The sequence below is a fragment of the Cupriavidus cauae genome (assembly GCF_026210475.1).
Classification (GTDB): domain Bacteria; phylum Pseudomonadota; class Gammaproteobacteria; order Burkholderiales; family Burkholderiaceae; genus Cupriavidus; species Cupriavidus cauae.
In genome coordinates this window covers 1,588,929-1,643,677 of the sequence record NZ_CP080293.1, presented here as the reverse complement: position 1 = coordinate 1,643,677, position 54,749 = coordinate 1,588,929, and the positions used below count along the sequence as shown (strand labels likewise).

The 54,749-nt window shown below is 68.9% G+C and carries 56 protein-coding genes, 1 tRNA gene and 1 riboswitch (2 of these 58 cut by a window edge); of the genes, 33 read left to right on the top strand and 24 right to left on the bottom strand.

The features are described from left to right. Nucleotides 1–445 carry the 5' portion of an NAD-dependent epimerase/dehydratase family protein gene (locus tag KZ686_RS07370; protein ID WP_226108321.1) on the bottom strand. 611 nt of this gene lie to the left of the window's left edge, so the window shows 445 of its 1,056 coding nt (coding positions 1–445); the start codon lies at nucleotides 443–445; its stop codon lies beyond the left edge, outside the window. A gap of 245 nt (nucleotides 446–690) precedes the next feature. Continuing rightward, the gene (locus KZ686_RS07365) at nucleotides 691–2,115 is read right to left on the bottom strand and encodes a CoA transferase (protein WP_226108323.1); all 1,425 of its coding nucleotides are present in this window, start codon (nucleotides 2,113–2,115) and stop codon (nucleotides 691–693) included. A gap of 344 nt (nucleotides 2,116–2,459) precedes the next feature. Between KZ686_RS07365 and KZ686_RS07360 the strand changes: the two genes are divergently transcribed. The 6 genes from KZ686_RS07360 to KZ686_RS07335 all read left to right on the top strand — a co-directional run bounded on the left by KZ686_RS07360 (nucleotide 2,460) and on the right by KZ686_RS07335 (nucleotide 6,936). Then, entirely contained in the window at nucleotides 2,460–4,217 is a 1,758-nt protein-coding gene (locus tag KZ686_RS07360; RefSeq protein WP_150084220.1) for a glutamine--tRNA ligase/YqeY domain fusion protein, read from the top strand. Nucleotides 4,218–4,285: 68 nt separating this feature from the next. Continuing rightward, complete coding sequence (locus KZ686_RS07355) at nucleotides 4,286–4,504, top strand: RNA-binding S4 domain-containing protein (RefSeq protein WP_226108325.1); 219 nt, start codon at nucleotides 4,286–4,288, stop codon at nucleotides 4,502–4,504. Nucleotides 4,505–4,747: 243 nt separating this feature from the next. After that, on the top strand, nucleotides 4,748–5,131 hold the full coding sequence (locus tag KZ686_RS07350) for an MAPEG family protein (RefSeq protein WP_149317816.1): 384 nt from the start codon (nucleotides 4,748–4,750) through the stop codon (nucleotides 5,129–5,131). Between the two features lie 127 nt (nucleotides 5,132–5,258). Then, on the top strand, nucleotides 5,259–5,579 hold the full coding sequence (locus KZ686_RS07345; protein WP_226108327.1) for a hypothetical protein: 321 nt from the start codon (nucleotides 5,259–5,261) through the stop codon (nucleotides 5,577–5,579). Between the two features lie 266 nt (nucleotides 5,580–5,845). Continuing rightward, complete coding sequence (locus tag KZ686_RS07340) at nucleotides 5,846–6,394, top strand: YaeQ family protein (protein WP_053821239.1); 549 nt, start codon at nucleotides 5,846–5,848, stop codon at nucleotides 6,392–6,394. A 194-nt stretch (nucleotides 6,395–6,588) separates the two neighbouring features. Further along, the gene (locus KZ686_RS07335) at nucleotides 6,589–6,936 is read left to right on the top strand and encodes an FKBP-type peptidyl-prolyl cis-trans isomerase (protein ID WP_226108329.1); all 348 of its coding nucleotides are present in this window, start codon (nucleotides 6,589–6,591) and stop codon (nucleotides 6,934–6,936) included. A gap of 40 nt (nucleotides 6,937–6,976) precedes the next feature. On the opposite strand, the gene KZ686_RS07330 is transcribed toward KZ686_RS07335, so the two are convergent. Continuing rightward, a complete protein-coding gene (locus KZ686_RS07330; protein ID WP_149317814.1) occupies nucleotides 6,977–7,297 on the bottom strand; it encodes a hypothetical protein in 321 nt (106 codons plus the stop codon). A gap of 163 nt (nucleotides 7,298–7,460) precedes the next feature. Here KZ686_RS07330 and KZ686_RS07325 point away from each other — a divergent pair, with 163 nt between their 5' ends. After that, nucleotides 7,461–8,186: a gamma-glutamylcyclotransferase gene (locus tag KZ686_RS07325; protein ID WP_149317813.1), complete on the top strand. Its 726-nt coding sequence runs from the start codon at nucleotides 7,461–7,463 to the stop codon at nucleotides 8,184–8,186. Between the two features lie 13 nt (nucleotides 8,187–8,199). Next, nucleotides 8,200–9,003: an ankyrin repeat domain-containing protein gene (locus KZ686_RS07320; protein WP_187829154.1), complete on the top strand. Its 804-nt coding sequence runs from the start codon at nucleotides 8,200–8,202 to the stop codon at nucleotides 9,001–9,003. 44 nt (nucleotides 9,004–9,047) lie between these two features. On the opposite strand, the gene KZ686_RS07315 is transcribed toward KZ686_RS07320, so the two are convergent. Further along, entirely contained in the window at nucleotides 9,048–10,748 is a 1,701-nt protein-coding gene (locus KZ686_RS07315; protein WP_149317812.1) for a long-chain fatty acid--CoA ligase, read from the bottom strand. A gap of 350 nt (nucleotides 10,749–11,098) precedes the next feature. Here KZ686_RS07315 and trxA point away from each other — a divergent pair, with 350 nt between their 5' ends. Then, on the top strand, nucleotides 11,099–11,944 hold the full coding sequence (gene trxA, locus KZ686_RS07310) for a thioredoxin (RefSeq protein ID WP_150084221.1): 846 nt from the start codon (nucleotides 11,099–11,101) through the stop codon (nucleotides 11,942–11,944). 64 nt (nucleotides 11,945–12,008) lie between these two features. On the opposite strand, the gene KZ686_RS07305 is transcribed toward trxA, so the two are convergent. Further along, a complete protein-coding gene (locus KZ686_RS07305; RefSeq protein WP_265633343.1) occupies nucleotides 12,009–12,482 on the bottom strand; it encodes a hemerythrin domain-containing protein in 474 nt (157 codons plus the stop codon). Between the two features lie 218 nt (nucleotides 12,483–12,700). Between KZ686_RS07305 and KZ686_RS07300 the strand changes: the two genes are divergently transcribed. After that, nucleotides 12,701–13,279 (top strand): AAA family ATPase, encoded by a 579-nt coding sequence (locus KZ686_RS07300; RefSeq protein WP_149317809.1) that lies wholly within the window; start codon nucleotides 12,701–12,703, stop codon nucleotides 13,277–13,279. Between the two features lie 190 nt (nucleotides 13,280–13,469). On the opposite strand, the gene KZ686_RS07295 is transcribed toward KZ686_RS07300, so the two are convergent. Further along, nucleotides 13,470–14,507 carry a tRNA threonylcarbamoyladenosine dehydratase gene (locus KZ686_RS07295; protein WP_265633342.1) on the bottom strand — a complete coding sequence of 346 codons (1,038 nt, stop codon included), beginning with the start codon at nucleotides 14,505–14,507 and terminating at the stop codon, nucleotides 13,470–13,472. A gap of 205 nt (nucleotides 14,508–14,712) precedes the next feature. On the opposite strand from KZ686_RS07295, the gene KZ686_RS07290 reads away from it, so the two are divergent. From KZ686_RS07290 to KZ686_RS07270, 5 genes are all read left to right on the top strand, one after another. Continuing rightward, on the top strand, nucleotides 14,713–17,043 hold the full coding sequence (locus tag KZ686_RS07290; protein ID WP_265633341.1) for an AsmA family protein: 2,331 nt from the start codon (nucleotides 14,713–14,715) through the stop codon (nucleotides 17,041–17,043). A gap of 336 nt (nucleotides 17,044–17,379) precedes the next feature. Continuing rightward, nucleotides 17,380–18,573 (top strand): MFS transporter, encoded by a 1,194-nt coding sequence (locus tag KZ686_RS07285; RefSeq protein ID WP_149317807.1) that lies wholly within the window; start codon nucleotides 17,380–17,382, stop codon nucleotides 18,571–18,573. Nucleotides 18,574–18,795: 222 nt separating this feature from the next. Then, a complete protein-coding gene (gene pdxH, locus KZ686_RS07280) occupies nucleotides 18,796–19,434 on the top strand; it encodes a pyridoxamine 5'-phosphate oxidase (protein ID WP_265633340.1) in 639 nt (212 codons plus the stop codon). Between the two features lie 340 nt (nucleotides 19,435–19,774). Continuing rightward, entirely contained in the window at nucleotides 19,775–21,007 is a 1,233-nt protein-coding gene (locus tag KZ686_RS07275) for an SAM-dependent methyltransferase (RefSeq protein ID WP_265633339.1), read from the top strand. A 100-nt stretch (nucleotides 21,008–21,107) separates the two neighbouring features. Then, nucleotides 21,108–22,199, top strand: coding sequence for a DUF72 domain-containing protein (locus KZ686_RS07270; RefSeq protein WP_265633338.1), 1,092 nt, complete (start codon nucleotides 21,108–21,110; stop codon nucleotides 22,197–22,199). A gap of 190 nt (nucleotides 22,200–22,389) precedes the next feature. Here the strand turns inward: KZ686_RS07270 and msrA are convergent, their stop codons facing one another. The 5 genes from msrA to KZ686_RS07245 all read right to left on the bottom strand — a co-directional run bounded on the left by msrA (nucleotide 22,390) and on the right by KZ686_RS07245 (nucleotide 28,370). After that, nucleotides 22,390–22,935 carry a peptide-methionine (S)-S-oxide reductase MsrA gene (msrA, locus tag KZ686_RS07265; protein ID WP_149317804.1) on the bottom strand — a complete coding sequence of 182 codons (546 nt, stop codon included), beginning with the start codon at nucleotides 22,933–22,935 and terminating at the stop codon, nucleotides 22,390–22,392. Between the two features lie 59 nt (nucleotides 22,936–22,994). Beyond that, entirely contained in the window at nucleotides 22,995–24,809 is a 1,815-nt protein-coding gene (locus KZ686_RS07260; RefSeq protein ID WP_265633337.1) for a class I adenylate-forming enzyme family protein, read from the bottom strand. Continuing rightward, nucleotides 24,806–26,050: an acyl-CoA dehydrogenase family protein gene (locus KZ686_RS07255; RefSeq protein ID WP_265633336.1), complete on the bottom strand. Its 1,245-nt coding sequence runs from the start codon at nucleotides 26,048–26,050 to the stop codon at nucleotides 24,806–24,808. Before KZ686_RS07255 ends, KZ686_RS07260 begins: the two co-directional genes overlap by 4 nt. A 241-nt stretch (nucleotides 26,051–26,291) precedes the next feature. Next, nucleotides 26,292–27,137, bottom strand: coding sequence for an alpha/beta fold hydrolase (locus KZ686_RS07250; RefSeq protein WP_265633335.1), 846 nt, complete (start codon nucleotides 27,135–27,137; stop codon nucleotides 26,292–26,294). Nucleotides 27,138–27,299: 162 nt separating this feature from the next. Continuing rightward, a complete protein-coding gene (locus tag KZ686_RS07245; protein ID WP_265633334.1) occupies nucleotides 27,300–28,370 on the bottom strand; it encodes a peptidase M29 in 1,071 nt (356 codons plus the stop codon). 243 nt (nucleotides 28,371–28,613) lie between these two features. On the opposite strand from KZ686_RS07245, the gene KZ686_RS07240 reads away from it, so the two are divergent. Together KZ686_RS07240 and KZ686_RS07235 are read left to right on the top strand one after the other, a co-directional pair. Next, nucleotides 28,614–29,183, top strand: a complete 570-nt coding sequence (locus KZ686_RS07240) for a flavin reductase family protein (RefSeq protein WP_149317799.1) — start codon at nucleotides 28,614–28,616, stop codon at nucleotides 29,181–29,183. 39 nt (nucleotides 29,184–29,222) lie between these two features. Then, the gene (locus tag KZ686_RS07235; protein WP_149317798.1) at nucleotides 29,223–29,654 is read left to right on the top strand and encodes a MarR family winged helix-turn-helix transcriptional regulator; all 432 of its coding nucleotides are present in this window, start codon (nucleotides 29,223–29,225) and stop codon (nucleotides 29,652–29,654) included. A gap of 66 nt (nucleotides 29,655–29,720) precedes the next feature. On the opposite strand, the gene KZ686_RS07230 is transcribed toward KZ686_RS07235, so the two are convergent. Continuing rightward, on the bottom strand, nucleotides 29,721–30,203 hold the full coding sequence (locus KZ686_RS07230; protein ID WP_149317797.1) for an Lrp/AsnC family transcriptional regulator: 483 nt from the start codon (nucleotides 30,201–30,203) through the stop codon (nucleotides 29,721–29,723). A 252-nt stretch (nucleotides 30,204–30,455) separates the two neighbouring features. Here KZ686_RS07230 and kynB point away from each other — a divergent pair, with 252 nt between their 5' ends. The 3 genes from kynB to kynA all read left to right on the top strand — a co-directional run bounded on the left by kynB (nucleotide 30,456) and on the right by kynA (nucleotide 33,440). Then, the gene (kynB, locus tag KZ686_RS07225) at nucleotides 30,456–31,118 is read left to right on the top strand and encodes an arylformamidase (RefSeq protein ID WP_265633333.1); all 663 of its coding nucleotides are present in this window, start codon (nucleotides 30,456–30,458) and stop codon (nucleotides 31,116–31,118) included. A gap of 93 nt (nucleotides 31,119–31,211) precedes the next feature. Then, on the top strand, nucleotides 31,212–32,468 hold the full coding sequence (gene kynU / locus KZ686_RS07220) for a kynureninase (protein ID WP_150084230.1): 1,257 nt from the start codon (nucleotides 31,212–31,214) through the stop codon (nucleotides 32,466–32,468). 21 nt (nucleotides 32,469–32,489) lie between these two features. Beyond that, nucleotides 32,490–33,440 (top strand): tryptophan 2,3-dioxygenase, encoded by a 951-nt coding sequence (gene kynA / locus KZ686_RS07215; protein WP_407648521.1) that lies wholly within the window; start codon nucleotides 32,490–32,492, stop codon nucleotides 33,438–33,440. Between the two features lie 223 nt (nucleotides 33,441–33,663). Here the strand turns inward: kynA and KZ686_RS07210 are convergent, their stop codons facing one another. Then, entirely contained in the window at nucleotides 33,664–34,482 is an 819-nt protein-coding gene (locus KZ686_RS07210; protein ID WP_265633432.1) for an IclR family transcriptional regulator, read from the bottom strand. Between the two features lie 316 nt (nucleotides 34,483–34,798). On the opposite strand from KZ686_RS07210, the gene KZ686_RS07205 reads away from it, so the two are divergent. Then, entirely contained in the window at nucleotides 34,799–36,001 is a 1,203-nt protein-coding gene (locus tag KZ686_RS07205) for an acyl-CoA dehydrogenase (protein ID WP_265633332.1), read from the top strand. Nucleotides 36,002–36,274: 273 nt separating this feature from the next. Here the strand turns inward: KZ686_RS07205 and KZ686_RS07200 are convergent, their stop codons facing one another. Then, a complete protein-coding gene (locus KZ686_RS07200) occupies nucleotides 36,275–36,919 on the bottom strand; it encodes a peroxiredoxin (RefSeq protein ID WP_149317793.1) in 645 nt (214 codons plus the stop codon). 407 nt (nucleotides 36,920–37,326) lie between these two features. Here KZ686_RS07200 and KZ686_RS07195 point away from each other — a divergent pair, with 407 nt between their 5' ends. From KZ686_RS07195 to KZ686_RS07180, 4 genes are all read left to right on the top strand, one after another. Beyond that, a complete protein-coding gene (locus KZ686_RS07195) occupies nucleotides 37,327–37,644 on the top strand; it encodes a DUF883 family protein (RefSeq protein WP_315904136.1) in 318 nt (105 codons plus the stop codon). A gap of 190 nt (nucleotides 37,645–37,834) precedes the next feature. After that, nucleotides 37,835–38,215 carry a phage holin family protein gene (locus KZ686_RS07190; RefSeq protein WP_265633331.1) on the top strand — a complete coding sequence of 127 codons (381 nt, stop codon included), beginning with the start codon at nucleotides 37,835–37,837 and terminating at the stop codon, nucleotides 38,213–38,215. Then, nucleotides 38,212–38,871, top strand: a complete 660-nt coding sequence (locus KZ686_RS07185) for a DUF3318 domain-containing protein (protein ID WP_265633330.1) — start codon at nucleotides 38,212–38,214, stop codon at nucleotides 38,869–38,871. Before KZ686_RS07190 ends, KZ686_RS07185 begins: the two co-directional genes overlap by 4 nt. Nucleotides 38,872–38,998: 127 nt before the next feature. After that, a complete protein-coding gene (locus KZ686_RS07180; RefSeq protein ID WP_265633329.1) occupies nucleotides 38,999–40,096 on the top strand; it encodes an AI-2E family transporter in 1,098 nt (365 codons plus the stop codon). Nucleotides 40,097–40,219: 123 nt separating this feature from the next. Here the strand turns inward: KZ686_RS07180 and KZ686_RS07175 are convergent. Continuing rightward, a tRNA-Lys gene (locus tag KZ686_RS07175) sits at nucleotides 40,220–40,295 on the bottom strand. A gap of 179 nt (nucleotides 40,296–40,474) precedes the next feature. Here KZ686_RS07175 and KZ686_RS07170 point away from each other — a divergent pair. Next, nucleotides 40,475–41,614, top strand: a complete 1,140-nt coding sequence (locus tag KZ686_RS07170) for an ISNCY family transposase (protein ID WP_226108388.1) — start codon at nucleotides 40,475–40,477, stop codon at nucleotides 41,612–41,614. A 165-nt stretch (nucleotides 41,615–41,779) separates the two neighbouring features. On the opposite strand, the gene KZ686_RS07165 is transcribed toward KZ686_RS07170, so the two are convergent. From KZ686_RS07165 to ybgC, 9 genes are all read right to left on the bottom strand, one after another. Continuing rightward, nucleotides 41,780–42,892, bottom strand: coding sequence for a YeeE/YedE family protein (locus KZ686_RS07165; protein ID WP_149317790.1), 1,113 nt, complete (start codon nucleotides 42,890–42,892; stop codon nucleotides 41,780–41,782). A gap of 81 nt (nucleotides 42,893–42,973) precedes the next feature. Next, nucleotides 42,974–43,657 (bottom strand): 7-cyano-7-deazaguanine synthase QueC, encoded by a 684-nt coding sequence (gene queC, locus KZ686_RS07160; protein ID WP_149317789.1) that lies wholly within the window; start codon nucleotides 43,655–43,657, stop codon nucleotides 42,974–42,976. Between the two features lie 210 nt (nucleotides 43,658–43,867). Next, a complete protein-coding gene (gene ybgF / locus KZ686_RS07155) occupies nucleotides 43,868–44,626 on the bottom strand; it encodes a tol-pal system protein YbgF (protein ID WP_149317788.1) in 759 nt (252 codons plus the stop codon). A gap of 54 nt (nucleotides 44,627–44,680) precedes the next feature. Next, nucleotides 44,681–45,187: a peptidoglycan-associated lipoprotein Pal gene (gene pal, locus KZ686_RS07150; protein WP_149318008.1), complete on the bottom strand. Its 507-nt coding sequence runs from the start codon at nucleotides 45,185–45,187 to the stop codon at nucleotides 44,681–44,683. A gap of 30 nt (nucleotides 45,188–45,217) precedes the next feature. Next, nucleotides 45,218–46,471: a Tol-Pal system beta propeller repeat protein TolB gene (tolB, locus tag KZ686_RS07145; protein WP_226108345.1), complete on the bottom strand. Its 1,254-nt coding sequence runs from the start codon at nucleotides 46,469–46,471 to the stop codon at nucleotides 45,218–45,220. A 263-nt stretch (nucleotides 46,472–46,734) separates the two neighbouring features. Next, a complete protein-coding gene (gene tolA, locus KZ686_RS07140) occupies nucleotides 46,735–47,712 on the bottom strand; it encodes a cell envelope integrity protein TolA (RefSeq protein ID WP_265633328.1) in 978 nt (325 codons plus the stop codon). A 51-nt stretch (nucleotides 47,713–47,763) separates the two neighbouring features. Beyond that, the gene (gene tolR, locus KZ686_RS07135; protein WP_149317785.1) at nucleotides 47,764–48,201 is read right to left on the bottom strand and encodes a protein TolR; all 438 of its coding nucleotides are present in this window, start codon (nucleotides 48,199–48,201) and stop codon (nucleotides 47,764–47,766) included. 25 nt (nucleotides 48,202–48,226) lie between these two features. Next, nucleotides 48,227–48,910 (bottom strand): protein TolQ, encoded by a 684-nt coding sequence (gene tolQ / locus KZ686_RS07130; RefSeq protein ID WP_023264902.1) that lies wholly within the window; start codon nucleotides 48,908–48,910, stop codon nucleotides 48,227–48,229. Continuing rightward, nucleotides 48,907–49,311 (bottom strand): tol-pal system-associated acyl-CoA thioesterase, encoded by a 405-nt coding sequence (ybgC, locus tag KZ686_RS07125; RefSeq protein ID WP_149317784.1) that lies wholly within the window; start codon nucleotides 49,309–49,311, stop codon nucleotides 48,907–48,909. Before ybgC ends, tolQ begins: the two co-directional genes overlap by 4 nt. Before the next feature lie 195 nt (nucleotides 49,312–49,506). Next, a riboswitch (ZMP/ZTP riboswitch) is annotated at nucleotides 49,507–49,608 on the top strand. Nucleotides 49,609–49,836: 228 nt separating this feature from the next. Between ybgC and glyA the strand changes: the two genes are divergently transcribed. The 7 genes from glyA to KZ686_RS07090 all read left to right on the top strand — a co-directional run. Beyond that, nucleotides 49,837–51,084, top strand: a complete 1,248-nt coding sequence (gene glyA, locus KZ686_RS07120) for a serine hydroxymethyltransferase (protein ID WP_150084233.1) — start codon at nucleotides 49,837–49,839, stop codon at nucleotides 51,082–51,084. A 72-nt stretch (nucleotides 51,085–51,156) separates the two neighbouring features. Next, complete coding sequence (gene nrdR, locus KZ686_RS07115; protein ID WP_149317782.1) at nucleotides 51,157–51,621, top strand: transcriptional regulator NrdR; 465 nt, start codon at nucleotides 51,157–51,159, stop codon at nucleotides 51,619–51,621. Between the two features lie 204 nt (nucleotides 51,622–51,825). Further along, nucleotides 51,826–52,062: a hypothetical protein gene (locus KZ686_RS07110; RefSeq protein ID WP_265633327.1), complete on the top strand. Its 237-nt coding sequence runs from the start codon at nucleotides 51,826–51,828 to the stop codon at nucleotides 52,060–52,062. Nucleotides 52,063–52,072: 10 nt separating this feature from the next. Continuing rightward, nucleotides 52,073–52,486: a prepilin-type N-terminal cleavage/methylation domain-containing protein gene (locus KZ686_RS07105; RefSeq protein ID WP_265633326.1), complete on the top strand. Its 414-nt coding sequence runs from the start codon at nucleotides 52,073–52,075 to the stop codon at nucleotides 52,484–52,486. Then, the gene (locus tag KZ686_RS07100) at nucleotides 52,483–53,598 is read left to right on the top strand and encodes a PilW family protein (protein ID WP_265633325.1); all 1,116 of its coding nucleotides are present in this window, start codon (nucleotides 52,483–52,485) and stop codon (nucleotides 53,596–53,598) included. Before KZ686_RS07105 ends, KZ686_RS07100 begins: the two co-directional genes overlap by 4 nt. Further along, a complete protein-coding gene (locus KZ686_RS07095) occupies nucleotides 53,592–54,419 on the top strand; it encodes a pilus assembly protein (protein WP_265633324.1) in 828 nt (275 codons plus the stop codon). Before KZ686_RS07100 ends, KZ686_RS07095 begins: the two co-directional genes overlap by 7 nt. A gap of 125 nt (nucleotides 54,420–54,544) precedes the next feature. After that, nucleotides 54,545–54,749: the beginning of a prepilin-type N-terminal cleavage/methylation domain-containing protein gene (locus tag KZ686_RS07090; protein ID WP_265633323.1), read on the top strand. It continues 254 nt past the right edge of the window; only the first 205 of its 459 coding nucleotides appear in the window; its start codon is at nucleotides 54,545–54,547; its stop codon lies beyond the right edge, outside the window.

Genomic DNA, 54,749 nt, shown 5'->3' with positions numbered 1-54,749 from the left:
AGGTCGTGTCGGGCTCGGCGCGCAGGCCATCGCCGACCGTCGCGGGCAGGTCGCCCCCGAAGACCGCGATCGAGCTGGCCAGCACCAGCCGGGGCGGCTTGCCGAAGCCGGCGATCAGCTCGCGCAGGGCCTCGACATGCAGGCGATAGGCGCGCGGCTCGTCGGCTTCGGCCTCCAGCGTCAGGCTGGCCGCCAGATGGAACACGCTGTCCGGCGCCAGGGCCGCCAATTGGGCCGCAAAGCCGGGCTCGGCCAGGTCGCCGCGCAGCACCCTGCGCCGGCACGGCGCGTCGCCGGCCAGCGGCACATCGGCCCGGTCGGCGAGCACCAGTTCCTCGATCCGGCACGGCGTGCCGCCGGCGTCGGCCAGGCTTCCGCGCTCGATCAACGCGCGTTGCAGCGCGGTGCCGATAAAGCCGGCCGCGCCCGTGATCAGAACCCGCATGCCTTTGTCTCCTTGTCGTCGTTTGTTGTCTTTCTTCTGGTCGTTCTTGTCGAAGGTCGGCCTTCGTTGCGAGAACATACTACTCGGTAGGTTTTAGTGCGTCAAAAAAATACCGACGCGGCATGGCGCAGCGTCGGCAGGGAAGGACTGTGGCCGCGGGGCTGCGGCCGCGACCGGGAGCGGACCGGCCTGGACCGGACGGAACCGCCACCGCACGCAAAAAGTCTGCAGGATTTCGACCCCACCTATCTGGCCCCGCCGCGCGGCAGCCACTCCGCCGCGTCGCTGCCCAGCGGCACGGACGGCTGCTCCCAGCGCGCGGGCGTCTCCGACAACTGCGCGGCGTGGCGCACCGTGGTCAGCATGCCGAAACCGGACGGCACTGCTTCCAGCAGGTCGCTGATGTCGTCGATGCGCTGATCCGGCGCCTGCAGCCCCTCCTCGATCCGCCCCAGACCGCGCACCCATTGCGCGGTCTGCGCCAGCGACACGCGCACGTGCCAGCTGCCGCCCTCGGTGGCGCGCCGATGCAGCGCCGCCATCGCTCCCACCGCCAGCAGATAGCCGGCGGCGTGGTCGAGCACCTGGGCGGGCAACGGGCGCGGCGCGGCGCTGCCGGCGGCGCGGGCCTCGGCATCGTTGAAGCCGGTCGCGGTCTGCACCAGCGAATCGAAGCCGCGCTTGCCCGCCCACGGCCCGACATGGCCATAGGCCGACAGCGAGACATAGACGATGCCCGGCCGGGCGCGCGCCGCCGCCTCCGGGCCGAAGCCCAGCGCGGCGAGCCCGCCGGGCCGGTAGCCCTGCAGAAAGACATCGGCGCCGTGCAGCAGCTTGTGCAGCGTGTGCTTGTCGTCGGCATCTCGCAGATCGAGCTGGCAGGAGCGCTTGCCGCGGCCGGTGTCGATCACCAGCGGCGCGATCGACGGCAGATGCGGCGCGGTGACCAGCAGCACGTCGGCGCCATGCGCGGCCAGCGTACGGCCGGCAACCGGGCCGGCGATGATCCGCGTGAATTCGAGCACGCGCACGCCCGACAGCGGGCGTGCATCCTGCGCCGGCAGGTCCGGCAAGGGCATCGGCGGCGCGTCGCCGATCCGCTCGATCACGATCGGCGGCAGCTCGCGCAACGCGGCCGCCTGCGGATGGCGATCCCACTCGTCGAAGCTGCGCATCGCCGCGACCACCAGGCCCGCATCGGAAGCGGCGGTCTCGAAGGCCTCGGCGTCCCATTTGCCCAGCGCAGCCTGCACCTCGTCCTTCTGGTTGGCGCAGCCGAGCAGGCGCAGCACGCCGTCGCGGTGATGCAGGAAGTTGGTGTGCAGCCGGACCCAGCGGCCGTCGCCGCAGCGATAGGCGCCCGCGATCTTGTCCCACAGCTCCGGCGCGGGGCCGCCGTCGACGCGCAGATAGCGTTCGCTGCGAAATTCCGCGATGGCGTGGCGCATGTCCACGGCGACCTGCTGCCAGCGGCCGGTGCGATGCTGCCACAGCGCGGCGGCGGCCAGCGCGGAAGCGGCCAGGCTGGCCTGCGCGGCGGTGCCGACCGCGAACGACGACGGCAGCACCGGTTCGGCGCCGCTCAGCCGCGCCTGCGCAAGGGCGGCCTCGGGCAGGCCGGTGACGCGCCACAGCGCGGCAAGGGTGGCGGCGGGATCGGGCGATGGCATGGCGCTCCTCGTGAACGATGGGGGTGGGATGGCAATGCGATGGCGACGGTGGGGTCGGCACATCGAATCGGCAAATCGAATCGGCAAATCGAATCGGTGGCTGCAGCGCGGGCGCGCGCGGCCGGGCCGCTTCGGGATGCACAGGAACTCCATGCTAGCGCGCCGCCCGAGATTGCGCGCGCGGCGGATGCGCCGGCACGGTAAAATCACCGGTTCCCGCCAACCTGCCGGGCCCTCCGGGGCGCCGGCGCGCTGGCCCGGCGCAAATCTGCGCCGTTCCTTACCACGAATTCGAATCCGCCCTGTAGCCGGCCGCGCGACCCGCGGCCCAACCTGGCCAAACCATGAGCCACGACCCGAAAGCCCAAGACAGCACGCCCGCCGCCTCGAACTTCCTGCGCAGCATCATCGACCAGGATCTGGCCGCCGGCACCTACGCCGGCCGCACCGACGCGCAGGGCCGGCCGCTGCCCGCCGTGATCACGCGCTTCCCGCCGGAGCCCAACGGCTATCTGCACATCGGCCACGCCAAGAGCATCTGCCTGAATTTCGGCCTGGCGCGCGACTACGGCGGCCGCTGCCACCTGCGCTTCGATGACACCAATCCGGTCAAGGAAGACACCGAGTACGTCGATTCGATCATCGACGCGGTGCACTGGCTCGGCTTCAGCTGGGACAGCAACGATGCGCAGGGCGGCCCGCAGGCCCACCTGTACTACGCCAGCGACTACTTCGATCAGCTGTACGCCTTCGCCGAGAAGCTGATCGAGCGCGGCGTCGCCTATGTCGACAGCCAGAGCGCCGAGCAGATCGCCGCCAGCCGCGGCAACTTCGCCGAGCCGGGCACGCCTTCGCCCTACCGCGACCGCAGCGTCGAGGAAAACCTGCAGCTGTTCCGCGACATGCGCGCCGGCAAGTACGCCGACGGCGAGCACGTGCTGCGCGCGAAGATCGACATGGCCGCGCCGAACATCGTGATGCGCGACCCGGTGCTCTACCGGATCCGCCATGCGCACCACCATCGCACCGGCGACAAGTGGTGCATCTATCCGATGTACGACTTCACGCATTGCATCTCGGATGCGATCGAGAACATCACGCACTCGCTGTGCACGCTGGAGTTCGAGAACAACCGCCCGCTGTACGACTGGGTGCTGGCCCAGCTGCGCGATTGCGGCCTGCTGCGCGAGCCGCTGCCGCATCAGTACGAATTCGCCCGGCTGAACCTGACCTATGCGATCACCAGCAAGCGCAAGCTGCTGCAGCTTGTCAACGAGGGCCGCGTCGACGGCTGGGACGATCCACGCATGCCGACCATCGTCGGCATCCGCCGGCGCGGCTATACGCCCGAATCGATCCAGCTGTTCTGCGATCGCGTGGGCGTGGCCAAGTCGGACAGCTGGATCGACATGAGCACGCTGGAAGGCGCGGTGCGCGACGACCTCGATGCGCGCGCGGCGCGCGGCGTGGCGGTGCTCGATCCGCTCAAGCTGATCCTGGACAACTACCCGGAAGGCCAGAGCGAGGAGTGCTCGGCGCCGGTCCATCCGAAGCAGCCCGAGCTGGGCAAGCGCGTGTTCCCGCTGTCGCGCGAGCTGTGGATCGAGCGCGAGGACTTCAACGAGAACCCGCCGAAGGGCTATTTCCGGCTGTTCCCGGGCAACAAGGTGCGGCTGCGCTACGGCTACGTGATCGAATGCACCGGCGTCGACAAGGACGCCGACGGCAATGTCGTCGCCGTGCACGCGAACTACCTGCCGGACACCAAGAGCGGCACGCCGGGCGCGGACAGCGTCAAGGTCAAGGGCAACATCCACTGGGTCAGCGCGCAGCACGCGCTGCAGGCGGAGGTGCGGCTGTACGACCGGCTGTTCAACGACCCGCATCCGGATGCCGGCGGCAAGAACTTCCTCGATGCATTGAACGCGGACTCCAAGCGCGTGGTCACAGCGTATCTGGAGCCGGGCCTGCGCGAGGCCAGGGCCGAGGACCGCTTCCAGTTCGAGCGGCACGGCTATTTCGTCGCCGACCGCGTCGACAGCCAGCCGGGCCGTCCGGTCTTCAACCGCATCGTCGGACTGAAGGACAGCTGGGGCAAGTAATTGCCGCGGCCCACGCCGGCGCGCCGAGGAATCGGCGCCCGGCGCCATCTCCAACCCCAAACTTCATCATGCAGACCCTGACCTTCCCGCTGGACCGCGAGCACATCGCGCTGAACGATCTGCTCAAGCTGGCCGGCGTGGCCGACAGCGGCGGCGCCGGCAAGGCGCTGGTCGCTGCCGGCGAGGTTGCGGTCGACGGTGTGCCCGAATCGCGCAAGACCGCCAAGATCCGCGCGGGCCAGGTGGTGACGTTGCCTGGCGTGACGATCCGGGTGGTGGCGGCCTGAGGGCTGCTTGGGAGCCGAGCGCTGCTCGAGACCACCCGAGGGCCGCTTGAGCGCCGCTCGAGGACCGCTTGAGCGCCGCTCGAGGACCGCTTGAGCGCCGCTCGAGGGCCGCTCGAGGAGCACTCGGAGGCAACTCGAGCGCTGCTGGAGCAGGATCCGGGCACCACATAAGCGCCCCATCGGGCGCTATCTCGCTACGTGACCGCCGGCGATGCGCCGACGACAGAACCAAAGGACAACGCCATGCCGATCGCTTTCTGGTGCGTGCTGATCGCCGGCATCCTGCCCATCGTCACGGTGGGCATCGCCAAATGGGGCGCGCCCGGCTTCGACAACCACGATCCGCGCGCCTGGCTGGAGCGGCAGACCGGCCGCGCCCGCCGCGCGGACCTCGCCCACCGCAACCACTTCGAGGCCTTTCCGCTGTTCGCCGCCGCGGTGCTGTGCGCCAGCCACCTGCAGGCGCCGCAGGCGCGCATCGACGAACTGGCGGTCGCCTTCATCGTGATCCGCGTGCTCTACACCGTCTGCTACCTGGCCGACCGCGCCACGCTGCGTTCGCTGTGCTGGACGCTCGGCTTCCTCTGCGTGCTGGGCATTTTCCTGCTCCCCGTGCTGGTGCCCTGAAGGAGACCGTTGACTTCTGTCACAGGTCGACCCGGCGACACCTGAAATCCCGAAATCTTCTGTAGAATCAGCGCTTTGCAAAATTTGGCCCCGGCTCTTTCGCCCGGGTGCGACGGGACGGGGAATCATGATCGGGATTGGACTGGGGGATGTGGTGGCGGCTTCGCTCGCTGCCGCAGGGGCGTGCTTGATCTGCAGCATTCCGCGCGATTTTGTCGGCCATCTGCGCAACTTCCCCGCCTGGGTGATGCGCACCTACGGCCGCCGCGCCCTGGTGATCCCGGTGCTGGTGATGCTGGTCGTCGGCCGCCTGGTCGAGCTCGGCGTCAACGGGCAGATCGACAGTCCCGCCGGGCAGGCGATGGTGATCGCCGCCGCCTTCCTCGCGCTGGTGATCGCCTCCGCGGTGCTGCGCTTCTACTTCAGCGATTACCGCAAGTCACGCTGACCGCCGCGCCGCGCCGCGCGTGCGGAGCATCCCGCGCGCGGGCGCCGTCGATTCCGCAGTCGATCCCGCTGCGGTTTCCTTTGCCGCCTTCTCTGCCGTTTGTGCTGCGGTGTCGGCTGCTGGTTCCGGCACCCTTCCCTTCCCGCTTCCTCACCATGCCATCCGCACCGTCATGCAGGCGGTGATCGGGTAACATGCGCGCTTTGCCGGCCATGCCGGGCATCCTGCCCGCGCCATCGGCCGGCGCGCCGCCTCCCTCTTCCCCCATGGCCCTGAAGTCCACCATCTGCAAAGCCGAGCTGTCGATCTCCGATATGGACCGGCATTACTATGGCACCCACGCGCTGACCGTCGCGCAGCACCCGTCCGAGAACGACGCCCGCATGATGGTGCGGCTGCTGGCGTTCGCCTGCGAGGCCAGCGAGACGCTGAGCCTGACCCGCGGGCTCGACGAACCCGACGAGCCGGACCTGTGGGAGCGCAGCCTGACCGGCGAGATCGAACACTGGATCGACCTGGGCCAGCCCGACGAGACGCGGCTCAAGCGCGCCGCCTCGCGCGCCGCGCGCGTGACCGTGTTCGCCTACCAGCCCGCCAGCGCGCGCGAATGGTGGAAGGGCATCGCCGGCAAGGCCGGCAAGCTGCGCAACCTGACCGTGCATGCGGTGCCGGGCGAGGCGGTCGACGCGCTGGCCGGCATGGCCCGCCGGGCGATGCGGCTGACGGTGACGATCCAGGACGGCGAGATCTGGTTCAGCGACGACGAGCGCAGCGTGCAGCTGCGCCTGGATACCTGGCAACGGGCCGACGCCTGACGCCTGACGCCTGACGCCTGACGTCTGACGCCAGACGCCAGACGCCAGACGCCAAACCCCTCAACGCTTGCGGGTACACTGCCGGCTCGGCAGCACCGCGCGCGCCAGCCATGGCCGCGCGGCCCGTGCGCCGAATCACCACGCGCATCGCGGCCCCCCAGGCCGCGCCGCGCAGTCACACAAAGGAAAGACCGATGATCACCACTCCTTCCGGCCTGCAATACGAAGACACCGTGACCGGCCAGGGCGCCGAAGCGACCGCGGGCATGCACGTCACCGTCCATTACACCGGCTGGCTGTACGAGAACGGCCAGGCCGGCCGCAAATTCGATTCGAGCAAGGATCGCAACGATCCCTTCGTGTTCCCGCTGGGCGCCGGTCATGTGATCCGCGGCTGGGACGAAGGCGTGCAGGGCATGAAGGTGGGCGGCACGCGCCGGCTGGTGATTCCCGCCGACCTGGGCTATGGCGCACGCGGCGCCGGCGGCGTGATTCCGCCGAACGCCACGCTGCTGTTTGAAGTGGAACTGCTGGCCGTCTGAGGCGGTTGACGCTCCAGAAAGACTGAGCCGGCAGGCCGGCTCAGAAGCCGATCGACGCGTTGCCGACGTCGACGCGGACCCGATCGCGGCCCAGGATATGCGCGGCATGCCGCGCGTACTCCCGGGCCCAGTCCGGATCGCCGGTGAAGCGCTGCTCGCCCGAGAAGCGCGCCACGCTGAGGATCTTGTCGATGACCAGCACCTTGCCCACCGGGCTGGAAGCCTGGCAGTCAAGCTCCGCATACTCCCGATCGAACCAGCGCCAGCCGGCATCGTCGCTGATGCCCGCAAGTTCGGTATCGCCGATGGTGAACTCGAATTCCTTGCCGGTGCCGAAGGCCACCGTAAGCGTTCGCGCCATAGTCCATCCCTCCTGGTAGTTGGCAGCCATTGTAAGGACGGCGCAACATCGGCCGCCACCCCGCCGGCAGCGGGTGGCGCCGTACCGTTGCCCCACGCCGACATCCCACCGCCATGTGGTGTAGCAAGCCTCCCGCTGCCCGGCTTTGCATTATGCTTGCACCATGGCCATCACCCGACAAGATCTCGAAGCGGACCGGCTGCGGACCACGCTGGGCGGTACCCCGGTGGCTTCCTCGCTGCTGTCGGAAGACGCGCTCGAGCGCTCGTTGCGCTCCACGCTCGATCACCGGCCCGACCAGCCGGACATGCACGGTGACGTCTGGCTGTTCGGCTACGGCTCCCTGATCTGGAACCCGATGGTGGTGCACACCGAGCGCCGGCTCGCGACCGTGCACGGCTATCACCGCGGGTTTTACCTCTATTCGCGCATCAATCGCGGCACCTGGGACAACCCCGGGCTGGTGCTGGGCCTGGACCGTGGCGGCAGCTGCCACGGCATGGTGTTCCGCATCCCCAGCCATGTGGTCGAGCAGGAATTCCGCGTGCTGTGGCGCCGCGAAATGATGACCGGCGCCTACCATCCGCGCTGGCTGCGCGTGAAGCTCGATGGCGAGGCGGCCCCGCAGCGGGCGCTCGCCTTCGTGATGAACCGCGCCCACGAGGCCTATGCCGGCCGCCTGCCCGACGAGCGCGTGGTCACCTGCCTGCGGCGCGCCACCGGCCTGTACGGCCCGGCGCGCGACTATCTGCACCAGACCCTGCTGGGCCTGGCCACCCACGGCGTCGACGATCCCTATCTCGGCCGGCTGTGGCGGCAGATCCAGGCCGCCGACGCGGAACCGGCCGGCGAGCCGGCCGCGGACAGCGAACCGGCCAACGCCGCCTGAACCGGAGACCGCCATGCCCGCCCCCGCCGCTCGAGCCCGCCGCCTGATGGTTGCCGAAGCGCTGGGGTTGTCGGGGCTGCTGCTCGGCGGCGCATTGCTGTCGGGGCCGGCCGGCGTGTCGATGGCGGCCCGTCCCGGTTCCTCCGCTCCGGCCTCGCCGTCGTCCTCGCCGCGGCCCGCCACGCAGCCGGGCAGCGCCGGCCGGCCGCACAACGCGCTGAGCGCGCTGAACCGCAATCTGCTGACCGCCGCCTCGCTCGGCGATGCGGCGCTGGTGCGCAAGCTGCTGGGCGCCGGCGCCTCGCCGCATGCCGCCGACGAGCGCGGGCGCACCGCGCTGCTGCTCGCGCTCTATCAACGGCATGGCGAGGCCGCCCGCGCGCTGATCCACGCGGGGGCCGATGTCAATCACAAGGACGACCAGGCCAACAGCGCCTTCCTGCTGGCCGCCGCCAGCGGGCAAGTGGAGCTGGTGCGGCTGACGCTGTCACACGGGGCCGATCCGCACAGCACCGACCGCTATCGCGGCACCGCGCTGACGGCGGCCTCGCAGCATGGCAACCCCGAGGTGGTCAAGCTGCTGCTGCAGGCCGGCGTGCCGGTCGATCATGTCAATGCGCTGGGATGGACCGCGCTGCTGGAAGCCATCGTGCTCGGCGACGGCAGCGCGCGCTACGAGCACGTGGTGCAGCTGCTGCTCGATGCGGGCGCCGACGCCAACCTGGCCGATCGCGACGGCGTCACCCCCACGCGGCATGCGCGCGAGCGCGGCTACAAGACGATGGTGAAGATGCTGATGCGGGTGCGCGGGCACTGAGCGGCCGGGCAGGACGCGCCGCCCCGCCCTGGCGCCGCGCGCCCTCAACCCAGGCGCGCGTTCTCCGCTTCCTGCAACTGGCGCCACATCACCTTGCCGGTCCCCGACTTCGGCAGCGCGTCGACGAACTCGACCACGCGCGGGTACTTGTAGGCGGCCATATTGTCCTTGGCCCAGGCGATGATGTCGTCCGCCGTGGTCTTGCCCCTGGCGTGCGCCTTCAGCACGACCACCGCCTTGACCGTCTCGCCGCGATAGGCGTCGCGCGTGCCGATGATGCAGGCCTCCTGCACGTCCGGATGCTTGTACAGCAGGTTCTCGACCTCGGCCGGCCAGACCTTGAAGCCCGACGCGTTGATCATCCGCTTGAGCCGGTCCGTGATGAAGAAATAGCCCTCCTCGTCCATCCGGCCCAGGTCGCCGGTGCGGAAGAAGGTCTTGCCCTCGAACTCGATGAAGGCCTCGCGCGTCGCGTCCGGCTTGCCCCAGTAGCCCTTGAACACCTGCGGGCCGCAGACGATGATCTCGCCGACCTCGCCCGGCGGCAGCTCCTTCAGCGTGACCGGGTCGACCACGCGTGCGTCGGTGTTGAAGGTCGGCACGCCCAGGCACTGCAGCTTGGGCCGGTCCGCCGGATTGCTGTGGGTCGGCGCCATCGTCTCGGACAGCCCGTAGCCCTCGAGATAGTTCAGGCCGAACTGCTCGCGCAGCCGCTCGGCGATCGCCTGCGGCATCGCCGCCCCGCCGCCGCCGATATAGCGCAGGCTCGACAGGTCGAACTCGGCCAGGTTGGGGCTCGCCAGGAAGTCGATCACCATGGTCGGGATATTGGTCCAGTGCGTGACCTGGTAGCGCGAGATCAGCCGGCCCGCCACCTCGCGGTCCCAGCGCGGCAGCATCACCACGGTCGCGCCGCTGTAGATCGGGCCGTTCATGCCGTACTGCATGCCGGTCACGTGGAACAGCGGCAGCACCGACAGGATCACCGACTCGGCGCCCGAGCCCGACCAGGTCGAGCCGCCGACCACGTTGTGCATCACGGACCGATGGGTATGGATGCAGCCCTTGGGGAAGCCGGTGGTGCCCGAGGTATAGGGCATCACCGCCATGTCGTCGGGACCGGCGGTATGCGGGCCGGGCTGGTGGCCGGCCGCCAGCGCGTCGCGCCAGGCCACGGCGCCGGCGGGCAACGCATGCTCGGCGGTCAGCCAGGCCGGCGGCGCGTCCTCGGGGTGCTCGTGGCGCTCGGGCAGCGCATCGGCGTATTGCGTCACCAGCAGATGCTGCAGCTGCTGGTCCTGCGGCAGCTCGGCGTTGGCGGCCGCGGCGCCGCCGGCCAGATCGGCCGAGCAGATCGCCACGCGGGCCTGCGCGTCGGTGATGTAGTGCTTGAATTCCTCGGCCCGGTTCATCGGATTGACCGGCACCACGACCGCGTCGGCGCGCAGGATCGCGTAGTAGCTGACGATGAACTGCGGGCAATTCTGCATGTACAGCAACACCCGGTCGCCCTTGGCCACGCCGGCCTCGCGCTGCAGCCAGCCCGCCAGCGCGGTGGCCTGCGCCTCCAGTTCGCGGAAGGTGATGGCCTTGCCGAAATAGCGGATCGCGGCCTTGTCGGCATAGCGGCGCGCCGACACCTCCAGATTGACCCACAGCGAGGTCTCGGGCAGCACGATGGCGGTGGGCGCCCGCTTGGGCCAGAACTGGAAATGCGGGCGCGCGGCGGGCTTCTGGGTCTGCATGCGTTTGTCTCCTGAGCGGTCTTTGCAACCGGTTCTCGTGCGTCGTTGCCGAGCCATCGTTGTCGAACGACGGGCACCGGCGCTGCCGCGGCCGGCAAGCAGCCCCGGCGGCGAATCGTCAAGCAATATAACCGAACGACCGTTCTATTTCCAAGGGGGTAGATTCCCGCAAGCGGGGTTGAGATGAGCGGCGCCGTCCCCACATCCACACAAGGAAACGGCCGTGCGGCGCGATTCCGCGCCTTGGGCCGAATCATGCGACCCGCGAGTCCCGGCGACTCCCAAGGATTTCCCGGGACTCCCGCGGATCCACGCGATATCAGGCGAATTCACGAACAGCGAGGCAAGGAATGAGCGACGTCACCCTGCAGAACTTCGACCACGACGTGATTGCGCTGTCGCGCAGCGTCCCCGTGCTGGTGGACTTCTGGGCGCCATGGTGCGGACCGTGCCGCACGCTGGGCCCGCTGCTGGAGAAACTCGAGCGCGAGGCCGGCGGCAAGTGGAAGCTGGCCAAGATCAACGTCGACGAGAACCAGGAGCTGGCCGCCCACTTCGGCGTGCGCAGCATTCCCCATGTGGTGGCCTTCGTCGACGGCAAGCCGGTCGACCAGTTCATCGGCGTGCTGCCCGAATCGGGCCTGCGCGAGTTCATCGCGCGGGTCACGCCGAACCCGGGCCAGATCGCGCTGCGCGAGGCGCGCCATGCGGCCGCCGCCGGCAATCGCCAGATCGCGCGCGAGGCCTTCCAGGCCGCGCTGGCCTTCGATCCCGGCTTCGACGAAGCGCGCCTCGACTACATTGCCTTCCTGCTCGACGGCAATGCGCTGGAGGAAGCCGAGGCCCAGTTCGGCATGCTGACCCCGCGCGCGCCGCAGCAGGATGCCTACGCCGCGCTGCAGACCCGGCTCGAGGCAATGAAGGGCCTGGGCGACCTGCCCGACGAGGGCACGCTGACCGGCCGCATCGCCGCCGACCCCGCGGATCTGCGGGCGCGCCTCGATCTGGCCCGGCTGCTGATCGCCCGCCGCCAATACGAACCGGCGCTGGAGCAGTTGCTGGCGATCGTGCGCACCGACCGCAGCTTCGAGGACGATGTCGGCCGCAAGACGATGCTGTCGGTGTTCGAGATGATGGGCGACACGCCCGAGGCGGTGTCGCGCTGGCGCCGGCAGTTGAGTGCGGCGTTGAATTGAGGTGGCGCGGCCGAGAGGGCGCGGTTGCGCTCTCTCCCGGCCCTCTCCCCCCGGCCGTCTCCCCTTACCCCGCCGGCCCCTCCACCAGCGTAAAGCCGTTCTGCCGCATGTAGGCCACCATCGCGGCGTCCTGCTTGCGCACGTGCAGCGCGAACCAGCCGGGCAGTTCCGCCACCAGGCGGCGCCCGGTCTCGAAGTCCCCTTCCTGCTCGACCTTCGCGCGGACCTTGCCGACGATCTCCAGCATCTGCCGGTGCTCGCCGGCATGGCATTGGCGCGGGCCGAAGTTCATCGCCTCCATCCACGCTTCCTCCATGTCGAAGTGGTAGCGCGTGTGGTCGATCCACTCGTCCAGCGCGGCCAGAAAGCCCTCGTCGCTGGCGCGCTGGGCGGCCTGCAGCAGCAGCACGAACTCCGCATGGGTATGGTCGGTGACGGGCTCGCCCAGATGCAGGTCGGCCGGCAGCGCGCTGCTGTCGAGATCGGGCGGCGTGGCCGTGGAGGCCGGGGAAGCGGAAGCGGGAGCGGAAACGGTCATGAAGGCGATCGGTTATGCTGCGCGGAATGCCCGAAGGCACAGGGATACGCGCAAGGATACCGAATCCCGCGCCCGGCGCCCGCGTGGACTCCGCTGGTTGCCCGCGTCGTCTCCGCAGGCCGCCCGCTTCGTTCCCGCTGGCTCCCCGCTTCGTCTGCAGAGTTGCCAGTTGGTTGCCCGCCAATCTTCCTCCCTGCTTCCTCGCCCGCTCCCCTTCGATGCCAAGACTGATCTTCTTCTGCGGACATGCCGGCACCGGCAAGACCACGCTGGCCCATCGCCTGATCGGCCCGCTGATGGAGGCCACCGGCGAACCGTTCTGCCTGCTCGACAAGGACACGCTGTACGGCCGCTACAGCGCCGCCGCGATGGGCGCGCTGACCGGCGATCCGAACGATCGCGACAGCCCGCTCTATCTGCAGCATCTGCGCGATCCGGAATACCAGGGCCTGCTCGATACCGCGCGCGAGAACCTGGCGCTGGGCATCAGCGCGATCGTGATCGGCCCGCTGTCGCGCGAGATCCGCGAGCATCGCCTCAGCGACCCGCAGTGGCTCGCGCTGCCGGCCGGCACCACGGTGCGTGTGGTCTGGGTCCATCTGCCCGAGGACGAGGCGCACGCGCGCATCGTGCGGCGCGGCAATCCCAACGATGCCTACAAGCTGGCGCACTGGGAGGACTATCGGCAGCGGCGTTTCATGCCCGATCCGGCCGAGTATCCCGAACTGATCTACTTCGACAACCTTGCGCCCGGCGAGGCGGAGGTGGCGCGGCTGCTCGACGCGCTGCGGGCCTGAGCGCACGAACTCGTCGCAAAGGGGGACAACGGCGGTTGCAGGGCGATATCGCAGGCATCGGCGCCGCCGCGCCCATCTTCCCGGCCCATCTTCCCGGCCCATCTTCCCGGCCCTCTTCCCGGCCATCTTCCCGGCCCCTCTCCCGCAAGCGGCGAGCGGAGAAAACCGCCAGCCGTTGGAACCGGGCCGGTCAGCCAGGCTGCGCGATCGCGCTCAGCGCCACCGATGCGGCGACGAAGCCGAACACCGCGGTGACGGCCACCGACGAGCCGAAGCCCGCGCAGGCCAGCCCCTGCGGCCCCTGCCGCGGATGGGCGGCGTCGGCAAAGGGCGCCTCGTCGATTTCGCAGGCCTGCTGCTCGGGCTCGGGATAGCGCAAGGGCTCATCGGAATACACCGCCGGCAGGCCGAACGGCTTCTTCGGGTCGCGCGGCAGCCCCCATTGCTTGCGCAGCCCGGCGCGGACCTTGGCCAGCAGCGGGTCCTGGATGGTGCGGGACAGGTCGGCCACGCGCACGCGGGTCGGGTCGAGCTGGCCGCCGGCGCCGCCGCAGGTGACGATCGGCAGCCGCTGGCGCCGGGCCCAGCCCAGCATCGCGATCTTGACCTTGACCGCATCGATCGCGTCGATCACGTAGTCATGGCCGGCCAGCAGCGCCTCGACGTTGTCGGGCGTGACGAAATCGTCGACGGGCCGCACCCGCACGCGCGGGTTGATCTGCAGCAGCCGCTGCGCCATCGCCTCGACCTTGGCGCGCCCATACTCGTCGCCCAGCGCGTGGATCTGCCGGTTGGTGTTCGACGGGGCGATATGGTCCAGGTCGATCAGCGTGATGCGCCCCACCGCGTTGCGGGCCAGCGCCTCGGCGGCCCAGCTGCCGACCCCGCCGATACCGACCACGCAGATGCTGGCCGCCTCCAGCCGCGCCAGGCCATCGGCACCGTAGAGGCGAGCCACGCCGCCGAAGCGCCGGTGGTAGTCGTCGTCCTCGGCGCTGTCATGCGGCAGCGCGGCAGGCAGTTCCGCCAGCGCCTGCGCGGCGACAGGATCGTCGTTGCGGTCGGGGCTGGCGTCGGCCCGGAAGTCGGAGCTGGAGGCAGCCCGGGGGTCGGCCCGGGTATCGACCGGGGAATCGCTCCGGGAATCGCTCCGGGAATCGCTCCGGGAATCGACCCGGGAGTCGGCCCGGAAGTCGGCCCGGGAGTCTGCGTTAGGGTCGTCGGCCATCGAGGACTTCACCATCGGCTTGGACCCGCCTGCCGAAGCGATGCGAGCACGGCGGCGGGCAAAAAATGCGAAAAGCGCGGGCATCAGTGTCAGTCGCATGCCGACAGGAGGGCCCGGCGCGCAACTATACAATAGCCGCAACGTGGTACGTCAGCCGCGCCAGCGCACCGGTCCGGTTCGCGCGTGCGCCGGCCAGGAGCCCCTCATGTCGATGCGCCGCCAGGCCGTGCTGTGGAGTGTGTTGACGCCCTTGGTGTTGATTGCGGCGGTGGTGGCCTTCGTGCTGCTGTTCGACTGGAACCGCCTCAAGCCCTGGCTCAACGAGAAGGTCAGCGATGCCATCGGGCGCCCGTTCGCCGTCAACGGCGACCTGATCCTGACCTGGCGCCGGCCCGAAGGCGAGAGCGGCTGGCGGCGCCTGGTGCCGTGGCCGCGGCTGTCCGCCCGCGACATCACGATCGGCAACCCCGACTGGACCCAGCAGCCCAATCTCGCCACCGCGCGGGAGCTGGTGTTCCTGCTGCGCCCGCTGCCGCTGCTGGCGCGCGAGATCTCGCTGCCGACCATCACCATCGATGGCCCCTCCGTCGCGCTCGAACGGCTGGCCGACAAGCGCAACAACTGGACCTTCCCCACCCGCGAAGACAAGGAGCCATCGCAATGGCACCTGGAAATCGGCGAGGTGGTGCTGACGCGCGGCCATCTGGCGCTGAACGATGCGGCCAGCAAGATCGAGTTGCGCGCGACGCTCGAGACCATCGGCGATGCCGCGCTGTACGACAAGGACCGCGACGGACCCCTCGCGCCGTCATCCGCACCGACCTCGGCACCGACCTCCGCACCCTCGTCCGCGCCGTCCGCATCGGCGGCCCCCGCGCGCGGCGCGAGCGTGCCCGCCGCGACCGGGGCTTCGGCGGCCGCGGCCTCGGCGGCAGCGGCCAACAGCAAGGGCGAACCGGTCTACGGCATCCGCTGGCGCGCGGTCGGCCATTACAACAAGGCCACCATCAACGCCAACGGCAAGGCCGGCGCGGTGCTGAACCTGCGCGACGCCAGCCGGCCCTACCCGCTGCAGGCCGATGTGCGCGTCGGCAGCACCCGCGCGCAGATCGAGGGCACGCTGACGGAGCCGGCCCGACTCGCCGCGCTGGACCTGATGCTGCAGCTGTCCGGCGAGAGCATGGCCGACCTGTATTCGCTGACCGGCGTCGTGCTGCCCGAAACCCCGCCGTATCGCACCAACGGCCGCCTGACCGCGACGCTGCGCAAGGGCGCGTCGGTCTATCGCTATCAGAACTTCACCGGCCGGGTGGGCGGCAGCGACCTGGGCGGCACGCTGACCTATACGCAGCGCGAGCCGCGCCCGCTGCTCGCCGGCGAACTGGTGTCCAGGCAGTTGCGCTTCGAGGACCTGGCGCCGCTGATCGGCGCCGACGCCAAGCCGGGCCAGGCCGCGGCGCGCAGCCCGGTGCGCCAGCCGGCCGACAAGGCGTTGCCGGTGGCGCCGTTCCGCACCGAGCGCTGGGACGATATCGATGCCGACGTGCGCTTCACGGGCCAGCGCATCATTCGCGACGTCGACCTGCCGATCAACAATCTGCAGACCCATATCGTGCTGCAGGACGGCGTGCTGAACCTGAAGCCGCTGAACTTCGGCGTGGCCGGCGGCACCCTGAGTTCGATGCTGCAGCTCAATGGCAAGCGCACGCCGATGGGCGCGACCATCGACATGACGGCGCGCCATCTGAAGATCAAGCAGCTGTTCCCCAACCTCGAATCGATGCGCGCCAGCATCGGCGAGATCAACGGGGCCGCCAAGCTGTCGGCCACCGGCAATTCGGTGGCGGCGCTGCTCGGCTCGTCCAACGGCGAGGCGCGGCTGCTGGTCGAGAACGGCACCATCAGCAAGTTCATCCTCGAGGCGATGGGGCTGAACGTCGGCAGCGTGATCATCGCCAAGCTGTTCGGCGACAAGCCGGTACAGATCAACTGCGGGGTGGCGGACTTCACCTTCACCAACGGCATGGGCCGCGCTCGCACCTTCGTCATCGACACGCAGGACGCGACCATCACGGCCACCGGCGTGGTGGACCTGTCCAGCGAGCGGCTGGGCCTGACGATCAACCCCGACTCCAAGGGCATGCGCGTGTTCTCGCTGCGCTCGCCGCTGTATGTCGGCGGCACGCTGAAGGACCCGCGCGTCAGCCCGGACATCGGCGTGCTGGCGCTGCGCGCCGGCGGCGCGGTGGCGCTGGCGCTACTGGCGCCGGTCGCCACGGTGCTGCCGCTGATCGATCTGTCGCCGGCCGAGGACAGCCAGTGCGGCAAGCTGCTGGCGGAGCTGCGCAAGCGGCCGACCGCGCCGCCGCCGGGCAAGACCTACCGCGATCGCCGTGCCCCGGCTTCGGCTGCGGCGGCTCCCACGGGCCAGGCGCCGGCGGGCGGCAACGAGCCGGAGCCGCGCCGCCAGAATCCCGCCGCGCCGGCCGCACCGTCGCCCGGACCCAACAGAACGCCGATGTACCAGGGCGGCTGACGCGCTGCCCGACGCACTTCGACCCGCTGGTGCGTCGTCCACCGATGCTCCAGCGCAACACTCGCGGACCAACGCCCCGTTTCTGTGCACCAAAACCTAAAAGACCGTTGCACGCTGTCAACAAGCGTCCCATAATTAAATGGCCATTTACATGGAGACGCCCAGCGGTAGCGGCGCCTCGATGCACAACACCACGCTGTAAACGGATGGCAATTTGCAGGTGGCGCCCGTCAGGGCGCGGCCTGTTGCGGGGCGCGGCGCATGCCGCCCCCCGTTCGTCTTTTCCCGGTTGTTCCGGTCTGCCGTTTCACCCCCTCCGCTCCGGTCCTTGCACGAATGACGCCGTATTCCGCCGCCGCCATGCCGATCAGTGTTCTGATCGCGCTGACGGTGTGCAACCACGTGGCGTTCAACGCCAGCCGCGTCGTCGTTTCCCTGTTTGCCATTTCGCTGAAGGCCTCGACCATCACGCTCGGCGTGCTGATGTCGCTGTACGCGCTGCTGCCGATGCTGCTGGCGATCCGCGCCGGGCGCCGCATCGACCAGATCGGGCCGCGCCGGCCGATGACCGCGGGCTCGCTGATGGTGGTCGGCGGCACGCTGCTGCCGGCGATCTGGCCGAGCGTCGCCGCGCTGTACGCGTCGTGCGCGCTGATCGGCGTCGGCTTCATGCTGGTCCAGGTCGCGATGCAGTTGCTGATCGGGCAGCTGTCGACCGACGAGACCCGTCTTCGCAACTACACCTGGCATGCGCTGGGGCTGTCGGTATCGGGCACGCTGGGCCCGGTGGTGGTCGGCTACGTGATCGAGCACGCCGGCTATCGCCCCGCCTTCCTGCTGCTGGTCGGCGTCGCGCTGATCGGTCAGATCGGCCTGCGGCTCGTCCATGACCGCCTGCCCGCGCAAGGCGCCGGCGCCGCGCGCCAGGCCGCGCTCGACGGCAGCCGCGGCTCCGCGCTGGATCTGCTGCAGGTGCCCGAGCTGCGCGCCGTCTTCGTCGCCAGCGCGGTGCTGTCCGCCGCCTGGGACCTGCATGCCTTCCTGATCCCGATCCAGGGCACGCGCGTCGGCCTGTCGCCCTCGTCGATCGGCTGGGTGCTCGGCGCCTTCGCCATCGCCACGCTGGCGATCCGCATCGCGATGCCGCTGGTCACGCGCCATCTGTCCGAATGGAAGATCATCCGCGGCGCGCTGCTGGTCGGCGGCATCGCGTACCTGCTCTATCCCTTCGTCTCGACGTTCTGGCTGATGTGCTGCCTGGCGTTCGTGCTGGGCCTGGCGCTGGGCAGCGCCCAGCCCAACGTGATGAACATCCTGCATAGCGCGTCGCCGTCGGGCCGCGCCGGCGAGGCGCTGGGCCTGCGCTCGGCCGTGCTGAACACCAGCCAGGTGGTATGGCCGCTGACCTTCGGCGTGGTCGGCACCGCGCTGGGCATGCTGCCGATTTTCTTGTCGATGGCCGGCGCGATGGGCGTGGCCGGCTACTATTCGCGCGGACAGACGCGCAAGCTGCCGCCGCCCGCCGCCTGAGGCCGCTTCAGGTCGAAGCGCGGTTGAAACACGGTCGGGGCGCGGTTGAAGCCTGGCTGGAGCACGGTCCAGGCCGGCTCGCGGGCCGGGATGCCTTCGCTATACTCCAGGCATCCGGATCCGCTTGTCGACCGCACGCAAGACGCTGTGCCGACGCAATCGGAGACCCGTTCAGGAATCTTCAGCCATCCCCGGCGCGGCCATGCCGCTGCCCTTCCCGCCATGACGCAACTCGCCGATCTCCGTCGTACCTATGTGCTCGGTTCCCTCACCGAAGCCGATGTCGCGCCCCAACCCATCGCGCAATTCGAACGCTGGTTCGAGGAAGCGCTGACCGCCAAGCTGCCCGAGCCGAATGCGATGACGCTGGCCACGGTCGACGCCAGCGGCCAGCCCTCGGCCCGCATCGTGCTGCTCAAGGGCATCGACGAGCGCGGCTTCACCTTCTTCACCAATTACGAGAGCCGCAAGGGGCTGGACCTCGCGGCCAATCCGCGCGCCGCGCTGCTGTTCCACTGGGTACAGCTCGAGCGGCAGGTCCGCATCGAAGGCGCCGTCGAGAAAGTCAGCGACGCCGAGAGCGATGCCTACTTTGCCTCGCGGCCGCTGGGCTCGCGCATCGGCGCCTGGGCCTCGGCGCAGAGCCAGGAGGTCAGCGACCGCGCGCTGCTCGAACAGCGCGAGGCCGAGTTCCGCCAGCGCTTCGGCGAGAACCCGCCGCGGCCGCCGCACTGGGGCGGCTATCGCGTGGCGCCGACGCGCGTCGAATTCTGGCAGGGCCGCCCGTCGCGGCTGCACGATCGCATCGCTTATCTGCGCCAGCCCGACGGCAGCTGGCGCATCGCGCGGCTGTCGCCGTGAGGTCGCCTGAGGGCGCCTGAGGTCGCCTGAGGTCGCCGAGGATCGCCTGAGGTCGTCCTGAGGATCGCCCGACGGCGACCCGAAGCGTCGCCGTGGCGTGGCCTCGATGGTCCTCATCGGGCGCGCACCGTTTTGCCCCTGTCATTGATATGGGGTCTAGGCAGTGCACTGCACACCTGCGCGGTTTGGCGTATAAAGTGAAACGCCAGACGCACCAGGCAGCGGGCTCTGGCGTTGGGTATGGCACAGCCTGATATATCGGAAGGCCAGGCCGCCCACAGCTGTGGTTGGAGCGCTGTTCGTTCGGAAATATGCCGCCATTCATCAGGAGGAAAGCCGCATGTTTTTCAAGCAAGCACTGGACACGCAACTGGAGCGCTGGGTCGCGGAATTGCGCGACAAGGCCAACCTGCCCGTCAAGCTGCGGCTCTGGAATGGCCACGAATACGCGCTGGGCAACTTCGAACAACCGGCGGTCACGCTGACCGTGCGCGAGGCCGGCGCGCTGCCGCTGCTGCTGACGCCGACGCTGGACAACCTCGGCGAGGCCTACGTCCAGCAGAAGATCGATCTGGAGGGCAAGCTCGCCGACATCATCGCGGTCGGCTACGGCTTCTCCCGCGCGACCACGCAACTGGCCGGCAGCACGCTGGCACGCGTCGCGCAACGCTTCACCCATACCAAGCAGGAAGACAAGGCGTCGATCGAATACCACTACGACGTCTCCAACGACTTCTACAAGCTGTGGCTGGACCCGAACATGGTCTACTCCTGTGCGTACTTCGAGCACGGCACCGAGGACCTGGCCACCGCGCAGATCAAGAAGATCGACCACATCCTGACCAAGATCCGCCTGCAGCCGGGCCAGACACTGCTCGACATCGGCTGCGGCTGGGGCGCGCTGGTGCTGCGCGCCGCGCAGAAGTTCGGCGCGCGCTGTGTGGGCATCACGCTGTCGGAAAACCAGTTCGCGCTGGCCACCGAACGGGTCAAACAGGCCGGGCTGTCGGACCGCATCGAGATCCGCCTGCAGGACTATCGCGATGTCGGCGGCACCTTCGACCGCATCACCAGCGTCGGCATGTTCGAGCATGTCGGCAAGGAAAACCTGGTCACCTACTTCAGCCGCATGTGCGAGCTGCTGGCCGACGACGGTATCGCGATGAACCACGGCATCACCTCGCCCGATCCGGACAGCGGCAAGGTGCCGATGGACGGTGCCCAGTTCATGGACCGCTACGTGTTCCCGCAGGGCGAGTTGCCGCACATCAGCATGGTGCTGCATACGCTCGCCAAGGGCGGCCTGGAGGCCTACGACGTGGAGCTGCTGCGCCGGCACTATGCGCAGACGCTGCGGCACTGGGCCGAGAACTTCGAGACGCACGGCGAGACCATTCGCGCGATGGTCGGCGAGAAGAAATACCGCATCTGGCGCGTCTATCTGGCCGGCTGCGCGCAGGCGTTCGACAGCGAGAAGATGTCGATCTACCAGGTGGTCTGCCACAAGGCCACCCAGCCGTCGAGCACGCTGCCCTGGTCGCGCCATTACATCTACGACAAGACGCTGGATTGAGGCGGCCGGCATGACGCCAGGCTTCGCTGTGCGCGCTGGCTTCGCTGACCTTCGCTGACTCGCTGACTCGCTGACTCAATCAGGCTCGACTGAACCACCTTTGACTGAAGACCTGTTCGGCGACCCGGTGTCCGAAAAGACATCGGGTCGCATCGTTTCTCCCGCCGCCGCTCCTGCTCCCGCGGCGCCGGCCGCGTCGGCGGCGGCCACCAAACCGGCCCGGCGCGGCAAGACGGTCCAGCCGGTCGCCGCCTCTCCCGAACTGGCGGCGCTGGCCGCCCGGCTGCCCGCCCATCTCCACCTCGGCACCTCGACCTGGTCCTACCCTGGCTGGAAAGGCCTGGTCTACGACGGCGACTACAGCGACAGCCTGCTGTCGCGCAAGGGCTTGAGCGCCTACGCCGCCCATCCGCTGCTGCGCGCGGCCGGCGTCGATCGGGGCTTCTACGCGCCGATTCCGCTGGCCGACTATCTCGCCTATGCGGCCCAGGTGCCCGACGATTTCCGCTTCCTGGTCAAGGCGCCCGCCAGCGTCTGCGATCCGTGGCTGCGCGCGAGCAATGGCGCAGGCCGGCTCGCCAACGCGGCGTTCCTCGATGTGGAGATCGCCGTCCGCGATTTCATCGCGCCGGCCACCGCGGGGCTCGGCGCCAAATGCGGGCCGCTGCTGTTCCAGCTGTCGCCGCTGCGCGCGATGGCGGCCGATGCCGCGGGCTTTCTGTCGCGGCTCGACGCCTTCCTGTCGGCGCTGCCCGCGCTCGACCCGGCGCAGACGCCGAACGCCTGCTATGCGGTCGAGCTGCGCGACCCCGAACTGCTGACGCCGCGCTTCATCAAGCTGCTGCGTACGCATGGCGTGCGTTTCGGCTGCGCGGCGCGCGACCGCATGCCGCCGCTGGCGCGCCAGGCCGCGGCGCAGGCGCTGCGCGACGAAGGCGAGCCGGGGCCGCTGGTGCTGCGCTGGCTGCTGCATGAGGGCTACGGCTACGAGCAGGCCGAGGCGGCGTTCGAGCCGTTCGACCGGCTGCGCGCGCTCGATCCGCAGACGCTGGCCGCCGCCGCCGACCTGGCGGTGCGCACGCTGCAGGCCGGGCAGCCGGCCTATCTGATCGTCAGCAACAACGCCGAGGGCTGCGCGCCGCTGACGCTGGCGCGGCTGGCGGAGGCGATCGCGCAGCGGCTGGACGTCTAGCCTCCGCCACGGCCGCCTGTGCCTCCGCCGCGGCCGCCTGTGCCACTGCCGCGGCTGCCGCGCTTGCTGTCGCTGTCGCTGTCGCTGTCGCTGCCAAGGTTGCCGGCGTCGTTGGGCCCGCCGCAGTCGCTTTTGCTGCCGCTGTCGCTGCCGACTCTGCGCCGTCGCTGCGGTGCCGCCGCTGCTGCGCTTACTGTGCCCGCAACCGGTGCGCGAAACTCTTGCGGAACTTGGCGACCTTCGGCGAGATCACGAAGGCGCAGTAGCCCTGTTCGGGATGATTGCGGAAGTAGTTCTGGTGATAGGCCTCGGCGCGCCAGTAGCGCTGCGCCGGCTCGAGCTGCGTGACCAGCGGCCCGTCGTAGAGCTGGCGCGCGGCGATGTCGGCCATCACCTGTTCGGCGGTCGCGCGCTGCGCGTCCGAGTGCGTGTAGATCACCGAGCGGTACTGCGTACCGACGTCGTTGCCCTGGCGATTGAGCGTGGTCGGATCGTGGATCGCGAAGAAGATCTCCAGGATCTCGCGATAGGAGATCACCGACGGATCGAACGACACCCGCACCACCTCGGCATGACCGGTATCGCCGCTGCAGACCTGCTCATAGCTGGGATCGTCGACATGGCCGCCGGTATAGCCGGACTCCACCGCGGTCACGCCTTCGACCTGCTGATAGACCGCCTCCAGGCACCAGAAGCAGCCGCCACCGAGCGTGGCGATTTCGGTTCGATCTTCCATGGATGCTTACCCGTTGGGATGCGCCGCAAGGCGCGATCGAACGATGATACCCGCCGCGCTCAGTTCATGCCGCCGCGGCCGCCACCGCCACTGCCCACACTGCCGACACCGGCAGCGCTGCCACCGCTCGCGCCACTGCCGCCGCTGCCAGCACTCGCGCAGCTGCCGCCACTGCCATCGCTGGCGCCCCGCGCCGCCTCCAGCGTCGCGCGCAGCTGCGGCTTCAGGACCTTGCCGAGCGCGCTCCTGGGCAGCGCGTCGAGCAGCACCACCTCGCGCGGCAGCTTGAAGCGGGCGATGCGGGCGGCCAGCGTCTCGCGCAGCCGTTCGGTCGCCAGCGCGGCGCGGTCGGCGCCCGGCGCCGGCACGATGACAGCGACCGGCACCTCGCCCCAGCGCGGGTCGGGCAAACCCACCACCGCGCATTCGGCCACGCCGGGCAGCGCGACCAGCGCGTTCTCGATCTCGGCCGGATAGATGTTCTCGCCGCCGGAGATGATCATGTCCTTGCTGCGGCCTACCACCTCGATGCAGCCGTCGGCGTCGCGATGGGCGAGATCGCCCGAGCGGAACCAGCCGTCGACGAAGCCGGGATGGAAAGGCTCGCGCCAGTAGCCCTGCATCAGATTGCTGGCGCGGATGCAGATCTCGCCGACCTCGCCTTCGGCCACCTCCTTGCCGTCGCGGCCGAGCAGCCGTACCTGCGCCTCGGGCTGCGGCCAGCCGGTATAACCGGGCCGCGCCATCGCCTCGTGCAGGCGCAGCACGATCGAGACGGGGCCGGTCTCGGTGGCACCGTAGACCTGCCCCAGCGGCACCCCGCGCGCGTGGAAGGCGTCGATATAGGCGCGGGGAATCGTCGACGAGCCGGCCATCACGCCGCGCAGCACGCCCAGATTGGCATCAGCCCAGCCGGGATGTTCGAGCACCGCGCGCAGCGTGGCCGGCACCATCAGCGACAGCGTCGGACGCGCCTGCGCGAGCGCCTCGAGCCAGGCGTCGGGCGTGAAGCGCTCGTGCAGCGTCACCTGCGCGCCGAGCAGCAGCGCCGGCACGGTCTGGATGCACAGCCCGCCGACATGGAACATCGGCAGCGTCGACAGGACATGGTCGGTATCGCGCATCTCGTGGGCCCACCAGCTGGCGCGCGCATTGGCCAGCAGTGCGGCCTGCGTATGCAGCGCGCCCTTGGGCTGGCCGGTGGTGCCGGAGGTGTAGACCAGCAGCAGCGGCGTGTCGTCGGGCATCGGGCCGATCGGCGCGTCGATGGGCTCCGGCGGCGCCGGGCTGTCGATCAGGCGGTCGATATGGGCGTGGCGCACGGCACTGCGCCGGCCAGCCGCGCCGGCTTCATCCGCAACTGCCCTCACCACGGCACTGGCGACTTCACCGGCAACTTGACCGGCGACTTGACCGGCCACTTCGCCCGCAATTGCACCAGCGCCCTCATCTGCGACCGCCCCTTCGCTGGCGCGCGCGACCGCGGCCGCGACATCGGCATGCGCATCGTCATGAAAGATCGCCCGCACGCCGGCATGCGCGGCGATCGCGGCGAGTTCGGGCACCGCCAGCCGGTAGTTCAGCGGCACGAAGATCGCGCCCAGCCGCGCGCAGGCGAACAGCAGCGCCAGCTGCAGATCGTGGTTCAGGCACAGCGTCGCCACGCGGTCGCCGCGCGCGACGCCCCAGTCGGCCAGCAGATGCGCGGCGACGCGCTCGATGCGGCTCCACAGCTTGGCATAGCCGATCGTGCGGCCGCGAAAATGCAGCGCCGGCCGTTGCGGCTGCGTGTCGGCCAGCGCGTGCAGCGGCCGCAGCAGCGCGCCGACGCTGGCCGCATCCAGATGCGGCCGCCCTCCGCAGGCGCCGCTCATTCGTCGCGCTCGCCCGGTTCGTACAGCGTCTCGCGGCCCATGCGGTCGAGGATCAGCTCGGCGGTCCACGGCAACATCAGCGCGCCACAGCGCGAATCGCGATAGAGCCGTTCGAGCGGCAGGTCCTTCAGCATCGACTGGCCGCCGCAGGTCCGGATCGCCAGCCGCGCGATATCGTTGGCGCCCTCCATCACCGCGTAGTGCGCCGCATAGAGACGCATGCGCTGGTCCTTCGACGGATTGGGCCGCGCCTCGTGAATGACGCGCCAGAACAGCGAGCGCATCGACTCGAGCTGGATGCGCATCTGCGCCACCGCGATCTGCTTGGTCGGATACATGCGGCGCTTGACCGGCGGCTGGCCCGGCACCTCGCCGCGCAGGTACTGCACGGTGAAGTCGTAGGCGGCCTGCGCCACGCCCAGGTACGTTGGCGACAGCGTGAAGAACATCGCCGGCCAGGTCTGCGCGGCCTTGTAGTAGACGCCGCGCGGCATCAGCTGCTCGTCGTCGGGCACGAACACGTCCTTGAGCAGCAGCGTGCGCGAGACCGTGCCGCGCATGCCCATCGGATCCCAGTCGCCGGTCACGGTCAGTCCCTCGGCCTTGCCCGGCACCGCGATATAGAGCGTGTCGCGCATGTCGGGATGATGGTCGCCGCGGTCCTCGGTGCACAGGATGCCGTAGTAGTCAGCCGCGCCCGACAGCGAGGCGAAGATCTTGCGGCCGTTCAACAGCCAGCCGCCCTCGACCTTGCGCGCGGTGGTGCCGAACGGCGCCTTGCCGGCCGCGGCCGCCGAGCCTTCCGAGAAGGGTTGCGCGTAGACCGCGCCGTCCTTGACCACGCGCGAGAAATGCCGCTCGCGGCGGACCGCGTGTTCGGCGCGCTGTTCGTCGGTCATCGCGATGCCGTCGGCCAGCATGCCCGTCCACATGGTCGAGCAGATATGCATGTTGTAGGTCAGCGCGGTGGCGCCGCAGAAGCGGCCGATCTCCGCGCCGATCATGCAGTAGGTCGCGAAGTCCGCGCCCTCGCCGCCGAACGCGCGCGGCACGCACAGCGCCAGCAGGCCGGCCTCGCGCAGGTCGTCATAGTTGGCGAACGGGAAGCTCGCCTCGCGGTCCCATTGCGCCGCGCGCGGCGCGAAGCGTTCGCGGCCGAGCCGGTTGGCCAGCGTCAGCAGGCGGACCTGATCGTCGGTGAAATCGGCCTCGCCGACAGCGGGAACGAAGTCCAGGGGCATGATGGTGTCTCTCGTGGTCAGCTTGTTGTGCGTCGGGCGCGTTCGTGCGTTCGTGCGTTCGTGCGTTCGTGCGTTCGTGCGTTCGTGCGTTCGTGCGTTCGTGCGTTCGTGCGTTCGTGTGTTCGTGTGTTCGTGTGTTCGTGTGTTCGTGTGTTCGTGCGTTGGTGCGTCGGTACGTCGGTACGTCGGTACGTCGGTACGTTCGGTGCGATGGTGCGTGCCGGCGATGTCCCGGTCGACGTCAGCGGACCGGGAAATGCCGCGCCAGGAAATCGAGCACGGCCTCGTTGAAGCGCGCCGGCCGCTCCATGCAGGCCAGATGGCCGACGCCCGGCAGGCAGCGGTACTCGGCGCCGGGAATGCGCGCCGCCATCCGTTCCATCACGGCCGGCGCGGCATTGGCGTCGTGCTCGCCGGCCAAGGCCAGCACCGGCACCGCGATGCCGGCCAGCGCGGCGCGCCGGTCGAAGCGCACCAGCGCATGCAGCGCGGCACGATAGGTGTCGGGCGGCACCTGCGCCATCACGCGCGTGGCGAAGGCCACCGCGTCCGCCGGAGCATCGGGCGCAACCATGCCCCGCACCAGGCCGGCGGCCATCTCGGCCATGGTCCGGCCCGCGTCGAGCGGCGCGGTGCGGGCTGCGACGAAGTCGCGCTGCCAGTCGCCGTCGGCCTTGCCGAAGGCCGGCGAGGTGCCCGACAGCACCATGCCGTCGATCGCCGCGGGCATCGCCGCATAGGCCTGCTGCGCGACCATGCCGCCCATGCTGTGGCCGAGCAGCACCACGCGGCGGCCGGCGCCGCGCTCGGCCTGCAGCACCGGTGCCAGCGCGGCGGCGAGGCCGGCGAAGTCGTACGGGGCGATCGTCGCGCTGTCGCCGTAGCCGGGCATGTCCCAGGCGACGGCGCGGTAGCCGGCTTCGGTCAGGGCATCGAATTGCGCGGGCCACGCGGCCTTGCCGCCGCCGATGCCGTGCAGCATCACCACGGCGACGGGGCCGTCGCCGCGCGCCACGGCGGCGATGCCGTTGGCGTGGCGGGTCAGGGAATCGCGGTTGGATTCGCGATGGGAGTCGGAGGGGGGCATCGAGGCTCCTTGCGGGTGTCGGCGTATCGACGCGTCGGCGTGTCGGCGTATCGGCGTATCGGCGTATCGGCGTATCGGCGTATCGGCGTATCGGCGTATCGGCGTATCGGCGTGTCGGAAAGTCAGCGTGTCGGCGAGTCAGCGGGTCCGCGCGCCAGCGGTTCAGCGTGCCATCTCCGCCAGCCGCCCCTGCTCGACCTCGGCCACGCCGTCCAGCGTCACCGTGCAGCCGCGCAGCGGCAGATCGAAATGGCCCAGCGTATGGCGGCCGGCCACTTCGTTGGCGCCGGTCGAATAGAGGAAATTGCCGGCAAACGCGCGCAGCTCCGTGCCGTTGCAATCGCGCCTGTCGTAGAAGGTCAACGCGTCCCAGCGCGCCTGCGGGTTCATGCCCCAGCCGACATGCGAGACCGCGTAGGCGTCCCGCGTGCCTTCCTTGTCGGCCCAGGCCGCGTAGTAGCCGCGCATCATGTCGGCATCGACGCCGTTGCCCTCGATGCCGACGATGTAGTCGCGCTCGACATGGCAGACGACCGTATCGCGCAGATAGGTCTTGAAGGTCAGGTTGACGTCGCCGGGCGCCAGCACCAGCGTGCCATCGACCTGCCCCGTGGCGGGGAACGCCAGGCACAGTCCGCCCGGCCAGTGCGCGACCTGGCCCGGCTTGTTGCAATAGCCCCAGACCCCGCCGACGCGCGCGCCGGCCAGGCCGATGCGCAGGTCCGTGCCGGCGCCGGAGGTCACGCGCATTTCGGCGGCACCGCGCAGCCGGCGCATCGCCGCGCGCACGGCGATCTCCAGCGCGGGATCGGGCACGCAGCGTTCGAGGATTTCGGGATGTTCGTTGCTGATCATCAGCAGCCGCGGCACCACGCCGTCGGCGCCCTGCAGGATCCGCGGCAATTCCGGCGCGTGCAGCAGCCCTTCGACGGTGCAGTCCAGCACCAGGTGGCAGCGCGACAGCGCGGCGATCACCGGCTCCAGTTGCTGCAGTGCATCGCTGGCGCCGGTCGAGCGCACGGGCGCCGGCGCCTGCAGCGCGGGGGTCGGCACCCGCACGCGGATCGGGGTCGCGCCCAGGGACTGCACCGCCAGTTCGGCCAAGTCCACGATGACTTGTCGGGATTGCGACTCCGCTACAATGCCGACAACTTCACCCGCGGAAAGCGCGCACAGCTCCAGCGTCCGGCGAAAGGCCGCCAGCCAGCGGTGTTCGATCTGCTCGACGAGCATGACACTCCTCCTCTGCTGCTGATTGAGGCCGGGCCTGCCCCTCGGTGTTCCGCGGCGTTCGCAGCAAAGTCCTGCCTTGCCGTTTGCGATCCCGCGCCGTGTTTCTTCGCTTGTGTTTTTTCGCCCGAACTTCTTCGCCCGAATTTCCTGGCCGTGTTTCTTGGCCGTGTTTCTTGGCTTGTGATTCTGCGTTCTGCGGCAAATAATATATGAAATTTCATGGAAATCAGCGGTACCCGACCTATGGGATTTCCCGACGCCAACCCGCCTGACGGGAACCTGAGCCCGCACGGCCAAGCCGCCGCGCCGGACTTCGACGCCCTGCATTTCCGCCGCGCGCTGTCGCAGTTCGCCACCGGCGTGACGGTCATCACCACGCGCGCGATGCGCCAATCCCCGGCCGATCCGCCCTTCGTCGGCATCACCGCCAGCTCGTTCAACTCGGTTTCGCTCGATCCGCCGCTGGTGCTGTGGAGCATGGCCAACCGCGCCAACAGCCTGCCGATGTTCCGCGGCGGCTCGCACTACATCATCAACGTGCTGGCCGCGACCCAGCTGGACCTGTGCCAGCGCTTCGCCACGCTCAAGGGCGACCGCTTCGCCGGCGTCGACTACCGGCTGTCGGCCAATGGCCTGCCGATCCTCGCCAATGCGCTGGCCTGGTTCGAATGCCACAACCGCAGCCGCTACGACGAGGGCGATCACGTGATTTTCGTGGGCGAAGTCGAGCGCTGCGGCATCCACAGCAGCGGCGGCCTGCCGCTGGTATTCCAGGGCGGCGCGTTCTCCACCACCAGCCCGCTGCGCGACTGATCGCCCCGCGCGCTTCTCCGCCCCCGGCCCAACGTGACCATGCCCTTCGTCGACGGCTACCTGCCCTATCTGCTGGCGCGCGCCAGCCATCTGGTTTCGGGTGAATTCCACCGCAAGGTCGAACTGGCGGGCCTGAGCGTGCCCGAATGGCGCGTGCTGGCGACGCTGGCCGACCGCGACGTCTGCACGGTCGGCACGTTGGCCGATATCACCCTGACCAAGCAGCCGACGCTGACCAAGCTGCTCGACCGCATGACGGCCGACGGCCTGGTCGAGCGCCGCCGCGACGGCGCGCCCGATCGGCGCCAGGCGCTGGTGTCGATCACCGAGCGCGGACGCGAACGGGCCCGGCCGCTGCTGGCCCAGGCCGCGGAACACGAGGCCCAGGTGCTGGCCGCCTTCGGTGCCAGCCAGGGCGACCAGCTGAAGGAAACGCTGCGGCGCCTGATCGCGCTGCACGCGCGGCGGTAGGCACGCGGCTGGCTGATCGCGCCGCGCGCGCGGCGGCAGGCGCGCGCCTTCGCCGCGCCGGGCGGGCTAACCCTGCCCGCGCGGCTGCACCAGCTCCAGTGGCGAGCCCTCGGTCTTGATCCGCTGCAGCACGATGTTCGAGCGGATGTCCATCACGCCCGGCGTGCGATAGAGCCGGTTCACGATGAAATCGGAGTAGTGCTTCAGGTTGCGCGCCTGCACGCGCAGGATGTAGTTGCTGTCGCCGGTGATCACATAGGCCGACAGCACTTCCGGCCACGATTGCACCGCCGCGTTGAACGTGTCATGCCAGCCCTCGACCGCCGGCCGCATCGACACCTGCACGATCGCTTCCAGCTCCAGCCCCAGCCGCTCGGCGTCGAACCAGGCGCGATAACCGCCGATCACGCCACTTTCCTCCAGCAGCCGCACCCGCCGCAGGCAGGCCGAGGGCGACAGCGCGACGCGCTCGGCCAGGTCCTGGTTGCTGATGCGGCCGTTCTGCTGCAGGCAGGTCAGGATGCGCAGATCGATGGGGTCGAGCGTCATGTCGCAGATCCTTTCGCAATGTGTTCGATTTATCGAATTCTATGCGAATTGCGGCTCAACCAGCCGTCGAAATAGCAAGCCTCTTTCCCGAAATCTTGACTATCATGCCGGGATCGGCGCCACCGCCGCCTAATGCTATGCCGGCCTTTTGCTGTCCCCGGCCGATGGCTTTACCCGCCTCCCGCATTACCGGCCTGTCGCTTTATCGCCTATCGCCCTATCGGCCCATCGCAAGCCCCTCGACGCGCCCCAATGTCCGACGCCCTTTCGACCTCCCCGACCACGGCCCGCGCGCTGTGGGACATCAGCCCCCCGCTGTCGCCGGCGACGCCGGTGTGGCCCGGCGACACGCCGTTCCAGCAGCAGAGCGCCTGGCAGATGGACGAGCAATGCCCGGTCAACGTCGGCCGGATCACGCTGTCGCCGCACACCGGCGCGCACGCGGATGCGCCGCTGCACTACGCGGCCGACGGCGCGCCGATCGGCGAGGTGGATCTGGACCCGTACCTGGGCCCCTGCCGGGTGATCCATTGCATCGGCGCGGCGCCGCTGGTGCGGCCGGAACAGGTCGCGGACGCGCTCGACGGCGTGCCGCCGCGCGTGCTGCTGCGCACCTATCGCAGCGCGCCGCTGACCGAATGGGACCCCGACTTCTGCGCGGTGGCGCCGGAAACCATCGCGCTGCTGGCCGAACACGGCGTGCGCCTGATCGGCATCGACACGCCGTCGCTGGATCCGCAGCAGTCCAAGACCATGGATGCGCACCGGATGGTGCGAACGCATCGGATGGCGATTCTCGAAGGGCTGGTGCTCGACGCCGTCGCGCCCGGCGACTACGAACTGATCGCGCTGCCGCTGCGCCTTGCCGCGCTGGACGCCAGCCCGGTGCGGGCGGTGCTGCGCAGCCTGTCCTGAGGGCCGACCGCCCCGGCGTCCCCGCCTTTCCGCATCTGCGCACCGATCGCGACCGCCGCTGGCGGCGATCGCCAAACCATCATCAAGGAAGCCATGACCGCAACTACCCGCGAGCAATGCCTGTCGCTGGACCGGCAAGACCCCTTGCGCCCGCTGCGCGACGCCTTCGCGCTGCCCGACGGCGTGATCTATCTGGACGGCAATTCGCTGGGCGCCCGCCCGCGCGCGGCCGCCGCCCGCGCCGCTCAGGTCGTCGAGCAGGAATGGGGCGAAGGCCTGATCCGCAGCTGGAATACCGCCGGCTGGTTCGAACTGCCGCAGCGCCTGGGCAATCTGCTGGCGCCGCTGGTCGGCGCCGGCGAGGACGAGGTCGTCGTCACCGACACCACCTCGGTCAACCTCTTCAAGGTGCTGGCCGCCGCGCTGCGCGTGCAGGGGCTGCGCAGCCCGGCGCGCAGGGTGATCGTCTCCGAGCGCAGCAATTTCCCGACCGATCTGTATATCGCCCAGGGCCTGGCCGATCTGCTGCAGCAGGGCTATTCGCTGCGCCTGGTCGACAGCCCCGACGAGATCGACGCGGCGGTGCGCGACGATACCGCCGTGCTGATGCTGACCCACGTCAACTACAAGACCGGCGAGATGCTCGACATGGCGGCGCTGACCGAACTGGCGCATGCGCGCGGCGCGCTGACGGTCTGGGACCTGGCGCATTCGGCTGGCGCCGTGCCGGTCGCGCTGCGCGAGTCCGGCGCGGACTACGCGGTCGGCTGCACCTACAAGTACCTGAACGGCGGCCCGGGCTCGCCGGCCTTCCTGTGGGTCGCACCGGCGCTGCGCGACGCGTTCTGGCAGCCGCTGTCGGGCTGGTGGGGCCACGCCGCGCCGTTCGCGATGGAGCCCGACTACCGCCCGCGCAGCGGCGTCTCGCGCTTCCTGTGCGGCACGCAGCCGATGACCTCGCTGGCGATGGTCGAATGCGGACTGGAAATCTTCGGCCGCACCGACATGCAGGCGCTGCGCGCCAAATCGCTGCAGCTGACCGATCTGTTCATCGCGCTGGTGGAAGCGCGCTGCGGCCACCATCCGCTGACGCTGGTCACGCCGCGCGAGCACGCGCGCCGCGGCAGCCAGGTCAGCTTCGCCCATCCGCAGGGCTATGCCGTGATGCAGGCGCTGATCGAGCGCGGCGTGATCGGCGACTACCGCGAGCCGCGGATCATCCGCTTCGGCTTCACGCCGCTCTACACTGGTTTTGCGGACGTCTGGGATGCGGTGGAAGTGTTGCGCGACGTGCTCGACAGCGGCGCCTACGAAGCGGCGCGCTTCCAGACGCGCACGGCGGTGACCTGAGCAGCGAGCGAAACGATGACCATGGAATCGAAGAACATCAAGGCCGGGCACGGCGGCTGCCCGATGTCGGGCGGCGGGGCGCACCACGGGGAAACATCGCGCGAGGGTGGATCTCCATCCGAATCTCCATCCGGCGACAAGTCCGCTTCCGGGGACAAATGGCATGGCGCGCAGCTCGACATGCGCCAGCAGATGAGCTACGGCGACTATCTGGCGCTCGACCAGATCCTGAACGCCCAGCATCCGCTCTCGCCCGACCACAACGAGATGCTGTTCATCGTCCAGCATCAGACCACCGAGCTGTGGATGAAACTGATGCTGCATGAGCTGCGCGCCGCGCGCGAGGCGGTGCGGCGCGACGACCTGCCGCCGGCGTTCAAGATGCTGACGCGGGTGTCGCGCATCATGGACCAGCTGGTGCAGGCGTGGAACGTGCTGGCGACGATGACGCCGCCGGAGTATTCGGCGATGCGGCCCTATCTGGGGATGTCGTCCGGCTTCCAGTCGTTCCAGTACCGCGAGATCGAATTCATCCTCGGCAACAAGAACGCCGCGATGCTGCGCCCGCACGCACACCGTCCGCAGCACCATGCGCTGGTCGAGGAGGCGCTGCGCACACCGTCGCTGTACGACGAGGCGATCCGGCTGATGGCGCGGCGCGGCTTCGCGATCGACGCGGCCTGCCTCGAGCGCGACTGGACCGAGCCGACCGGCTACAACGCCTCGGTCGAAGCCGCCTGGCTGGAGGTCTATCGCAAGCCCGAGGCGCACTGGGAGCTGTACGAGCTCGGCGAGAAGTTCGTCGATCTCGAGGATGCCTTCCGCCAATGGCGCTTCCGCCATGTCACCACGGTCGAACGCGTGATCGGCTTCAAGCGCGGCACCGGCGGCACCGAGGGGGTCAGCTATCTGCGCAAGATGCTCGACATCGTGCTGTTCCCCGAACTGTGGAAGCTGCGCACGGACCTGTGATGGCGATCGCTCGCTGAGCGGCCCCGGCGACCCGAGCGACTCGGATGGCCGGGGCGGCCTCTGCGGCCGGCCGGCCCGGCCACCTCAGCGGCCCGGCGGCCCGGCCACCTCAGCGGCTCAGCGGCCCGGCCAGCGGCCCGGCCACGTCGGCAGCTCAGCGGCTTCGGCCGCCTCGGCCGCCTCAGCGGCCCGAGCAACCACATCGGCCGGGACGCCGCCGCGCTCAGCGCGCGGCGCCCTCCGACAACCGCGCCGCGAGCGCGCGCAGCGCCGGGGCCAGCGTCTCGTGGAAGACCGCCTCGTCGACGCTGCCATACGACGCGCTGCAGCTCAGCATGTGGATGTCCTTTTCGCCGATCGGCCGGAACGGCACCGCGCAGGCGTGGATGGCGGGATGCCAGTCGCGGAACGAGGCCGCGTAACCGCGCTGCTCGGCCTCGGCCACCGCCGCCCGCATCGGCGCCTCCTGCGCCTTCCATTGCTCGGGATAGGCCTGCGCGAATTCGGCCAGCAGCCGTTCCCGCTTCGGCCCGGGCAGCGCCGCCAGATAGGCCCGCCCCATCGAACTGGACACCAGCGACAGCCGCGATCCGACCCCCAGACCCAGCATCGAGCCGGCGTCGTTACGTATCGACTCCAGATAGATCACCTCCAGCCGCTCGCGCTTGCCGAGCGACACGGACACGCCATGGGTCTGCGCGAACGCCAGCATATGCGGCCGCGCCAGCGCCACCACATCGGAGGCCGACAGATAGGCAAAGCCCAGCGCCAGCACGCCGGCATCCAGCGCGTACTTGCCGAGGCTGTCGTCGTAGCGCAGATACCCCAGTTGCACCAGCGTACCGGCGAGGCGGCTGACGGTCGCCTTCGGCAGCCCGGTGCGGCGCACGAAGTCCTGGTTGCCGAGCATCGACTCGCCGGTGCGAAAGCACCGCAGCAGCTCCAGGCCGCGGGCCAGCGCGGTGACGAAGTTCGGGTCGCTCTCGCGCGCGGCGCGCTCCGACCCGGGCTCGGTGGCCTTGGTGGCCTTGGTGGCCTCCACGGCCGGAGGGCTCTTTGCGGCCGGGGTGGCTGCGGCGGCCGCATTCCCGGTGCTGGCGGCGGAGGAAAGCACGTCGGAGTTGGCCACGGCGGGCTCCTGGTCGAAAGGCGGTGAACGAAGTCGGGAGGCCCGGGCGGGCTGTTGCCGGCCGGACGCTTTGCGCTATACTAACGCATCGGAACACGGTTCCGCAATGCGGAACCTTAAAACGAGACCGGCAGCGCCCCGCCAGCCGGTCCGCCGCGCCCGATCACTCATTCCGTTTCAAGTCCAATCACGCTGACCCGCGTTCACCGCTCTACCGAAGGAGACCTCGATGGCCGCCAACGCCGAATTCCACTGGGCCGACCCGCTGCTGCTCGATCAGCAACTGACCGCCGACGAGCGCATGGTGCGCGACGCCGCCGCGGCCTACTGCCAGGACAAGCTGATGCCGCGCGTGCTGGAGTCGTTCCGGCATGAAAAGACCGACGCGACCATCTTCCGCGAGATGGGCGAACTCGGCCTGCTCGGCCCGACCATTCCCGAGCAGTACGGCGGCCCCGGACTGAACTACGTCAGCTATGGCCTGATCGCGCGCGAGGTCGAGCGTGTCGATTCGGGCTATCGCTCGATGATGAGCGTGCAGTCGTCGCTGGTGATGGTGCCGATCCACGAATTCGGCAGCGAGGCGCAGAAGCAGAAGTACCTGCCCAAGCTGGCCACCGGCGAATGGATCGGCTGCTTCGGCCTGACCGAGCCGAACCACGGCTCCGACCCCGGCTCGATGGTGACGCGCGCGAAGAAGGTCGACGGCGGCTACGAGCTGAGCGGCGCCAAGATGTGGATCACCAACTCGCCGATCGCCGACGTGTTCGTGGTGTGGGCGAAGCTCGCCGACGATCCGCAGAACGGCGGCAAGGAAACCATCCGCGGCTTCATCCTGGAAAAAGGCTGGAAGGGCCTGAGCGCGCCGGCGATTCACGGCAAGGTCGGCCTGCGCACCTCGATCACCGGCGAGATCGTCATGGACCAGGTGTTCGTGCCGGAAGAGAACCTGATGCCGGGCGTCAGCGGCCTGAAGGGTCCGTTCACCTGCCTGAACTCGGCCCGCTACGGCATCGCCTGGGGCGCGCTGGGCGCCGCCGAATTCTGCTGGCATACCGCGCGCCAGTACACGCTGGACCGCAAGCAGTTCGGCCGCCCGCTGGCCGCGACCCAGCTGGTGCAGAAGAAGCTGGCCGACATGCAGACCGAGATCACGCTGGGCCTGCAGGGCTGCCTGCGCCTGGGCCGGATGAAGGACGAGGGCACCGCGGCGGTCGAGATCACCTCGATCATGAAGCGCAATTCGTGCGGCAAATCGCTCGACATCGCCCGCGTGGCGCGCGACATGCTGGGCGGCAACGGCATCTCGGACGAGTTCGGCGTGATCCGCCATGTGGTCAACCTCGAGGTGGTCAACACCTACGAGGGCACGCATGACATCCACGCGCTGATCCTTGGCCGCGCGCAGACCGGCATCCAGGCCTTCTTCTGAACGGCTCCGGAATGACCCCGGCCGAGCCAGTGCGCACGGCCCAATAAAAAGGCCCGGCTGTCGCCGGGCCAAAGCACACTACCAAGGAGACGACGGGCGAACCCGTCGGTACGACACCGTTGGCGCCGCGCCGGCCCCGCTTGCATCGCGCGGGGCGGCGCGGCGTTTCTCGTTTCTGGTTCTCGCTTCTGTTTATCGCTGCGGTTTCCCGCTGCGTTTATCGTTGCGGTTTCTCGCCGCGATTCTTGCGCTGTTTCTCGTGCAGCCGATGGCTTACTGCTGCTTGTCCGGCTGCGGCGTCATCCGCAGGTACGGGCGCAGCGCCTTGTAGCCCTTCGGGAACTTCTGCTTGATCACCTCTTCGTCCTTCAACGACGGCACGATCACCACGTCCTCGCCCTGCTGCCAGTTGCCCGGCGTCGCCACGCTGTGCTTGTCGGTCAGCTGCAGCGAATCGATGACGCGCAGGATCTCGTTGAAGTTGCGGCCGGTGCTGGCCGGATAGGTAATGATCAGCCGCACCTTCTTGTTCGGATCGATCACGAACAGCGAGCGCACCGTCAGCGTCTCGTTGGCGTTCGGATGAATCATGTCGTAGAGCTCGGACACCTTGCGGTCGGCGTCGGCCAGGATCGGGAAATTGACCTGGCAGCCCTGGGTGTCGTTGATGTCCTCGATCCAGCGCTGATGGGACTCGACCGGGTCGACCGACAGCGCGATCGCCTTGACGTTGCGCCTGGCGAACTCGTCCTTGAGCTTGGCCGTCAGTCCCAGTTCGGTCGTGCAGACCGGGGTGAAGTCCGCCGGATGGGAGAACAGCACGCCCCAGCTGTTGCCCAGCCATTCATGAAAGCGGATGCGGCCTTCGCTGGAATCCTGTTCGAAGTCCGGCGCAATGTCGCCTAGCCTGAGTGCCATGGTTGCCTCCTTGCCTGTCGGTCGTCAGTGGTCTGTCGGATGTTGCTTGCCTCCGGGCCGCCAGCGCCCGGACTCAGACCAGTCTATTCCGATTGCGGTGAGACACAAACAAATATAAAGTCACTACAACATCACGCGAAGTCATTTGCCGAATCGATGGTCGAAGGCTTTGGCGTGACGCCGAAACCCGCCGCCACCTCGCGATCCGGGGACGCGCCGGACGGGCGCGCGACGCCCGACGGCGTGCCGGCCGATAAAAACCGCTCAGGTTTGCATCGCGCTGCGCCGATGTCCTACATGACTTGTAGGACTCGCTGTCTTGAAACCATTGCAGACCGCCGCATATCCTAGGAAATGCTTGGACCGCAGCAAGGCGAAGACACCCTACGAGAGCGAGGAAGGCCAACATGCAACTATCCGAAACAACCGCCCGCAACCAGGAGAAACTGATGAGCGATGTCAAAACCGTCCTGTCCGATGCCGAGGAACTGCTCAAGCAAGCCGCCTCGACCACCGGCGAGAAGGCCGCCGAACTGCGCGAGCGTGGCATGGGCCTGCTGAAGCAAGCCAAGGAAAAAGCGCAGGATCTGCAGGACGCCGTCGTCACCAAGAGCAAGGCCGCGGCCCGCGCCACCGACGACTACGTACACGACCATCCCTGGCGCGCGGTCGGCATCGCCGCCGGCGCCGGTCTGCTGATCGGCCTGTTGCTGAACCGCAAGTAAAGCCAGCCGGTCGGACCGCTGGACCCGCAACCCGCGGGTTCCCGCGCCCGACCGCGACTTGCCGGCCTGCGCGCCGGCGCCCTTCCGGAGCACCCCGTTCGCGGGCGCTCCCGGCGCGCCGATCGCGCAGGCCCCCTCCTGCCGGGTGCCGCAACGCGGCGCATGACGACACTCCAATCAGCGGAACCGCATGACCGACGACACCTCCTCACCCAAGTTACTGGACTCGCTGCGCACGCTGGGCAGCTCGGTGGCGGCGATGGCGCAGACCCGGCTGGAACTGGCCAGCGTCGAACTCTCCGAGGAAAAATCACGGCTGTTGCGCATGGCGCTGCTGGCCCTGGTCGGCCTGGTGTTCTTCGGCCTCGCCCTGTTCGCGCTGACCGGCCTGGTCGTGCTGCTGTTCTGGGACAACTACCGGGTGCAGGCGCTGGGCGCGGTGATCGTGGTCTATCTGCTGCTCGGCGGCGGCTGCCTGCTCGCCGCGCGCAATATCGTTCGCCATTCCCCGCCGATGTTCGAAGCCACGCTGGCCGAAATCGACAAGGACCGGGAGAGCCTGCGCCAATGACCCCGACCCCCGCTCCGACTCCGATTCCGTCCCCTTCCCCGGCCCCGACCGCGGGCGCTGCGCCGGTCCGGGCGCCAACACCATCCGCGGGATCGTCCGCCGACGCCTACGCCGCGCCGTCGGCCACGGCGCTGGACGAAGCCGGCCTGCCGCCGATGCCGCCAACCGGTGTCGGCGCGCGGACCGCGCGCTCCGAACCGCCGGCACGCCGGCGCACGGCCCGCGAAGTCCGCTTGCCGCTGGCGGTCCGCAAGGAGTTGCTGATCACGCGCGCGGCGCTCGAGCGCTACGACTGCGCGCAGTCGCTCGCCGACGTGCGCGCCAGCGTCCGCAACATCGGCCGAATCGGCGCCTGGTTGCCGCGCATGGCGCGGCCGCAGTCGATGTGGAAGCTGCTGGGCCTGGCCAAGGACTATCCGATCGTGGGATCGGCCCTGTCGCTGGCGCTGCCGTTGATGCGCCGCGTGCCGGTGCTGCGCTGGGGCTGGAAGCTGTCCAAGCTGGGTGCCGTCGCCGGCGCCGGCTATTGGGCCTACCGGACCTGGCAGCAGGCGCGCTCGCAGACGCCCGAGGGGAATGTCCCGGCGCCGGGCACCGCCCGCGGCGACGCCGCCGCGCGCACCGATACCGGTTTTCACGATCCGCTGGTACGCTGAGCCGTCGCGCCCGCCGCGGGAAGCCCGATTGCACTGGCATCCGCGCGGCAACCGGGCGCGGGCTCGCCCGCGCATCGCCCATTCATCGCGTGTCTTCGACACCTCGACACCTCGACATTGAGCCGCCATGCACCAGAAGGCCTTCTACATCCTGTTGGCCATCGTCACCATCGCCTTCTTCTGGGTGCTTCAGCCGTTTTTCGGCGCGGTATTCTGGGGCGTGATCCTGGCGATCATCTTCACCCCGCTGAACAATCTGCTGACGCGCAAGATGCGCGGCCGCGCCAACCTGGCCTCGCTGATCACGCTGCTGCTGTGCCTGCTGGTGGTGGTGCTGCCGATGTTCCTGGTCACCGCCTCGCTGCTCAATGAAACCACCGCGGTGGTGCACCAGATCCGCTCCGGCCATATCAATTTCACCGCCTATTTCGAACAGGCCGTGGCGGCGCTGCCGTCGAGCCTGAACTCGGCGCTGACCCGGCTCGAGCTGAACGACGTCGCCTCGATCCAGGAAAAGCTCGCCACCGCGGCCGGACAGATCAGCCAGTACCTCGCCACGCAGGCGCTCAGCATCGGCCAGAACACCTTCCAGTTCGTCATCAGCTTCGGCGTGATGCTGTATCTGCTGTTCTTCCTGCTGCGCGACGGCGCCAAGCTGACCCGGCGCATTCGCCTGGCGCTGCCGCTGAGCGAGGAGCACAAGCAGATGCTGCTGCTGAAGTTCACCGGCGTGATCCGCGCGACCATCAAGGGCAATCTCGCCGTGGCCGCGCTGCAGGGCCTGCTCGGCGGCGTGCTGTTCGCGGTGCTCGGCATCCAGGGCGCGGTGCTGTGGGGCGTGGTGATGGCGGTGCTGTCGCTGCTGCCGGCGGTCGGCGCGGGGCTGATCTGGGGACCGGTCGCGATCTACTTCCTGCTGACCGGCGTGCTGTGGAAGGGCATCACGGTGATCGCGTTCGGCGCGCTGGTGATCGGCGCCGTCGACAACGTGCTGCGCCCGATCCTGGTCGGCAAGGACACCAAGATGCCCGACTGGGTGATCCTGATCTCGACGCTGGGCGGCATGGCGCTGTTCGGCATCAACGGCTTCGTGATCGGACCGCTGATCGCGGCGCTGTTCATCGCCAGCTGGGACCTGTTCGTGTCGATGCGGGAGACGGAGTCGAACACGACGACGACCAAAACGCCGACTCCACCCACGCAGCCGCCGACGCCGGGCCGCTGAAGGCCTTGCCCGGCCGCAATGCGGCCGGGACACCATGCACGGCTGGGACACCAGCACGCCCGGGACACCATGCGCCATGCAAAAAGGGCCTGTGACTTGCGCCACAGGCCCTTCTTCAATACTTGGTGGGTCGTGCAGGATTCGAACCTGCGACCAACGGATTAAAAGTCCGCTGCTCTACCGGCTGAGCTAACGACCCGAAAAAACCGAAGCCGCGATTATAGTCATTGCTGACTGATCATGTCAACGGCACTGCCCTTGGCGTGTCGCGAGTTCTTGAGTTGTCCGGATTTGTAGCACGCGATCTGTCCGGTCGTCATAGTTGCCTCAGGGAGGTGACTGATGAGGCCGACGGAGCTGCTACAGGAGATCCGGAAGATGAGGTTTGGAGAGGCTTATGAGGGATGGAACGCTGGCCGGCTGACGCAAGCGGAGGCGGCCCGGCTGCTGGGGATGTGCGAGCGCAGTTTCCGCCGCTACCTGGTGCGATTCGAATCCGAGGGGTTGGATGGCTTGATTGATCGGCGCCTGGAGCAGGTGTCGAACCGGCGCGCTCCGGTGGATGAAGTGGTGGCGCTGACCGATCGGTACCGCAGCCGCCATCGTGGCTGGAACGTTCGGCACTTTCACGCCTGGTACCGGCGCGAGGGCGGCACGCGCAGCTACAGCTGGGTCAAAAAGCGCCTGCAGGAGGCGGGGCTGGTCGAGGTGGGCAAGCGTAAAGGCGCGCACCGCAAGAAGCGCGAACGCATGCCGCTGGCGGGCATGATGATCCATCAGGACGGCAGCCGGCATGAATGGGTGGCCGGGCACCTGTGGGATCTGATCGTGACGATGGATGATGCGACCAACGAGCACTACTCGATGTTCTTCGTCGAGGAGGAAGGCACGGCAAGCAGCTTTCGCGGGGTGGGCGAGGTCATCGGCGCCCGGGGGCTGTTCTGCTCGTTCTACAGTGACCGGGGCAGTCATTATTGGACCACCCCCGAGGCGGGCGGCAAGGTCGACAAAGATCACCCCACGCAGTTCGGGCGGGCGATGAAGCAATTGGGCATCGAGATGATTGCGGCCTATTCGCCCGAGGCGCGGGGACGCTCCGAGCGCGCCTTCGCCACCCATCAGGACCGGCTGCCCAAGGAGTTGGCCTTGGCGGGCATCACCGACATGGCGCAGGCCAACCGCTACCTGGCTGAGGTCTATCTGCCGGCGTTCAATGCCGAGTTTGCCGTGCCGGCCCGCGAGGAAGGCAGCGCATTCGTACCCTGGATCGGCGCCAATCTGCAGGACATTCTATGCGAGCAGATCGAGCGCACCGTAGGCAACGATAACTGCGTGCGCCTGGACAACCTGTCATTGCAGATTCCCGCCGACCGGCACCGGTGCAACTACGTCAAGGCGAGAGTACGGGTGCATCGTTATGCCGATCGCAATCTGGCGGTGTTTCACGGGCCGCGCAAGCTCGCCGCGTATTCCCCCGACGGCAAGCTGATCGCCAAGGAGCTGAAACAGGCCGCCTGAACCGTCCGCCAGGCGCGCCGCCGGGTGGCGGGAACCGGCTCCGGGCTACGCCCTCCGCCGCTCCCCGCCACCCGGCAAAAAAGCGGACAATTCATGTGCTACAAAACCGGACAGATCTAAAAACCCGCGACACGGCACTGCCCTTGGCGGCGTCGGCATGGCCGTTCAGACCATCTTCTCCAGCCGCCACATCTGATAGCGGAACGCCAGCACGGCGCCGAGCAGGATGCCGGCCAGCGCGATGAAGGAACCGATCGCCAGCGTCGACACGCCGGACAGGCCCTGTCCGATCGTGCAGCCCAGCGCGGTCACGCCGCCCGCGCCCATCAGGATGCCGCCGACGATATGGTTGGCGACGTCCTCGGCGTTGCCGAAGCCTTCCCAGCGGAAGGTGCGCGAGGCCAGCGCATAGGCCGCCGCGCCGGCGATCACGCCGATCACGCTGACGATGCCGACGGTCAGCACCTTGCTCTTGTCGCTGAACATCATCAGCCAGTCGAGCGTATAGGCGTACGGGGCGACGAAGCTCAGGCTTTCCATGCGGCCGCTGTTGGTGGCGACGAACACCTCTTCCAGCGTATTGGGATCTTCCGGCACGAAGCCGAGATGGCCCGACACGTACCACATCGCCACGATGATCAGGCCGACCGCGATGCCGCCGAGCAGGTTGTCGAACGTGCGGAAGCCCTTGCCGGCCAGCGCCCACAGCGACAGCACGCCGCCGAGCAGCAAGCCCAGCACCAGCTGCAGCGTGCCGCGCGACAGGCCGGTCTGCGCCAGCAGCGACGGCAGGTCCTGCGAGGTCGGCAGCTGCATCGCGACGGCATCGACGGTGTTCACGCGAATGACGCCGAACAGGCCGCGCAGCGTCATATAGGCCGACAGGCCCAGGAACACGAACACCACCAGCGACTTCAGGTTGCCGGCGCCGATCCGCACCAGCGTCTTGCTGCCGCAGCCCGAGGCCAGCACCATGCCGAAGCCGAACAGCAGCCCGCCCACCAGCGCCGACAGCCAGGCCAGCTTGTCGGCCGCGTAGATGGTCCGCGCCGGATCGATCAGACCCGACCACGCCAGCACGCCGGTGCCGATCATGGCGACGCCGATCGCCAGCACCCACATGCGCATGCGAGTCCAGTCGCCCATGTTGACGATGTCGGAGACGGCGCCCATGGTGCAGAAGTGCGTGCGCTGCAGGACTGCCCCGAACAGGAAGGTCAGGGCGAAGGTGCAGACCAGCACGGTGCGCGTCAGCGCGGGGACGTCGATTTCAGGCATGGCGGATTGCCGGTGGCAGGACGGTAAGGGGTAGGCGGAACGGGCGGAACAGGCGGAAAAGCCGGACCGCGGCGAGCAGCATCACGCGGCGTTCTGGTAACGGGTCGGATCGGGCACGCCCGCGGCCTCGAAGCCCGCGCGGCGGATCCGGCAGGAATCGCAGACGCCGCAGGCGCGGCCCTGCTCGTCGGCCTGGTAGCACGATACGGTCATGCCGTAATCGACGCCTAGCCGGACCCCGGCCTGGATGATCTCCGCCTTGGTCATGTCGATGATCGGCGCGTGGACGCGGATGCGCTCGCCCTCGACGCCGGCCTTGGTGGCCAGATTGGCCAGCGCCTCGTAGGCCTGGACGTATTCCGGACGGCAGTCGGGATAGCCCGAATAATCCACCGCATTGGCACCGAAGAACAGGTCGCGGCCGCCGATCGCCTCGGCCCAGCCGAGCGCCAGCGACAGCATGATGGTATTGCGCGCCGGCACGTAGGTCACCGGGATACCGCCGGCCGCGCCGTCGGTCGGCACATCCAGCGCGTCGTCGGTCAGCGCCGAGCCGCCGAAGCGGCGCAGATCGAGGTCGACGATCTCGTGCCGCTTCGCGCCCAGCGCCGCGGCGACGCGCTTGGCGGCCTCGAGCTCCGACGAATGCCGCTGGCCATAGCGCATCGACAGCGCATAGGTCTCGAAGCCCTGGGCATTGGCCATGGCGAGCACGGTGGCGGAGTCCAGACCGCCGGAAAGCAGGACGATTGCGCGTTGGGTCATCTCGGGGCGGCGCGTGCCGGGTAGCGGCGAAGGACCAGCAGGCCTTCGCGGTATATCGGGGAACCCGTTATTTTAGCGCGACCACGAAAAAAGGCCCGCTTGCGCGGGCCTTGGCACCTGGGACGCCGGCGTCGCCGCCGCGAGAATCGCTCGACTTCGGCGCCCGACTTCGGCGCTTTACCTCGGCGCGCCTTGCTGCTTCGGCGTGCCTTACTTCAGCGTCTTCAACCGGTTGCTGGCCGCCTGGGCGCCCTCGGTGCCGGGATACTTGGCGACCACCTGCTCGAGCGTCTTGCGCGCCGCCGCCTTCTGGTTCGATTCCAGCTGGTTGTTGGCGATGGCGATCATCGCGTCGGGCACCTTGGGGTGCGTCGGATTGGCCTGCACCATGTTCTGCAGCACCGTGATCGAGCCGCGGTAGTCGCGCTGGGCATACAGCGAATTGCCCAGCCAGTACTGCGCCAGCGGCAGGTACGGGCTCTGCGGATACTTCTTGATGAAGGCCGAGAAGTTGGCGCCGGCGCCCTTGAAGTCCCCGGTCTGGAACTGCTTGAGCGCGGCGTCGTACTCGGTCTTTTCGCCCGGCTGGGCCAGGCCCTGCTGGCCTTCCACGGTGACCTGCTGCGGCTCGAACTTCTTGAGCCGCGCGTCCAGGTCCGCGTAGTAGTCCTTCTGCTGGCGCTGCAGATTGGCGACCTCGTTCTGCAGCACCTCGTTCTGGCCCCGCAGGCGCGCCACTTCCTGGCGCATCCCTTCGAGCTGGTTCTGGATATCGATCTGGGCCCGGCTGTTCTGGTCGATCCGCTGCGAGGCAGTGGCCTGGAAGCCATTGAACTGCTCTCGCAGCGTGATGATGGCGCGACGCGCCTCGTCATCGTCGAAGACACCGGCCTGTGCCTGGGCGGCCGGCAACAGGCCGGCACAAACTGCGGCGACTAGCCACGACAGAGTAGAGACGCGTGCTTTCATGGATCGACTTTCTTCAGCGCGGGATCAACGGATCGAAACGAATCCAGACGGGGATCAATAAACGATGTCGGCGCGGCGGTTCTCGGCCCACGACGCTTCGTCATGACCCAGCGCCTTGGGCTTTTCCTTGCCCAGGCTCACGGCCTCCATCTGGCTCTCGGGCACGCCCATGGTCGCCAGCGAACGGCGCACCGCCTCGGCACGCTTCTGGCCCAGCGCCAGGTTGTACTCGCTGGTACCGCGCTCGTCGGTGTTGCCCTGGATCAGGATGCGGCGGCTGCGGTTACCCTGCAGGTACTTGGCGTGCTCGTTCAGCATGCCCTGGTATTCCGGCTTGACGCTGTAGCTGTCGAAGTCGAAATAGACGCTGCGGCGGGCCAGCGGGCTGTTCGGGTCGTTCAGCGGATCGCGCGAGACGTCGACCGGCGCGACGGCGCGCGGATCGGTAGTCGAGGTGCCGCCGGTGCCGGCACCGGCCTTGGCGGAGTCGTCGAGCTTGACGCCCGACGAGCAGGCGCCGAGGGTCAGCAGAACGGCGATGGCGAGAGACTTGGTGATCATGTTGGACATGGTAGGAGGCTCCTGTTTCTGTTATTGCATGAAGGGTCCCCAGGACGGCTCGCGAACCTCGCCGGACTGGAGCGACAAAACCTGCTTGGTACGTCCATCGGTCGACACCGCCGCCAGCACCGCGCGACCGCCGACGCGAGTGGCGTAGAGAATGTACTTGCCGTTCGCGGCGAAGCTGGGCGCCTCGTCGTTGGCCGTGTCGGTCAGCGCGGTGACATCGCCGCTGCCCAGGTCCATCAGCTGCAGCTTGAAGCCGCCGCCGCGGCTAATGTACGCCAGTTGCTTGCCATCCGGCGAAACCCGCGGGCTGACGTTGTAGTTGCCCTTGAAGGTCACGCGCTGGGCCGCGCCCGACTCCTCGCCGGCGGCCGGCATGCGGTAGATCTGCGGCGCGCCGCCGCGGTCGCTGGTGAAATAGATATGGCGGCCGTCCGGCGAATACTGCGGCTCGGTATCGATCGCGCTGCTGCGGCTCAGGCGGCGCAGCCCCGAACCGTCGGCATTGACCTGATAGATCTGCGTATTGCCGTCGCGCGACAGCGCCAGCGCCAGATGGCGGCCGTCCGGCGACCATGCCGGGGCGCTGTTGTTGCCCTTCTGGTTCGACACCAGCGTGCGGCGGCCCGTGGCGAGGTCATGCACATAGACCACCGGCTTCTTCGCCTCGAACGAGACATAGGCCACCTTGGCACCGTCCGGCGACCACGACGGCGAGATGATGGGCTCGTTGCTGGTCAGCGCGACGCGCGAATTCTGGCCGTCGGAGTCCGAGATCAGCAGCTGGAAGCGGTTGCCGACGCGCGAGACGTAGGACAGCCGGGTCGCGAACACGCCGCGCTCGCCCAGCAGCTTCTCGTAGATATAGTCGGCGATCTTGTGCGCGGTCACGCGCAGCTGGTCCTGGCCGACGGTAAAGGCCAGGCCGCCCAGGCTGGCGCCCTTGACGGTGTCGTACAGGCGGAAGCGGACCTCGTAGCGGCCGCCGCCGGCCGGCGTGACGCTGCCGGCCACGAAGGCGTCGGCGCCGCGGGTCTTCCAGCCGGCCAGGTCGACGTTGGCGGTTTCCGGGACGGTGGCGCCGGCCACGTCGACGTTGCGGAAGCGCCCGCTGCGCTGCAGGTCGGCGCGGATGATCGCCGTCAGATTGGTCGGCGCCGCGCCTTCATTCTGGAAGTTGGCGACGGCAATCGGGAACTGGCTGGAGCCGACGCCGGAGATTTCGACGTTCAGCTGCGCGTGGGCCGGGCCCATCGTCAGCATCATGGCCAGCGCCATGGTGATCCAGGCGAGTACGGCCGCACGGACGGTGCGCCGGTTGGCGAGGGGGTTGGCTGGGGTGCGTTGGCGGAGGGCCAAAAGCGGTCGCATGCTGCTCCTCTATCTATATCGAGATCGTCAATCGATGCATCGGACGCGTCGGCAACGGCGCGCGGAGCGAGGCGCCGCCGGGCCGCGCCAGGCAACCGTCGATGGTAGCCAGCCGCCCGGCGGCCAGCGATCCCGGTTGCACTATGTTGCAAATCATACGCTTCCCTGCCTCAGTCCTTGGGTCGGAAAGTGATCGTGAAGCTGGACGGCGCCTTGCCGTTGTCGTCGCGCGGCAGCGGGTCGGAACGCTCGACCGCGCGCAGCACGGCGTTGTCCCAGGCCGAATTGCCGCTGGACTTGGACAGGCGGGCCGACAGCAGCGAGCCGTCCGGCGCCAGCGAAACCGACACCACGGCGGTCGGGTTGCCCTGCACGTCCTCGGTAAAGACGATGTTCGGCTTGACCCGGCGGCGCACCTTGTCGGCGTAGCCCGGCGAGGCGCGGCCGCCCGAACCGGCGTTGTCGGAGGTGCCGCCGCCCGAGCCGCTGCCGCCGGCCAGCGCCTTCAGGCGGGCCAGTTCGGCCTGGCGCTGGGCGTTGGCGGCGGCCTCGCGCTTGGCCTTCGCCTCCGCGTCTGCCTTCGCCTTCGCCTTGGCCTCGGCGTCCGCCTTGGCCTTCTTCGCCTGCTCTTCCCTGCGCTCGGCCTGTTCCTTGCGCTTCTGCTCCTCGGCGCGCTGCTGGTCTTCCTTGCGCTGGGCCTCCTTGCGCTGTTCTTCCTTGCGCAGGGCTTCCTTGCGTTGTTCTTCCTTGCGCTGCGCCTCGCGCCGCTCGGCCGCCTCGCGTTCCTCGCGCTCCTGGCGCGCCTTGAGCTCGGCCTGCTTGCGCGCGGCCTCTCGCGCCTCGGCTTCGCGGCGCTTCTGGCGCTCGAGCGCGATGTCGGCGTCCTCTTCGGGCTTGGGCTGCGCCACGGGCGCCGGCGGCGCCGGCGTCGGCCGGGGCTGGGGCGGCGGCGTCGGCTCCGGGGCGGGGGTATCGGGGACTTCCTCCCACAGCTCGGCTTCGACGCCGGCGGGGGTGCTGATCTGCCAGTTGACACCGTAGTACAGCACGATGGCCAGCAGCAGATGCATGAAGAGCGCCAGCAGGAAGGAGCGCAGCGTGCCGCGTTCCTTGACCGGCTGATACGGATAGGAGTCGGCGGTCTTCATGGGAAAGGCTAACGGCAAGGTTCCGGGCGACATCCGGTCGTCATCCAGCGGTTACTTGGACTTGACCATCAGGCCGACGCGCTTGACGCCATCGGCCTTCAGTTCGGACATCACGTCGAGCACCGCCTCGTACTTGACCGCACGGGCGGCGGCGATCACCACCGGCTGGTCCGGGTTCTCGTTCTGGCGCTGGTGCACGAAGTCCAGCAGGCCCTTGGTGTCGAGCTTGCGCTCGAACGAGGCGCCCTCCGGGCTCTTGCCGCGCGCGGTCAGCGTGCCATCCTCGTGCACGGTGACGACGATCGGCGGGGTCTTCTGCTGCGGCGTGGCGTCGGCCACGGTCGGCAGGTCCACCACGGCGGGGCTGACGATCGGCGCCGCCACCATGAAGATGACGAGCAGAACCAGCATCACGTCGATATACGGCACGACGTTGATGTCCGCGCTGGCCCGGCGGCGCGAGCCGCCGCGGCGCTGAATGGCTGCCATGCTGCGCTTCTCCTTGGCCTGGCCTTCAGCGGGTCTGCCGCTGCAGGATGTTGAGGAATTCTTCCATGAAGCTCTCGAAGCGGATCGCCAGCCGGTCGATCTCGGTCGCGTAGCGGTTGTACGCGATCACGGCCGGAATCGCCGCGAACAGGCCGATCGCGGTGGCCACCAGCGCTTCGGCGATGCCGGGCGCGACCGAGGCCAGCGTCGCCTGCTGGACGTTGGACAGGCCGCGGAACGCGTTCATGATGCCCCAGACCGTGCCGAACAGGCCGATGTAGGGGCTGACCGAGCCGACCGAGGCGAGGAACGGCAGGTGGGACTCGAGCACGTCCATCTCGCGCTGGTAGGCGGCGCGCATCGCGCGGCGGGCCGCGTCGAGCAGCGCGCCGGCGTCGTTGCTGCGCTCGCGCGCCTTCAGGTATTCGCCCATGCCGGACTCGAAGATCCGCTCGAGCGCGCCGGTGCTGTGCCGGTTGTTGGCCGCGCTGTGATACAGCGCCTGCAGGTCGCCGCCCGCCCAGAAATCGCGCTCGAAGCCCTCGGTCTGGGTGCGCGCGGCGCGCAGCGCCATGTGCTTGCGGAAAATATAGGTCCAGGAGAACAAGGACATGACGACCAGCAAGGCCATCACGGCCTGCGCCAGGAAGCTGGCGTGCATCACCAGCGTAAGGATCGACATGTCTTGCGTGACGGTCACGGGATTCATCGAGCGGTCTTGATGGTTGCGAGGACGGATGCGGGAATCGGCGCCGGGCGGAAGCTGTCGCGGTCCACGCATCCCACCCGGATCGTGCCCGCGGCCAGCATCAGCGGCCCGCGCCACGCTTCCTGGGCGAATTGGACCGAGGCCGGCCCGACCCGTTCAATACGGGTGCGGATCTCCAGCAGGTCGTCCAGCCGGGCGGGCGCATTGTATTCCACCGCCGTGCTGCGCACGACAAAGACCACGCCCGATTCGTCGGCGAGGGCCTGCTGCTCGATACCGAGCGAGCGCAGCCATTCGGTGCGCGCACGTTCGAAAAACTTGAGGTAGTTGGCGTAGAACACCACCCCGCCGGCGTCGGTGTCTTCCCAGTAGACGCGCAGCGGCCATACGAAATTCGTCATGGCCGCGATTGTAACGGACGCGGGCGCGGCTTCGGTGTCACACGGCGTCCGACAACGCAACGCCGGGCCGTCCTACAGACGGGCGGGCCCCTTCCCGCCCGCCAGGCCCGTCCCCAAGCACGTCCCAAGCCCTGTCCCAGGCGGCCTGGCCGGCTTGCGGCGAGCCGGGGCCTCGCGTAAACTCCGGCCAACCATTCCACCTTGCGCGACTGGCGAAGTCAGTGGGTACTACCACGAGGAAGCGCAAGATCTCTGGCGCCAAGCCACCGGAAGCGGTCCGAAGCCAGGGCGCAACGCCCGGCCCCGGCCCCTTGCGATAGCCGCCGCGCCTGCCGCTCGCCTGGGCCAGCGAATGGGAAGCAGGGTGCGCCCTGCGCCGCCAGTCCCGGGCCCCCGCCCAGGCCGGCGACGCGGTTCGCATGCGTCTTCCCCGCGCGCCCTACCGTCGTTCCGTTCCCGTATCCTTCGGTCAATCCGCCGTCATTGCACGGTTTTCACCGATCCTTCTACAGACGAGTTTTCGCCATGTTCGAACGCAGCCGCTACACGATCGACCAGATCGATCCCGAACTCTGGTCCGCCATCCAGCAGGAAAATCAGCGCCAGGAAGACCATATCGAGCTGATCGCCTCCGAGAACTACACCTCGCCGGCCGTGATGGCCGCGCAGGGCTCGCAGCTGACCAACAAGTACGCCGAGGGCTATCCCGGCAAGCGCTACTACGGCGGCTGCGAATACGTCGACGTCGTCGAGCAGCTCGCGATCGACCGCGTCAAGCAACTGTTCGGCGCCGAGGCCGCCAACGTGCAGCCGAACTCGGGCTCGCAGGCCAACCAGGGCGTGTTCTTCGCCGTGCTCAAGCCGGGCGACACCATCATGGGCATGAGCCTGGCCGAAGGCGGCCACCTGACCCACGGCATGGCGCTGAACATGAGCGGCAAGTGGTTCAACGTGGTCAGCTACGGCCTGAACGCCGACGAGGACATCGACTACGGCGCGCTGGAAAAGCTGGCCCAGGAGAAGAAGCCGAAGCTGATCATCGCCGGCGCGTCGGCCTTCTCGCTGCGCATCGACTTCGAGCGCATCGCCGCCGTGGCCAAGTCGGTCGGCGCCTATTTCATGGTCGACATGGCGCACTACGCCGGCCTGATCGCCGCGGGCGTCTACCCGAACCCGGTGCCGCACGCGGACTTCGTCACCACCACCACGCACAAGAGCCTGCGCGGCCCGCGCGGCGGCGTGATCCTGATGAAGGCCGAGCATGAGAAGGCCATCAACTCGGCGATCTTCCCCGGCATCCAGGGCGGCCCGCTGATGCACGTGATCGCCGGCAAGGCGGTCGCCTTCAAGGAAGCGCTGTCGCCGGAGTTCAAGGCCTATCAGCAGCAGGTCGTCAGGAACGCCCAGGCGCTGGCCGAGACGCTGATCGCGCGCGGCCTGCGCATCGTCTCGGGCCGCACCGAGAGCCACGTGATGCTGGTCGACCTGCGCGCCAAGCAGATCACCGGCAAGGAAGCCGAGAAGATCCTGGGCGACGCGCATATCACGGTCAACAAGAACGCGATCCCCAACGATCCGGAAAAGCCCTTTGTCACCTCGGGCATCCGCCTGGGTTCGCCGGCGATGACCACGCGCGGCTTCAAGGAAGAGGAAGCCCGCCAGGTCGCCAACCTGATCGCCGACGTGCTGGACAACCCGCACGATGCCGACAACATCGCGCGCGTGCGCGAGCAGGTTGCGGCGCTGACCAAGCGCTTCCCGGTCTACGGCTGATCGGCCGTCGCCGCGCGCGGCCGCTTCGGCGGGCGGCGCGCGGCCGCTCAACCTCCGCCTCCAGGTGGTCCGATGAAATGTCCCTTCTGCGGTCACTCCAATACCCAGGTGCTCGACACCCGCATGTCCGAGGAAGGCGATACCGTGCGCCGGCGCCGCCGTTGCGAGGCCTGCGATCGGCGCTTCACCACCTATGAGCGGATCGAGCTGTTCTTTCCGGCCATCGTCAAGAAGAACGGCAGCCGCGTCGATTACGCGCGCAGCAAGCTGAAGGATTCGATGCGGCTGGCCCTGCGCAAGCGGCCGGTCTCGGCAGAGGCCATCGACGAGGCGATCGCGCGCATCGAGGAAAAGCTGCTGGCGCTGGGACAGAAGGAAATCCCGAGCAGCCAGGTCGGCGAACTGGTGATGCGCGAGCTGCGCAAGCTCGACAAGATCGCCTATATCCGTTTCGCTTCGGTGTACCGCAGCTTCGAGGACGTGTCGGAGTTCTCGGACGTGCTGGCCGAAGTCAGCTCGACCAACGGCAAGCGCTGAGGCGTTGCCTCGCGGCGGCGTGAGGGTGTTGCGGTTAGTCGGTGTTTGTCGATGCTTGTTGCGGTTGCCGCCGTTGCCGACGGTGTCGCCCGCTGTTGCAATCCTTGTCGAATCCTCCACGGTTCGAAACCTTATCCCCGCTCGCTGACGATTAATCTGGTCCCCGCTTGTCACGCACAGGACCAGAGCGATGGTTGCGATCCCTTGGGCGGCTTCGGCGTTGCCGACCGCTTCAGCGTTGTCGGCGGCTTCCGCGTTATCGAGCGCTTCGGCGTTTTCGACGGCTTCGGCGTTGTCCGCCGCTTCCGAGTTATCGACGGCTTCGGCGTTGTCCGCCGTTTCCCGGCTATCGACCGCTTCGGCGCCTTCCGGCACCTCAACTGCCGGCGCCCTTCCATGGCGCGCCGATTGCCGCCCCCCTTCTTGCCCTCGTTTGACTGACCGCCGGCGCTTGCGCCACCGCGGCTACCTGCTGCTCGAAGCGCTGGTCGCGCTCGCCGTGCTCGGCATCGGCCTGCTGCCGCTGGCCGGGCTCGCCCCGACGGCGCTGCAATGGTGGCGCGAGCCCTTGCGGATCGGCCAGGCCCTGCGCCTCGCCGCCGAGGGCGCCGAACTGGCGGGGCTGGCGGGACCGGATGCCCTGCCGGATCCCGCCCGGCTCCCCGCGCTCGCGCGGACACCGGGCCTGCCGCCGCCACGCTGGTGCGCCTCGGTGCCGGCCGACGCGGCGCAATCGAGCTGTCCGGCCGGCCACCGCGTCGTCGTGGTCGGTCCGTTGCCGCCGGAGCCCCGCATAGGCAGCCGGGCCGATGCCGCCCAGCCCCGGACCGCGTTGCGCGCCATCGCGCTGCGGTTGCGGCCATGAGCACGACGGCTGCAACCATGAGCGCGGCGGTCGTCGCCCCGTGTGCAATCGGATCGAGCGTGCGCGGCAGCGCCGGTACGCCATGGCAGTCCGCGGCGACGGCCGGATGGTCGCTGGTCGAGGTGATGGTCGGCCTGCTGCTGGGCGCGCTGGCGAGCAGCGCGGCGGTGACGGCTTGGCTCACCATGCGATCCGCCTATGTCCTGGCCGCCGAGCAACGCGAACTGGAGCAGCGCGGCGGCGCCCTGCTGGAGGCGATTGCCGGGCTGCTGCGCCATGCGGGCTGGCATCCGGCTCCGACCGCCGCCCTGCCTCCGCCGCTGATCGGCCGCGACGACTGCGGCCAGCCGACGCTCGGCGACGCCCTGAGCTGCGGCAAAGCCGGCGTTGCCGGCAGCGATGCGCTGCTGATCCGCTTCGGCGGCGACCATCCGTTTGGCGATCCGGCGGTGCCCGACCGCTACCTGTCCGACTGCAGCGGTTACCCGGTCTCCATCGCGGTGGCCGCTACGGAATCCGCAGGGGCCTCGTCGCCGCAGGCGGCCGGCTACCTGACCGCCAACCTGCTGTACGTGGCCAACGACTCCGACGGCGAACCGCAATTGCTGTGCCGCTATCCCGGGCGCCGCGATGGTGGCAGTGGCAGCAGTAGTAGCGGTAGCGGTGGCGGTGGTGGCGGTGGTGGCGGTGGTGGCGGTGGTGGCGGTGGTGGTGGCGGTGGTGTCAGTGGCGGCATTGGGGGCAGCGGCGGCACGACGTGGAGCACGGGCGCACTGGCCCGCGGTGTCGAGACCCTGCAGCTGCGCTATGGCGTCGACCGCGACGGCGACGGCCGCGTCGATACCTTCCTGCGCGCCAGCGAACTTGCCATCGGCGGACCGGATGCGTGGCGCAAGGTGTTGGCCGTGCAGATCGCCCTGGTGCTGCGCAGCGGGGCTGGCATGCCGGGCACGGCCGCGACGCCCTTGCCACTGCTGCCGCCACGCACGACCGGCGAGCAAGGCGACGATATCGCGTTTATGCCCCGCTCCCGGCCCACCGCTTCGCGGCGAGTGTTCGCCACCACGGTGTGGCTGCGCAATGCGCCGTTCTGTGCGGAGTCGACATGCTGAGATTCGACGACGATGCGATGCCGCCGCAAGCCGCACGCGGCGCCATCACGCTCATTTCCGTAGTCGTGCTGTCGACGATGACCCTCGCGCTGGCCGGCGCGCTGTTCGTGCTGCTCCTGGCCGGACATCAGGCGATCGGCCAGCGGCTCGAGCGCGAGATCGCGTTCCGCGGCGCGGAGGTCGCGCTGCGCGATGGCGAGCGCGATCTGCGCAGCGCAACTGCCGCCATTGCTGGGACTGCTGCGACTACCGCGACTGCCGCAACGGCCGCGACTGCTGCGACTACTGCAACTGCTGCAACTGCTGCAACCGCTGCCACAGCTGCGACTACCGCCAGCCAAGCGCTCGCCGGCCACAACGATCGCCTCGCCTCATGGCCTGCGCCCGGCCATTGCGGCACGCAGGCGCAGCGCGGCCTGTGCAGCCCTGCCCCCGGGCAGCCCCCGCCGTGGCGGGCTTGGATGGACCAGGCCCTGCCCGCGGACGGCATCGGAGTGCCGGTCGCAAACGTAACCGGTGCAACCCTGCCGCTCATCCCGCCGGAGATGGCCGGCGCGACCACCGTGCCGCGCTATCTGATCGAACGGCTGCCGCCGAAAAGCGCCGGCGGATCGGCGCCCGCCGGCGTGCCGGCGCAGCGCTATCGCATCACCGCGCTCGGTCAGGGACGCGATCCGGCCGCGCGCGTCGTGCTGCAGACCGAATGGATCGAACCGGAACGGATCGATCCGCCTTCACGGCGTGGAGCGGCAAGCCAGCCGGAAGGCGGCCGGGTCCGGCGAATCGGTTGGCGCGAACTCGTCCCGCCATATCCCTCATGACGTCATGCCGGGTCATGAGGCCGCCATGAGGCGCCATGAAGCCCATGACCCTCCATGAGGTGCCGTGACCCTCCGGGGAGCGCCGTCACCCGCGATGACCCTCCGTGACCCCGCCGCCACCGTCCATGACCGCCAACCGCACCACCGCCTTCACGCTGATCGAGCTGCTGGTCGTGATCGTCATCGTCGCCATCGTCGCCGGCATCGCGGCCACCAGCTGGCATCGGCACCTGCAGCGCAGCTGGCGCGCGCAGGCGCGCACCGCGATGATCGCGGCGATGCTGGACCTGCAGCGCCACGCGATGGCCCGCGGCAGCTTCGCCGACGACA

Bases quoted from the DNA above. Each gene is read 5' to 3' on its own strand.
- KZ686_RS07365 (WP_226108323.1), bottom strand. From the start codon at position 2,115: ATGCCATCGCCCGATCCCGCCGCCACCCTTGCCGCGCTGTGGCGCGTC.
- KZ686_RS07360 (WP_150084220.1), top strand. From the start codon at position 2,460: ATGAGCCACGACCCGAAAGCCCAAGACAGCACGCCCGCCGCCTCGAAC.
- KZ686_RS07355 (WP_226108325.1), top strand. From the start codon at position 4,286: ATGCAGACCCTGACCTTCCCGCTGGACCGCGAGCACATCGCGCTGAAC.
- KZ686_RS07350 (WP_149317816.1), top strand. From the start codon at position 4,748: ATGCCGATCGCTTTCTGGTGCGTGCTGATCGCCGGCATCCTGCCCATC.
- KZ686_RS07345 (WP_226108327.1), top strand. From the start codon at position 5,259: ATGATCGGGATTGGACTGGGGGATGTGGTGGCGGCTTCGCTCGCTGCC.
- KZ686_RS07340 (WP_053821239.1), top strand. From the start codon at position 5,846: ATGGCCCTGAAGTCCACCATCTGCAAAGCCGAGCTGTCGATCTCCGAT.
- KZ686_RS07335 (WP_226108329.1), top strand. From the start codon at position 6,589: ATGATCACCACTCCTTCCGGCCTGCAATACGAAGACACCGTGACCGGC.
- KZ686_RS07330 (WP_149317814.1), bottom strand. From the start codon at position 7,297: ATGGCGCGAACGCTTACGGTGGCCTTCGGCACCGGCAAGGAATTCGAG.
- KZ686_RS07325 (WP_149317813.1), top strand. From the start codon at position 7,461: ATGGCCATCACCCGACAAGATCTCGAAGCGGACCGGCTGCGGACCACG.
- KZ686_RS07320 (WP_187829154.1), top strand. From the start codon at position 8,200: ATGCCCGCCCCCGCCGCTCGAGCCCGCCGCCTGATGGTTGCCGAAGCG.
- KZ686_RS07315 (WP_149317812.1), bottom strand. From the start codon at position 10,748: ATGCAGACCCAGAAGCCCGCCGCGCGCCCGCATTTCCAGTTCTGGCCC.
- trxA (WP_150084221.1), top strand. From the start codon at position 11,099: ATGAGCGACGTCACCCTGCAGAACTTCGACCACGACGTGATTGCGCTG.
- KZ686_RS07305 (WP_265633343.1), bottom strand. From the start codon at position 12,482: ATGACCGTTTCCGCTCCCGCTTCCGCTTCCCCGGCCTCCACGGCCACG.
- KZ686_RS07300 (WP_149317809.1), top strand. From the start codon at position 12,701: ATGCCAAGACTGATCTTCTTCTGCGGACATGCCGGCACCGGCAAGACC.
- KZ686_RS07295 (WP_265633342.1), bottom strand. From the start codon at position 14,507: ATGGCCGACGACCCTAACGCAGACTCCCGGGCCGACTTCCGGGCCGAC.
- KZ686_RS07290 (WP_265633341.1), top strand. From the start codon at position 14,713: ATGTCGATGCGCCGCCAGGCCGTGCTGTGGAGTGTGTTGACGCCCTTG.
- KZ686_RS07285 (WP_149317807.1), top strand. From the start codon at position 17,380: ATGACGCCGTATTCCGCCGCCGCCATGCCGATCAGTGTTCTGATCGCG.
- pdxH (WP_265633340.1), top strand. From the start codon at position 18,796: ATGACGCAACTCGCCGATCTCCGTCGTACCTATGTGCTCGGTTCCCTC.
- KZ686_RS07275 (WP_265633339.1), top strand. From the start codon at position 19,775: ATGTTTTTCAAGCAAGCACTGGACACGCAACTGGAGCGCTGGGTCGCG.
- msrA (WP_149317804.1), bottom strand. From the start codon at position 22,935: ATGGAAGATCGAACCGAAATCGCCACGCTCGGTGGCGGCTGCTTCTGG.
- KZ686_RS07260 (WP_265633337.1), bottom strand. From the start codon at position 24,809: ATGAGCGGCGCCTGCGGAGGGCGGCCGCATCTGGATGCGGCCAGCGTC.
- KZ686_RS07255 (WP_265633336.1), bottom strand. From the start codon at position 26,050: ATGCCCCTGGACTTCGTTCCCGCTGTCGGCGAGGCCGATTTCACCGAC.
- KZ686_RS07250 (WP_265633335.1), bottom strand. From the start codon at position 27,137: ATGCCCCCCTCCGACTCCCATCGCGAATCCAACCGCGATTCCCTGACC.
- KZ686_RS07245 (WP_265633334.1), bottom strand. From the start codon at position 28,370: ATGCTCGTCGAGCAGATCGAACACCGCTGGCTGGCGGCCTTTCGCCGG.
- KZ686_RS07240 (WP_149317799.1), top strand. From the start codon at position 28,614: ATGGGATTTCCCGACGCCAACCCGCCTGACGGGAACCTGAGCCCGCAC.
- KZ686_RS07235 (WP_149317798.1), top strand. From the start codon at position 29,223: ATGCCCTTCGTCGACGGCTACCTGCCCTATCTGCTGGCGCGCGCCAGC.
- KZ686_RS07230 (WP_149317797.1), bottom strand. From the start codon at position 30,203: ATGACGCTCGACCCCATCGATCTGCGCATCCTGACCTGCCTGCAGCAG.
- kynB (WP_265633333.1), top strand. From the start codon at position 30,456: ATGTCCGACGCCCTTTCGACCTCCCCGACCACGGCCCGCGCGCTGTGG.
- kynU (WP_150084230.1), top strand. From the start codon at position 31,212: ATGACCGCAACTACCCGCGAGCAATGCCTGTCGCTGGACCGGCAAGAC.
- kynA (WP_407648521.1), top strand. From the start codon at position 32,490: ATGGAATCGAAGAACATCAAGGCCGGGCACGGCGGCTGCCCGATGTCG.
- KZ686_RS07205 (WP_265633332.1), top strand. From the start codon at position 34,799: ATGGCCGCCAACGCCGAATTCCACTGGGCCGACCCGCTGCTGCTCGAT.
- KZ686_RS07200 (WP_149317793.1), bottom strand. From the start codon at position 36,919: ATGGCACTCAGGCTAGGCGACATTGCGCCGGACTTCGAACAGGATTCC.
- KZ686_RS07195 (WP_315904136.1), top strand. From the start codon at position 37,327: ATGCAACTATCCGAAACAACCGCCCGCAACCAGGAGAAACTGATGAGC.
- KZ686_RS07190 (WP_265633331.1), top strand. From the start codon at position 37,835: ATGACCGACGACACCTCCTCACCCAAGTTACTGGACTCGCTGCGCACG.
- KZ686_RS07185 (WP_265633330.1), top strand. From the start codon at position 38,212: ATGACCCCGACCCCCGCTCCGACTCCGATTCCGTCCCCTTCCCCGGCC.
- KZ686_RS07180 (WP_265633329.1), top strand. From the start codon at position 38,999: ATGCACCAGAAGGCCTTCTACATCCTGTTGGCCATCGTCACCATCGCC.
- KZ686_RS07170 (WP_226108388.1), top strand. From the start codon at position 40,475: ATGAGGTTTGGAGAGGCTTATGAGGGATGGAACGCTGGCCGGCTGACG.
- KZ686_RS07165 (WP_149317790.1), bottom strand. From the start codon at position 42,892: ATGCCTGAAATCGACGTCCCCGCGCTGACGCGCACCGTGCTGGTCTGC.
- queC (WP_149317789.1), bottom strand. From the start codon at position 43,657: ATGACCCAACGCGCAATCGTCCTGCTTTCCGGCGGTCTGGACTCCGCC.
- ybgF (WP_149317788.1), bottom strand. From the start codon at position 44,626: ATGAAAGCACGCGTCTCTACTCTGTCGTGGCTAGTCGCCGCAGTTTGT.
- pal (WP_149318008.1), bottom strand. From the start codon at position 45,187: ATGATCACCAAGTCTCTCGCCATCGCCGTTCTGCTGACCCTCGGCGCC.
- tolB (WP_226108345.1), bottom strand. From the start codon at position 46,471: ATGGCGCTGGCCATGATGCTGACGATGGGCCCGGCCCACGCGCAGCTG.
- tolA (WP_265633328.1), bottom strand. From the start codon at position 47,712: ATGAAGACCGCCGACTCCTATCCGTATCAGCCGGTCAAGGAACGCGGC.
- tolR (WP_149317785.1), bottom strand. From the start codon at position 48,201: ATGGCAGCCATTCAGCGCCGCGGCGGCTCGCGCCGCCGGGCCAGCGCG.
- tolQ (WP_023264902.1), bottom strand. From the start codon at position 48,910: ATGAATCCCGTGACCGTCACGCAAGACATGTCGATCCTTACGCTGGTG.
- ybgC (WP_149317784.1), bottom strand. From the start codon at position 49,311: ATGACGAATTTCGTATGGCCGCTGCGCGTCTACTGGGAAGACACCGAC.
- glyA (WP_150084233.1), top strand. From the start codon at position 49,837: ATGTTCGAACGCAGCCGCTACACGATCGACCAGATCGATCCCGAACTC.
- nrdR (WP_149317782.1), top strand. From the start codon at position 51,157: ATGAAATGTCCCTTCTGCGGTCACTCCAATACCCAGGTGCTCGACACC.
- KZ686_RS07100 (WP_265633325.1), top strand. From the start codon at position 52,483: ATGAGCACGACGGCTGCAACCATGAGCGCGGCGGTCGTCGCCCCGTGT.
- KZ686_RS07095 (WP_265633324.1), top strand. From the start codon at position 53,592: ATGCTGAGATTCGACGACGATGCGATGCCGCCGCAAGCCGCACGCGGC.